Here is a 53,867-nt window from a genome sequence, read left to right on the forward strand (position 1 = left end):
CGTCCGGTGAAAGCACGCGGACGGCCGGCATAATACAGCGCATGAGAGCGCGTGATAGCGATTACGAATGCGCGTAGATGTCGCCGAGGCCGATCACTTCCGAAGTGCTCGCCTTTGCATGGCTCATCGGCGCATGCGAACCCGAGGCCGAACTGTCCTTTGCGACACCGCCATACGCCGCGGCGGCCGAACCGCCCTCGGCATTGATGCGGGCCTGCGCGGCTTCAAGGTTGCTCGGGTAGTGGGCTTCGTCGCCCGCCGCGTTGTAGCCGGCCTTCTGCAACTGGACCAGTTCCGCGCGCACTTCGGCGCGGGTCAGCGGCTGTTGTGCCTGTGCAAACGAAACGACGGGGACGGCAACCAGCGCGGCGACGATAAGCGATTGAACGAGTTTCATGAGTTTTCTCCGGATATCAGGGTATGCAAAGTTCAAGGATTGAGCTGAACGCGACGTGGTTAAAAAAGGTCCGCCGTCATGTCCTGCCTGATGCAAACGCACTGTTGCGAATCAACCTTGCGTGTAGATATTTGAACCCGCCGACGTATCTGGAGTGTTTTCGTGAGTGCCGTTAATGCAAGCTTGTTTGTCTGAGTACCGGCCAGATACACTGGGATACAAAAAAGCCGCTCGGGAATTCCGAACGGCAATTCGGTAGTCAATGGCACGCACACGTCATGTAAAGCGCGCGACATCGATGATCGCGTCGGCAAATGCCTTCGGCGCTTCCTGCGGCAGGTTGTGTCCAATGCCGCCGCTGAGGTTGCGGTGCTGATACCGGCCCGTGAATTTCTTCGCGTACGCAGCCGGATCGGGATGCGCCGCGCCGTTCGCATCGCCTTCCATCGTGATGGTCGGCACCCCGATCGTCGGCGCCATCGCCAGACGCTTTTCCAGTTCGTCGTATTGCAGCTCCCCCTGGACCAGCCCCAGGCGCCACCGGTAGTTGTGAATCACCACCGCCACATGATCCGGATTGTTGAACGACTGCGCCGAGCGCTCGAACGTCGCATCGTCGAAATCCCATTTCGGCGACGCCGTGTGCCAGATCAGCTTGTTGAAGTCGTGCCGGTTCGCTTCATAGCCCGCGTAGCCGCGCTCCGTGGCGAAATAGAACTGGTACCACCACGTCAGTTCCGCCTTCGGCGGCAGTGGCGCGCGGTTCGCCTCCTGACTGCCGATCAGGTAGCCGCTCACCGACACCATCGCCTTGCATCGCTCGGGCCACAGCGCCGCGATGATGTTCACCGTGCGCGCGCCCCAGTCGAACCCGCCCAGCACCGCCTTGTCGATTTTCAGCGCGTCCATCAACGCGATGATGTCCACCGCGACCACCGCCTGCTGGCCGTTGCGCGGCGTATCGGCGGAGAGGAACCGCGTCGACCCATAGCCGCGCAGATACGGCACGATCACCCGGTAGCCCGCAGCCACCAGCAACGGCGTGACTTCCGCGAAGCTGTGGATGTCGTAAGGCCAACCGTGCAGCAGAATGACGACTGGTCCGTTCTGCGGACCCGCTTGCGCATAACCGATGCTCAGCGTGCCGGCGTTGATCTGCCGAATCGGCCCGAACGACGCGACGCCCGCCGTCTTCACACTGCCGGCCGTTGCATTGGACTGCGCGTGAGCGAGTCCGCTCAGACCCAACTCCAGCAGACTGACGCCTGCAATGGTGGTCCCTAGCAGACGGCGACGCCGCACATTGATCTGATCCGACATGGCTATTCTCCTTGCTAAAGTCAGAGGGTGACGGTGTGCAACGACTCGAACGACGGTCCCAGCGGCCGCACGCGAATCTCGGGATGCAAACGCTGCCAGGGCAGGTCGGCCGGGTCGGCGGCCATCGGACCGGGCGCTTTTGCCACGAGAATCGCGTCGGCAATCGCTTCGAAGTCCGCACGAAAATGAACCGAGCTTTTCAGCACGAGGACTTTCATCTGTTCGGGCTCGATCCCCGCGACCCGGAACAGGTTGCGATCGAACACTTGCATCTTGATCGAGCTGACCGCGATCCTGACACCCTCGATCCTCAAGCATGCAACCTGGCCGAGCTCGCCGTGCATGCCGTTGAGCATCGGACCATCGAAACGGAAGCGGCCGTCCGACAGATGCTCGACCTCGAACACCGCTTCGAGCGGCGCGTCACCTGGCACACCGGAACGGCCACCCAAAGGCACCGAAATCCGCGCGCCGACCCCGGCCCGATGTGCGGCCGCGGCGGCGTCCGCATCCCAGATCACGCCCACCGCCGCATTCGCCGCGCCATTGCGCAGCAACGCGCGCACCATGCCCATTGTGTTCGAATCGCCGCCCACGCCGGGGTTGTCCTGCGTATCCGCGACGATGACCGGCTTCGCAGCGGTGCGGCTCACTTCGATCGCCTCGCGCGCCGCCTGATCCGGCGTCAGGAACGGCACGTCCCAGTGCGCTTCGTCGCCGGCGAGTTTTGAAAACAATGCATCGGCCGCGCGATCGGCGGCTGCCTTGCTGAACGAATACGCCCACACCGTCGGCCCGCACTCGGGAAAATCGGCGGCCGGAAAACCGGGCGCGAACGACAGCGACACCACCGGATCTTCTTCGAGCGACGCCAGCAGGCCGTACATGTCGCGCGCCGGCTGCACCAGCGTACACATCCCATTCACGGGAATCAGAAACGGCGCGCGACGCAACGCGCAATGCAACGGCCGGCCTTCGGCCACCAGCCGTTCGAGAATGCGCGCAGCTCGTTCGCCCGTCTCGGCCATATCGACGTGAGGATAGGTGCGATACGCCACCAGCGCGCTCGCGTGTTTGACCATGCGCCCGGTGACGTTCGCATGAAGATCCAGCGACACGACCACCGGCATGTCGTCGCCGACGATCCGGCGCACCCGCTCCAGAATCTCGCCTTCGCCATCATCGAACTGCTCGGTGACCATCGCGCCGTGCAAGTCGAGATAGATGGCATCGAAGCCGCCCTTCACCACCGCTTCGAGAATCTCGCCGCCGATCCGTTCGAACGCATCGGTCGTGACATGTGCGGATGCGCTGGCGCCGGCCCAGATCACCGGAAGCAGATCGTGCCCGCACGCTTGCGCTGCTTTGATGAAGCCGCCGATCGGCACGTTGACGTCGCGCAGCGCCATCACATCGACGCCGCGCGCCAGCGGCGGAAAGCCCTCGCCTTGAATGAAGCTCGCATAAGAGGCTTTGGTCGGCGCGAACGTATTGGTTTCATGCTGGAAACCGGCGATCAGGATTTTCATGTTCTCTACTCTCCGAGAGTTTGTTCAAGACAGCGCGCGGCTCTGGATTCGACGCGCGCCGGCGTTCATCTGACTGCAGGATTCTTCAGACCGGTTTTTTCGCCAGCGTCAGCTTGCCCGTCAAAATCAGAATGGCCGACACCATCGCGGTACACGCCATGACGACGAGACCCATATGCATGTTCCCGGTCCACGTCCTGGTCCAGCCGAACACGGCGGGGCCCCAGAATCCGCCGGACAACCCGACGGTGTTGATCAGCGCGATGCCGCCCGCCGCCGCGGTGCCTTCCACGAGTTGCGACGGAATCGCCCAGAAGACCGTATAGGCCATCCACAGACATGCAGTTGCAGCCGTCATCGAGACGAGCGTCAGCGTCAGGCTTCCATCGGAGAAGATCGCAGCGATCAGACACGCCGCGGCGGCTAGTGCGGGAATCGCACAGTGATAGCGGCGCTCGCCCACCCGGTCCGAGCGGCGCCCCGCGAAGTACATGCCGAAGGCCGCCGCCAGGTAGGGAATCGCGACATACCAGCCAAGACGGATCGTGTCGTCGACGCCTTGGTCTTTCAGCAGGGTCGGCAGCCAGAAGCTGATCGCGTAGATCGGAAAAATCAGGCTGAAGTAAGCGATGGCGAGCACATAGACTCGCGGGCTGCGCAACACGTCCTTGAATGAATCGGCGCGGTGATGAGTCGGCGCGGATTCGCGCTCCAGCAGCAGCTTTTCGTCGTCGCTCAACCAGGCGGCGTCCGCAGGCCGATCCGACAAAACGCGCAGCGTGAGCAGGCCGAGCGCAACGCAGGGGATTCCTTCGACGAGGAACATCCACTGCCAGCCGGCCAATCCCCATACGCCGGAGAGCGCCGTCATCAGCCATGCCGACGTCGGACCGCCGATGATCCCGCCCAATGGGCCGGCCGCGAACACCAGCGCGATTGCCCGCGCCATGCGCGCCGGTCCGTACCAGCACGACAGGTAATAGATCATGCCCGGTGCAAAGCCCGCTTCGAAAACGCCGAGCAGAAAACGCATCGCGTAGAACGCCGACACGTTCTGCACGAACAGCATGCATGCCGACGTGATACCCCACAACACGAGAATCCGGCTGAAGGTCAGACGTGCGCCGATTCGCGGCAGCATGAGATTGCTCGGTATTTCAAAGAGGACGTAGCCGAGAAAGAAGATGCCGGCGCCGACGCCGTAAGCCGCGTCGGAGAAGCCCAGATCGCTTTGCATCTGGATTTTGGCAAAGCCGACATTGACGCGATCCAGATACGCAAACATGTAGCAGGCGACCAGAAACGGCAGCAGCCGCCAGTTGAGCTTGCTATAGAGCGCTGAGGCGGCGTCGCCGGCTGTTGATGGATGGATTGCTGACATTGCTTGTCTCCTGTTCCCTTCACTGGACCTGTTCGTCAGGTTTGAATTGATGGTGGCAGGGCAAAACACTGATAGCAAGAGCAACTAAGTTCACATATCGTTGCTCTGTGAGCAACGCAGCAAGCACGCGGGAGCGATGAAAAATGCGAGAGATCAATCAGCAACGCCTTCGATACTTCAACGAAGTACTGACGCACGGCACCATTCGTGGCGCCGCGGACAACATCAATACGTCGCCGTCCGTGATCACGCGGCAAATCAAGCTGCTCGAAGACGAATTGGGAACGACGCTATTCGAGCGTCAGGCGCGAGGCGTCAAGCCGACGGAAGCGGCAGCGCATTTGCTGGAGTTCTGGCAAGGCTACCGGTCACAGCAGGAAAAGCTCGAAGATCAGTTGCACGCGCTAAAAGGTCTTCAGCAAGGGCATATTCAACTGGCCGTCAGCGAGGGCTATGTCGATACGCTGGTCGACGATGTGCTTGCGCCGTTCTGTGCCCAGTATCCGAAACTGACCATCGGCATGGACATGCTGGCCGTCGACGCGATCCTGGACGAAGTCGCGGAAAGCCGCGCGCATATCGGGCTCGCGTACAACCCGCCGCCGCATGCGCGCATCGAGTATCGCGCGAGTTCGCTTCAACCCGTGGTGCTGCTCGTGAGAAGCGATCACCCTCTCGCCCAAAGAAAAGGACCGGCTGGCATCGGCGATCTGAGCGCGTACCCGCTCGCGCTGATGCCACCGACCTTCGGCATCGGCCATGTCGTGAAGATGGCGGAGCTGGCTGAGAACATCACGATCCGCCCGACGCTGACCACGAACTCACTAGGCGCGTTGAAGCGATTCGTGACTGCGGATAACTTCATGACGCTGATCGGCGAGTTCGCCGCGTACCGTGAACTGGCGAGCGGCGAACTGACCACGGTGCCGATCGCGCATCCGCTGTTCGAAGGCGCGCAAGCACGAGTACTGGTCAAAGCGGACCGGCCGCTCGCGCCCGGTCCGCTGGAACTGCTCAGATGGATTCAGCAGCGCATGCCGATGTTCGCGGCGCCGCAGGCGAATGAACCGCGCAAGCGTAAGGCGCGTCAACGAGGTCGAGGCTGAGTTTGGTGATGCCGGATTAGCCGCCACGCGGTCGCGCCGCACGGCGCCATCGCCAGCAAGCCAACGTGCTCCCTAACTCAGATTCCTTAGCGTCAACCTCGCTTCGAGCCCGCCGCTCACACGGTTATGCAGCGAAAGCGTCGCGTCCATGGCAAGCGCGAGTTGCCGTGCGATAGCGAGACCGAGCCCCGTTCCGCCGGTCTGGCGATTGCGCGACGTTTCCAGCCGCGCGAACGGCTCGAACACCGCTTCCAGCGACTCGTCCGGTATGCCGGGGCCGCGATCGAGCACGCTGACCGTGGTCTGCCCGTCGTGCACGTCAGCGATGTTGATCTCCGCTGAGCCGCCGAACTTCAGCGCGTTGTCGACGAGATTGCCCACGATGCGGCGCAACGCCTGTGGGCGCGTCGTCAGCGACGTGCCGAAGCGGCCTTGCAGAGACACTGGCTGGCCGGCGTCGACGTAGTCGCAAACCAGGCTGTCGAATAGCGCATCAGGGTCGATCCGGCACGGCATCTCGGTGGTGCCGTGCATCGTCCGCGCGTAGGTGACGCCCTCTTTGACCAGCGCCTGCATCTCGTGCAGGTCTTGTCTGAGCTTCGCGGCTTCCGGGTCGTCGTCCATCACGTCGACGCGCAAGCGCATGCGCGTGATCGGCGTTTGCAAGTCGTGCGAGATCGCCGCCAGGATCTGCATGCGTTCGGTCATATAGGTTGAGATGCGGTCCTGCATCGCATTGAAAGCACGTGCCGCCCGCGCGATTTCCGAAGGTCCCTCTTCAGGCAGCCGGCTCGCTTTCAGGTCCGGGCCCAGCGCATCGGCCGCCACTGCGAGCTGATGCAGCGGACGCGTCACGAGCCGCACCGCCAGCCAGCAGCAGCCGGCCAGCACGATCAATTGCACCAGCAGCACGAGCGGCAGCCAGCGCGACAGCGGCGTGCCCGGCATCGGCCGCATATCGATCGTCAGCGGCGTGCCGTCGCTCAGTTTCAGATGAACCTGGAGGCGTTCGCGATCGCCGGGGACCGCGTTCACCGTCAACGGATAATTAGTGCCGATGCCGTTGCCAATGGATTGCGCAACGCGCGCCGACAGACCCGCATCGACCGGCCTACCAGAAACGCCCGGCCCGAGAACGAACTCATAGCTGCGCCGCGCGAGACGCGGCAGCCACTGCGCGCGCTGGTCGGGCGGCAAGTGATCGAGCAGCGCCACCGAACTCGCAACCTCGCGTTCGATGTAGCCCATCATCACGTTGGTCATGGTCTGGTCTCGTTCGGTCATCGTGAGCCAGAACGACAGCGTCTGCGCCAGCGCGAGGCCGACGAACAGAATCATCGCGAGCCGCGCGAACAATGTGCGAGGCCAATGCACCCAGGATCGCGTGTTCATTCCGGGTCCCCGATGGCGATCACGGCGGCCGAAAACACATAGCCCTCGCTGCGCAGCGTCTTGATGTAGCGCGGCTCGCGCGCGACATCGCGCAGGCGTTGGCGCAAGCGGCTCACCATCAGGTCGATCGAGCGGTCGAACTGATCAGCCTGGCGGCCCTGCGTCAGATTGAGCAATTGATCGCGCGTCAGCACCCGCTGCGGGTGATCGAGAAACACGCGCAGCAAACGGTACTCGGCGCCGCTCAACGCAACCATCGTGCCTTCGGCATCGAGCAGGTGGCGCGCCGTGGTGTCGAGCCGCCAATCGCCGAATTCCAGCATTTGCACAGACTCCGTCACCTGCATGCCGGGCGGCAGCATGCGTGCGCGGCGCAGCACCGAGCGAATCCGCGCGAGCAGTTCGCGCGCGGCAAACGGTTTGGTCAGGTAGTCGTCGGCGCCCATTTCCAGACCGAGAATCCGGTCCGCTTCCTCGTCGCGGGCGGTGAGCATCAGGATGGGCACAGTGCGGAATTTGCCGGCGCGCAATTCGCGGCACAGCACCAGTCCGTCTTCGTCCGGCAGCATCAGATCCAGCACGATCAGATCGGGCGCGCCCTGGTCCAACGCGGCGCGCATCTGGCGGCCGTTGGCGGCGAGTGAAACCCGGATGCCGTTCTTCTCGAGGTAGCCGGCGAGCAATTCGCGAATGCCGCGGTCGTCGTCGACGATCAGTACGTGGTCGGTAGTGTCCATCTGTGCGTCATCTCTCGTGGTGTTTCATCGGCACCCGGCTCGTATGAAGCGGCGAATCACGCACCGGATGCACCATAGTTCTGGCATGCCTGCTTTATAGCCTGGCTTGTACGGCGAATTGTGTCGCAGTGTATCTCGACCTCCGGCAGACACAAAACATTGCAAGCGCACGCATTGCCGACATAAGCCAGATACGCGCGGACGTTCCAATACGGCCATACCAGCCAACGGAAAGTCCATCATGCACAGCACCTTTGAAACGCCGCTCGCCCTGCTGGCCGGGCTGCTCACCATTGCCTCTCCGTGCATTCTGCCAGTCATGCCGATCCTGCTCGGCACCTCGGTCGAGCAGCCTGGCCGCGCGCGGCCGCTGTTCATTGTCGCCGGATTCATCATCACGTTCGCATCGTTTGCGATGCTGCTGGGCGCCGTATCCAGCACGGTGCACGTCGCGCAGCAAGTGCTGCGCAATACCGGCATCGCGTTGCTCGCGCTGTCCGGACTGCTGCGCCTGTGGCCGCGTCCCTACGACTGGCTCGTTGCGCAAGTGCAGGGACCGCTGGAGCGCATCGGCGCCGCGATCGCGCCGGGCGTGCAACCCGGCAGCGGCAACGCGGGCGGCTTCGTGCTCGGCATGTCGCTGGGCGCGGTGTGGACACCGTGCGCCGGGCCCGTACTCGCTTCGATCCTGGTGCTGGTGGTCAAAGCGCAGGACCTCGGATGGTCGGCGCTGCTGCTTACGTTGTATGCGATCGGCGCGGCCATTCCAATGCTCGCGATCATCTACGGCGGGCATTACGTGACGCAACGGGTACGAGTGGTGTCGCGCCATGCGCACCGCCTGCAACAGGTGTTCGGCGTGCTCGTGATGCTGACCGCACTCGCGATCTATCTGCAATACGACGTTCTGATTTACGCGCGGATCGCCGCGCTCTTTCCCGCCCTCAAAGGACTCTGACATGCTCTCCCAACTCAAGACACTCGCCATTGCCGCCACCTTTGCCGCCACGGCGGCCACCGGCACCGCCGCTCTCGCCGCGCCGTTGAAGGACGGCCCGCCCGCACCGGAATTCACCGGCATTTCGAAATGGCTGAACAGCGACCCGGTCACGCTTCAGCAATTGCGAGGCAAGGTCGTGCTGGTCGACTTCTGGACGTACACCTGTATTAATTGCATCAATACCCTGCCGCATGTGAAAGCCTGGAACCAGAAATACAAGGATCAAGGCCTGGCGGTGATCGGCGTGCACACGCCCGAATATCCGTTCGAGCGCAATACCGACAACGTCAAGACCGCGATCAAGCGCTTCGGTATCACTTATCCGGTGGCGCAGGACAACCAGTACGCAACGTGGAGCGCTTACAACAACCAGTACTGGCCCGCGTTTTATCTGCTCGACAAGAGAGGCAAGGTTGCCTATACGCATTTCGGTGAAGGCGACTACGCGCAAACGGAAGCCGCGATTCAGGCTCTGCTCGCGCAAAAGGATTGATGCCTCGTTTTTGCTGTGATGTCTGGACGGGCCGAGGCGAGTGTGACATTGCTTCGGCCCGTTTTTATGTACGCCTGCGTTCTGCAAGCACGGTGTCGACGCGCAGCGCCATGAATAGACGTGCGCGGCGGACAGTAGCCGGAACCGCGGATTTGTATCGCAATGTATCTGCCGATCGCACTGATACACAGCATTGCAATAGTCCGCCCTCGCGACACAAGCCGGATACCTCAGCCGGTTCTAATGCATCAACGACGGACGCTGAGAAACACCTTGCCGCGAACCTCAATCGAATGCGGCTCGCCTCTCGGCCAAACCGACGCCTTTTTCCTATTTGCCTCTTACCCAGTTTCTGGAGAACGACATGAAAGTTTCGATGATCGCTTTGGCTCTCGCCGCATTCGCCGCGACAGCATCCGCTTACGCCACCACTTCGGTCGATGCAAACGCAGACAAATTGAACATTCAGCAGACGCAGCAATGGACGCCTGACCACAGCGGCGCAACGGCGAAAACCCGTCAGGAGGTTCGTCAGGAACTGGTGCACGCCCAGAAAGACGGCCAGCTCGCGGCCCTTAAGCAGCTCTACCAGGGAAGCTGAGCACCCCTCATTGCCAATCGCTGCGCTCCGGATGACGCCATCTGATGCGACACATCCGGAGCGGCGTGTAGAACACCATCACTTTTCCACATCCCGTTTCGAGGTCTCATCATGATCAAGCATCTCCTTATCGCGGCGTCGCTCGTTGCCAGTGCCGTTGTCGTGTCTCCCGCTTTCGCCAGCAGCGGCTATGGTCCCGCGCCGCACTACGATCCGCTCGCAGGCGCACCCGCATCGCAACGCGGCCAAAGCGCACAGACGGTTCGCGCCGAACAGCCGCAAGCGATCGCCAGCGTCGATGCCGACGCGGCCGCGCAGTCCTATGGCGGTGTGCGCGATACGGTTTCCCAGTCGGGTGCGCGCGTTGCGTTCAACGCGCCCCACTCCGCTTACTCCCATCACTAAATCAATCGATCAAGGATATTCATCATGACCCAACTCGATAAAGTGTTGTACACCGGCAAGACCCACACCACCGGCGGCCGTGAGGGCGCGTCCCGCAGTTCCGATGGTCGGCTGGACGTGAAGCTCTCGTCGCCCAGCAGTGCCGCGGCCGGCACGAATCCGGAGCAGATGCTCGCCGCGGGCTGGTCGGCTTGCTTCATCGGCGCAATGGGGATCGCTGCGAAGAAGATGAAAGTCGCGCTGCCGCACGACACCGCCGTCGATGCAGAGATCGATCTGGCGATGGCCGGCGACGCTTATTTCTTGCAGGCGCGTCTGAACGTCAATCTGCCGGGTGTCGATCGCGAAGTCGCACGGGCTCTGGCAGATATGGCACACCAGACGTGTCCGTACTCGAAAGCGACGCGCGGGAATATCGACGTTGTCGTTACGATTGTCTAAGGTCTGCTGCGTGCTATTGCCTGACGCCGGATGGCTGGCTGGGAGTTCAGCACAATAGCTTTTCCTCTTCTTCGTGAGACTTGGCGGCGCGCTCCAGTGAGTGCGCCGCTTTATTTTGTCGTCCACGCTTTCAAATCAACGTCCGTCTCTGCATCGGAAGCTGAGCGGCGAAACCCAATTCTTTAGATCACTCCCGCGATACCTGGAGTCCGGCGTGATTCGCCATCGCGGCTCTCACCCGCGGTCGAGCCAAGCCTGCCGTACATATCTCGACAGCGATGTGCGTTGCGAATCGAGCAAGCGTCGCTGATATTGCAGTTACGCATGCACAGCATCTGCAAATCTCGGTCTGGCGGGGGTTCGCTGCCACCGAGATGACTGCCCACATAGCGCGCTTTGCCTGAAAACGTCAGAGGCTTCCGCAGCCGATTTGCCGTATCCCATTTGTCCACCGGACAATTTCTGGAGCGAATCAGGCAACACGCTGAGTTGCCGCCCTCATGCATTGTCTGCGTATCGCGTGCCGCGGATGCGCCTGAAAGTCGATGGATAATTTCCAATTAAGGTCGCCGTGAAACATTGCAGCCGTGTCGCACCGCTTTAGCGCGAGCGCAAAAAAAATCGCGATGAGCGATACCTCCACTCATCGCGACTCTTTTCGCGCTAATTTCACGCCAATGCCGGACACGAATCGCCAACGCCGACCCGTCCCGCAAACAACCAGGCAATCGCAACGTTACGGTGCAAATCGCGTAAAGACCTAGTCACGACTCTTGACACGCGAAACACGTCTGATGCTGCGCCAGATCCACCGGCTGTCCGTTGATGATCCGGTCGAAGCGCCAGCCGCCGGTCGACGCATAGTGACGCGAGTTTTTCACCATCACCTGTACCAGTCGTAGGCTGGCCGGAAATCGTCGCCGTTTCGACTTCGCCGGTTGAACGCCCTGCACCATCATCTCGCCGGATAACGCGCAAAACAGAAGTGTCATTTGAGCGAGTGCGCGTGCAGTCCAAATCGATCGCATCCAGGTTTCCTTCAGGCGATTGAAACACGTCGTGGTTGGCGTCGACGCGACGCACTAAAGCCGCGCGACATCGACGATCGCGTCGGCAAATGCCTTCGGCGCTTCCTGCGGCAGGTTGTGTCCAATGCCGCCGCTGAGGTTGCGGTGCTGATACCGGCCCGTGAATTTCTTCGCGTACGCAGCCGGATCGGGATGCGCCGCGCCGTTCGCATCGCCTTCCATCGTGATGGTCGGCACCCCGATCGTCGGCGCCATCGCCAGACGCTTTTCCAGTTCGTCGTATTGCGGCTCCCCCTGGACCAGCCCCAGGCGCCACCGGTAGTTGTGAATCACCACCGCCACATGATCCGGATTGTTGAACGACTGCGCCGAGCGCTCGAACGTCGCATCGTCGAAATCCCATTTCGGCGACGCCGTGTGCCAGATCAGCTTGTTGAAGTCGTGCCGGTTCGCTTCATAGCCCGCGTAGCCGCGCTCCGTGGCGAAATAGAACTGGTACCACCACGTCAGTTCCGCCTTCGGCGGCAGTGGCGCGCGGTTCGCTTCCTGACTGCCGATCAGGTAGCCGCTCACCGACACCATTGCCTTGCATCGCTCCGGCCACAGCGCCGCGATGATGTTCACCGTGCGCGCGCCCCAGTCGAACCCGCCCAGCACCGCCTTGTCGATTTTCAGCGCGTCCATCAACGCGATGATGTCCACCGCGACCACCGCCTGCTGGCCGTTGCGCGGCGTATCCGCGGAGAGGAACCGCGTCGACCCATAGCCGCGCAGATACGGCACGATCACCCGGTAGCCCGCAGCCACCAGCAACGGCGTGACTTCCGCGAAGCTGTGGATGTCGTAGGGCCAGCCGTGCAGCAGAATGACGACCGGTCCGTTCTGCGGACCCGCTTGCGCATAACCGATGCTCAGCGTGCCGGCGTTGATCTGCCGAATCGGCCCGAACGACGCGACACCCGCCGTCTTCACGCTGCCCGCCGTTGCATTGGACTGCGCGTGAGCGAGTCCGCTCAGACCCAACTCCAGCAGACTGACGCCTGCAATGGTGGTCCCTAGCAGACGGCGACGCCGCACATTGATCTGATCCGACATGGCTATTCTCCTTATGACGTAGTTCTCACTATAGGAAGCGGGCTCTTCATCGTGAAGCCCGGCGTGACGTACCGCGGCGGCTGCCGTGGCACGGATTGAAACGGTCGACTGGCGCGTCGAAAGGCGCGACCGGCCAACCGCATCACTGGTTACGGCTTCGCGTAAACCGGGCCGAGGCCGATAACATCCGGCTGCGCGTCACGCGAACCCGATGCCGAAGTGCCGGCCGTCGAACCACCGTACGACGACGCGGACAGGCTTTGTTGCGCATTCAGGCGTGCCTGCGCCGCTTCGATGTTCTTCGGATATTGAGTCTGATCGCTGGCGGGGTTGTAGCCGGCGCGCTGCAACTCGACCAGTTGCGCGCGGACATCGGCACGAGTAAGCGGCTGGTTCGACTGCGCGAACGACAAAGCGGGAATAGCGACGACGGCGGCGACGATAAGCGATTGAACGAGTTTCATGATTTGCACCTCTAGAGAATTGATTGCCGCAAACACCTGTTTGCGTTCTGTTCTGCAAAGCCAGATTGTCTGGCCTGGAGGTATTAGACCCCGCTGACGTATCGGGCTTGTGTCCGCAAATACGGGCAATGCAACGTTATGTACCGGCTAACCGCGTAGATACATTGCGGTACAAAAAGGCGGTGCGGCTTGTATCGACGCAGGCGGCGACTTCGACATCGCACTCGTGCGACCCATGCTCGGCAAGCAATCATGCGAAGACGGTACAGATGCTACCGAGGGTCGTGAGGACTGCGACGCTGCCTCGAATCGTGGACGGCGCGGCGAGATCATTATAGGCACGTGTGGATGTGTGCTTAATGCGCATCGAGTGACGTTCTCGCACAGAACATTCATTCCGGCCTGCTACCGGCAGCGCGCCATGAAATTCATGCCGTTATATTGCGCAAGCGTGAGAGTATCGTAACGATTGACGTGCTCGTCATCCGCCGCGCCATGTTCGCATTAAGCGACTTCGCTGTGAATTGCCACTTCTCGCGGGGAGAATCTGATGCTCACTCTGTATTCGTATCCGGACCTGTTCGGCGTAGCCGATAACAATCCGTTCGGCCTGAAGGTGTTCGCGTTCATGAAGTTGTGCGCGATGAACTTCGAGCACCGGCATATCCTCGATACAAGCCTCGCTCCGCGCGGCCAACTCCCGTATCTGGTCGATGGCGACGATACGATCGGCGACAGCGACCGCATCATCGCGCATTTGAAAGCCCGCTACGATCTACAGATCGACCGCGCGCTTTCGACCGGACAATTGAATCTCGACTTCCTGGTGCGGCGAACGCTCGACGATCTCTACTGGTCGATGAGCTTTTCACGTTGGCGCGACGACCGCTTCTGGCCGTCGTTCCGCGACGCCATTCTTGCCACGCACGCCGAGGTGCGGGCGAACGATCTCGAAGCGGCGCGTGAATACAACCGCTTGCGTTATCACTATCAAGGCATTGGCCGCTACGAGCCGGAACAGGTGTACGCGCGGGGCATCGACGATCTACGCGTCGTCGCCGATCTGCTCGGCGACAGCGGGTTTGTCTTCGGCCCCGCTGCAACCACTATCGACGCGGCGATCTATGGCTTCATCGCCAACATCTATTTCTACGACATCGACACGCCGTTAAAGCGCTACGTGCTATCGCGTCGCGCGCTCGTCCGTCATTGCGAGGCGATTCATCAGCGGATCGGCAGTTAAAGCAATGCTGTGCGTACATCAACCAGGACCCCGCGTGCTTGCTGAATAGTGACATCGGTGCCGTTGGTGAAGTTGGTGTAGCCGGAAGACCGGCTCACGCTTCACGCAACGGCTTCTGACAAGCGGCCAGCACGGCGCCGGCCACCAGCAGCAACGCCGAATAAACGAGACCTCGCGCAAGACCCGCGCCGTCCGACACCCAGCCGATCACAATCGGCCCGACGATCTGTCCAAACGCGAACACGATCGTGAACGCGCTGATGCCTTTGGCCCAGTGGCTCGCGGGCAGATTGTGGCGCACGAACGCCGTAGTCGACGCGACCGCCGACAGAAACGTCGCGCCGAACAGCAGCCCCGACACGAACGCCACCCACGGCTGCGCGAACAACGCGGGCAGCAGCGTCGCGACGGCGAGCAACGCGTTGAGCACCGCGAGCGCCTGACCGCCGCGCATCCGGTCGAGCAGCCCGGACCACAGGCGCGCCGACACCACCGTCGCCACGCCGAGCAGCAGATAGAAGCCCGTCACGACCGCCGCGCTCATCCCCGCGTTGCGCAGCAGCGCGACGATGAACGTCATGTAGCCGATATAGCCGACGCCGAACAAACCGTAGCCCGCCAGCGCGGCGCTGAAACGCGGCCAATGCAGCCCCGCGGCCGGGCCTGGCCCGCGCGCGGCCGCTGCGGCGCTCACATGCGCGCTTTCGATTTTGCGCGCCGCGCCGATCGCCACCGCCGCGAACACTGCGCAAGCAGCCGCCAGCGCGAACCACGCGAATTGCCAGCCGTGCGCGACGTTGACGATAGTCAGCGGCACCAGCACCGACGACGCCACGATGCCCCATCCCGTGCCGCCGTAGTACAAGCCGAGGACGAGTCCCGCGTCGTGCGGCCGCGCCGACGCGAGCCGCGCGGCCAGCACGCCGCCGCTGATAAAGATCGCCGCGCTGCTCACGCCGGTGATCACCCGCAACCCGAGCAGCGAATTTGTGTCGGCGAGCAGTCCGCTGCCGGCCATCAGCAGCGCGGTGACCGCGCAACCGCCGCCGAACAACGCGCCGGCCGACCAGCGGCGCGCGAGTCGCGGAAACGCCAACGCGCCGAGCAGATAGCCGAGCGCATTGGCCGTGTTCATCGCGCCGGCTTGAGCGAAGCTCCAGCCGAGGTCGAGTTTCATCGACGGCAGCAGCAGCGCGTAGGCAAAGCGCGCGAGTCCCAGCGCGATCGCGCTGCCTAGCGAAAGCGCGGCGGCGAGCGTCAGGGTCGGCAGGCGCTGCGCCGCTTCGGTGGACGTGGAGTTCGGTGCGGTATCGAGTGAGGTGGGCGGCATGGGTTAGAGCGAGTGACCTTGAATTCTGCAAAACGATTGGAACGGGGAGGCTGAATGCGGCACGTCGTCATCATATCTGGGAGCGCTTGGCGAGGCTGACCGTTAGTTGCCTTTATGTCAGTAATCGCTTACTGATGCGCGCAGTCGGAGTTTTGGGTCTTCAGTGGAGCCCGCGCGCCGCCGTATGGCCGCAGCCTGCAACGGCGCCCCGCGCCCCTTGGCCCGACGCGAAGCGCCAGCCCGAATGACACCACTCAAATGCGAATGATTTGCATTTACGTGCGATTTAGCTCATGATTCACTCCCATGCCATCAGCCGACCAGGAATCATGACGACGCTCGACCTCAGCCGCGCCGAAATCGGGAGCCCGCGCTCGACCACCGCCCCACCTGCCGCCGCGGCCCAGGCCAACGCCAATTCCAACGCGACGGCTGCGCTCGACGTGCTGCTGTCGCGCCAATCCCAATGGCCGCTCACTGAACCCGGCCCGGCCGACTCCGAGCTGGACCTGATCATCGACGCAGCCTTGCGCGCGCCCGATCACGGCAACCTGCGACCATGGCGCTTCGTCACGATTCGCGGCGACGCGCGCGGTCCGCTCGGCGACCTGCTGGTCGACCTCGCCTGCGCGCGCTCGCCTGGCGAGCCGCGCTCCGCGCACGCGCATCGTCGGCAGAAGGCGTTCGCGGCGCCGCTGGTGATCGCGCTCGGCGCGGCGCTAAAGGCTCACCCGAAGGTGCCCGAGATCGAGCAGTTGCTTGCCGCGGGCGCGGCGGCGATGAACATGCTGAACGCGATCCATGCGCTCGGTTACGGCGGCTTCTGGGCGACTGGACCCGACTGCTACGAAGCGCGTCTGCACGACACGCTGGGTTTCGCGCCGAACGAGCGTTTGCTCGGCTTCCTGTTCGTCGGCACGCCGAAAGCGCCGGGCCAGCCGCCCACGCGTCCATCACGCGGCGAGCACGTGCGCGAATGGCTGCCGCCTCAGCCCGCTTAACTCAACACGTGCGTTCGCCGGTGGTGAAAATGCACATCCGCTCGTCGTGACGTACGCATCCGCTCGTGGCGAAACGCGCATTCGCCCGCATCGGTTCACGCTGATCCGGGCAACCGCTCAGGCCTCTGACGCACGCGCTGCGTCATCGCCGATCCGTCGCACGCGACCTGCGCTGGCCTGCGACGCGGCATTGTTCAATCCGGCCGGCGCGACTCATGGACCGTGTCCATTCAGGAGCAACCATGCACTTTCGCTCTCATCACAGCAGCCGTCCCGAGCTGATCGACGACCATCAGGCCGATACCAGCGACGCGCCCGAGCGCACGGTTCTCAGCGCCGTTCGCACGTGGCTGCGGCCGGCCTGCGAAACGGCGCGCGGCAGCCTGCAATGGCGCGACATTCTGAGCAACGTGGGCTTGCGGCAGGACTGCATCGAACATTTCGATCTGCTGATGCGCTCGCTGATGCACGTGTCCTATCGTCCGCTGGATATGCGCTGCCGCTGCGCCAGCGATCTTGGCAAAGACGAAGCGGTGATCCTGCAAACCATCGCGTTGCTGCAAAAGACGCATAGCGGGGCCGCGTTGCGCATGTTGAGCGAATGGCTGCCCGCGCCCGCCGTGAGCGGCGTGCTGAAACTGATTCGCTGGTTCGCGATCGATCTGCTCGACGCCGGCGTAGAACTCGACGTGCAGGCACGCCGCGTCACGTATATGCATTGAGGACACAATCCCATGCCATTGGACCTGGTACTGGCTGCCGCGGCGTCTGTGTCCGAGCCGGTGCGAGACAGCGGCGATGCACGCGTGACTGAATGCGTGACTGAATGCGTAACTGACCGCGTGCTCGCGGAACGCGCGAGCCAACCCGTTCGAGCCGCTCACACCAGCGTCGCGGTGGCCGCGCCCGCGTTCCGGTCGCATCCGCTGACGCGCCACTATCCGCGCAACCTTGCCGCACCGCGTGCCGGCGAACTGCATTTGTGGCGCTTCCGGTGCGAATGGCTGCCGGTGCCGGTGCAGGAAGGCGATAGCTGGCTGTCGAAGACCGAGCGTGAGCGCGCGCGTCTGCACCCGAACGCGGCGCTGCGCAAACGCTTTATCAGCGCGCGCGTAGTGGTGCGCTGGATCGTCGGCCATCTGTTCGACTGTGAGCCACGCGCCGTCGATCTGCACGACGACGGCAACGAGAAACTGCGCGCCCGCCATCCTCGCGATGGACGCGGCATCACCGTCGATATCGCGTATGGCGGTATCTGGATCGTGATCGGCATTGCGTCGGCGGCGCTTGGCTTGAGTGTCGTCGTGCCGTCACCCGGCGCGGCGCTCGACGAAATGCCGGATAAAACGCGCCGGCATGCTCGCTACAACAGCCTGTGCAATGCGTTGCGTTATGCGCCCGTGGATATAGACGGCAATCTGCTTTCGCGCGAGACCACAAGCTGCGCACTCGATCTCGCGCAGCGCGGCTCATGGCATCTGCTCGATCTGCCGATGGGCGGCAAGATTCGCGCGGCGGTCGCGCTCGCGCAACCGGTCACCCAGGTGCACACGTTCGGGTGGCCGAAGGGTCTGGCGTTTGATCAGCTTGGCTAGCGGTCCGACTGCATAAGCCGACTCGCTCACAGCCGCGCGCTTACTGCAAGAAAATCGTCGCGGAGCACGCCGGATACCCGGCGCAAATGAGTCATCGCAACGCTACCCAATATCACGTCCGCGGCGCGCCGCGATCCTCAACCGGGTTTCCGCTCTTTCGGCACGCCTACCAGCAAAGCCACGCCGCTCACGAACAGCAACATGGTCAGCAGATACAGCGCATTGTCCATGCTGCCCGTGTGCGTCTTGATCTGGCCGATCACCCACGGACTAACGATCCCGCTCGTAATGCCGATGCTGCTGATCAACGCGATGCCGGCAGCAGCAGCCGTGCCGGACAGATAGCTGGACGGCACCGTCCAGAAGATCGGCAGCGCTGCGAAGATCAGCACCGCGGCGAGCGAGAGAATTGCGAGCATCGCAGGAAAGCTGCTCAGATGCAGCGTCAACAGCGAGAGCGCCACGCCGCCGCCGATCGTGCAAACGGCAAAATGCCGGCGACGCTCGCCGCGACGATCCGAATGACGCGCAATCAGAATCAGCCCCACTGCGCCGACCGCATTCGGGATCACCGTGTACAGGCTGATCGCCAGTACGTCGTGCACGCCGAAGTCGCGAATCATCAACGGCATCCAGAAGCTCAGCGTCAACGACGCGCAGGTCAGCGCAAAGTAGATGAACGCGAACAGATAGACGCGCGGATTGCGCAAGGCCTCCATCAACGAGCGCGACGAATGCGCGTTCGTGTGCGAGCCGTGACGGCGGTCCTCGTCGCGTTGCGCGATTAGCCGCGCCTTCTCCGCCGCGCTGAGCCAGCTGGCGTGTTGCGGGCCGTCCACCAGATAGAACGCGGCGAGCAGACCGAGCACGATCGCGGGCGCGCCTTCGATCACGAACATCCACTGCCAGCCGAACAGACCCAATACGCCGGCCATGTCGCGCATGATCCAGCCGGACACCAGGCCGCCGAGCACGCCCGCCACCGCGACCCCCGCAAAGAAGATCGACAGCACGGCCGCGCGGCGCCGCGCCGGATACCAATAGGTCAGATACAACACGATGCCGGGAAAGAAGCCCGCTTCGAACACGCCGAGCATGAAGCGCATCACGTAGAAGTGCGTCGGCGTGGACACCATCATCATGCCGACCGAGGCGATACCCCACAGCAGCATGATCCGCGTGAAAGTCCGGCGCGCGCCGAAACGCGCGAGCAGAAGGTTGCTCGGCACTTCGCACAGCACGTAGCCGATGTAGAAGACCGCCGCGCCGAGACCATACATCGCGTCGCTGAAACCGAGGTCGTGCTTCATCTGCAATTGCGCGAAGCCGATATTGATGCGATCGAGAAACGACACCACGTAGCACAGAAACAGAAACGGAATGATTCGCAGCGTAACCTTGCGATACAGCAGGTCGTCATAGGCGGTGCCGGACGCATCCGGCTCCAGCGCGGGGGCGAAAGATTGGCTCATCGGTTTTCTCCAAACGTGAGGGTCCAACGGACCCGATAGGTCCGGCGTCTTGATGCGCCGCTTGGATGGGTTCTGCTGAAACGGCACGCGCATGCGCCGATGCGCCGCGTTGCCGGGATGAGTGGCGCGCGGCGCCGTGGCCACGCGTGTTCGGGTTGCTGCTCGCTGCTCGCTGGTTGCTTCTTTGCGCGGCCTCAGGCCGCCAGCGGATGCTCGTCCTTGTGCTGGACCGAAGCATCGGCTACGCCTTCGCGCGCGTGCTGCATGGCTTCGATCAGCGTTGCGTAATCGCCGATATGGTTGGCGAGCAGCAGGATCAATTGCGCATTCGCCGATTGGCTCTGCGCGTCGTCCAGATCGCGGTGCATGTCGATCAGCGCCTCGTAGAAATCGTCGGGACGGTCGAGGTTCGGTTGCGTGTTCAGTGCCATGTCTGTCTCCTGCTATTTTTTACTGGTGCGCTCATGCGCTCATCCGCGCGTGCTCTGCGTGCGCCGCGCGAGCTTGCGTGTTCAGGCCGTGCCTTCGACGCACAGCGCGCGCTTCAACGCATGCTCGACAGCGCTCATGTCGACTTGCCGCCAACGCGCGCACACATGCTGGTCCGGCCGAACCAGGTAGAACGTGCCATGTGTAGCGTCGTAGCGTGCGTTCGCCAAACCCTCGGCGTCGTGCACCACATGCATGCCCGGCAGCGCCGCGGCCTGCGCATCGCCGCGCGTCACCACGACGAGCTTCAACGGAATCGGCCCCGCGCGCAGCGCATCCAACGCGGCCCGCGTCGCCGGATCGATACCTTGCTCGCCGCAGAACAGCACGCCGGTGAATTGCTGGCCGAGCTGCGGCAACAGCCATCCCGCCTGCCCATCCACTTGCACCGGCGCATCGACGCACGACGCCCCCGGCATCATCGCGCCGTCGAAGCGGTCATGGTCCGCTGTATTCAGCGGGGAATCGCGCAGCACCGCCGGTACCGAAAGCCGCCCGCTATTGGTCAACTGACGCGCGAACGGATGATGCCGCGACAGCTTCAGCACGGCATCGCGGAAGACCCGGCTCACGGGACTCTTCGGCGTAATGAAATCGGTGGAGCGGGTGGAGTTGCGGATGTTCTCGTCGGCAGCGAATTCGCGTTCGCTTGCATACGTGTCGAGCAACGCATCTGACGCCTTGCCTTCGAGCACCATCGCCAGCTTCCATGCGAGGTTTTCGGCGTCCTGCACGCCGCTATTCGCGCCGCGCGCGCCGAACGGCGACACGCCATGCGCGGAGTCGCCCGCGAACAGCACATTGCCGTGCCGGAAGCGCTCCATCCGCAAACACGAAAACGTATAGACGCTGACCCATTCCAGTTCGAACTTCGCGTCCGCGCCGAGCAATGCGCGCACACGCGGAATCACACGCTCAGGCGTTTTCTCCAGCACGGGATCGGCGTCCCATCCCAACTGGAAGTCGATCCGCCACACGTTGTCCGGCTGACGATGCAGCAACACCGATTGATTCGGATGAAACGGCGGATCGAACCAGAACCAGCGCTCGGTCGGAAAGTCCGCTTCCATTTTCACGTCGGCAATCAGGAAGCGGTCCTTGAAGGTCACGCCCTTGCTGTCGAGTCCCATCAGCTTGCGCATCGGACTGCGCGAACCGTCGGCGGCGACCACGTAACGGCCGCGCAACGGATACTGCCCATTGGGCGTTTCGACCGTCAGCGTGACGCCAGCCTCGCAAGCGCCCGACGTGCCGTTCTGCTGCACGCCGACCACCTTGCTTTTCCAGCGGATCTCGAGATTCGGCATCGCCTGCGCGCGTTCGAGCAGAAAGCCTTCGACGTAGTACTGCTGCAGATTGATGAACGCGGGCCGGTGATGCCCCGCTTCCGGTTGCAGATTGAACTTGTACACCAACTCGTCTTTCAGGAACACCTTGCCGACATTCCAGCTGATGCCCTTGTCCACCATCTTCTGACCGCAGCCCAGGCGGTCGAAGATATCGAGCGAGCGCTTCGAAAAGCAGATCGCCCGGGATCCGGTGGACAACGAACAGTCATCGTCGACCAGCACGACCGGCACGCCCTGCTGCGCGACATCGATCGCGGTGGCAAGACCCACGGGTCCCGCGCCGACCACGATCACCGGATAGACCGACTGCTCCGCGCCGGGTTGTGCGCTTTGTTCGCGGCACGGCTGGTATTCGAACGACAGCGTCTGGTAGTTGATGCTCATCTCGTGTCTCCGTCCATCTCTCTGCTCTGCGTCGTTGCGTTTCCACTGTGTTTCTATTCTTGTCAGGCTTGCAGCGCGTCCCACATGTCCTTGTCGCGTTGCGCGGTCCAGATGCGCGGATGCGTGATGCCGCTCGCTTCGTCGAACGCGCGTGAGACATCGAACGGCAGGCAATGCTCGTAGATGAACACGTGGCCGAATTTCGGGTCCATCGCCTTGCGCGTGAGCGCCATCGCGGCCTTCAGATCGAGCTTCTGCGCGACGGCTTCACGGCCCTGTTCCAGCAGCGTGGTGACGAAGTCCTTCGTGTAGTCGAGACCCTTGTTGACCTCTTCCGGCGTGGTCAACGCGGGACCGCGGCCCGGCACCAGCTTGTCTGCCTTCAATGCGCGCAATGCTTCGAGCGTAGCCGGCCATTGTTCGAGCTGCGCGTCGCCGCAATAGCAGGCCGCGTCGTATTCGACCAGGTCGCCGGAGAACAGCACCTTCTGCGACGGCAGCCATACCACCGTGTCGCCCTTCGTATGCCCCGCGCCCAGATGCGCGATGCGCACTTCGAGCTTGCCGAGGAACAGCGTGATTTCCTTTTCGAACACGAGCGTCGGCCACGTCAAGCCCGGCACCGTCTCGACGCCTGCAAAAAGACGCGGAAAGCGCTCGATTTCCGATTTCATGTCGGCCTCGCCGCGCTCGACGATCATCTCGTACGTGCCGCGGCTCGCGATCACCTGCTGCGCGCCCTCTTCGAAATACGCCGACGCGCCGAGCACGCGCACCGCGTGATAGTGCGACAGCACGACGTATTTGATCGGCTTGTCGGTGACGCTGCGAATCTTCGCGATGAGGTCTTGCGCCATGGCCGGCGTGGCGGTGGTGTCGACGATCAGCACGCCGTCGTCGCCGATGATCACGCCCGAGTTCGGATCGCCTTCGGCGGTGTACGCGTAGGCGTTGTCGGACAGCTTGGTCCACGTGACTTGCTTGACTTCCAGATCGGCCTGGGATGCGAATGCCTTTGCCATGCTTGTCTCCCTCAAAAGTTGGACGTGAGGCGAGACGGCCGGCTGCGCGAATGCCGCGCGGGCTGACGGTATTGGAGGATTGTCTCGCCCCGTTTTTGACTCTGTGACTGCGCCGGTGTGTCGGGGTGAATGCATCTTATGACCGCGCGCGTTTATTTGTCAATAGCGAAATGTATCGCTATACGCAAATTTCACGACGCCTAAGATGGAAGCAGGATGGAGCGGGGATTCGCGGGCCATTCGGGGGCCGTTCGGCTAACATGGACCCTTTTTACGGACGAGCGCGGGTGTGAGCAAAGCAGCGAAACCGGCCACGGGCAAAGGCGCGCGCGGCGACGAAACGGCGGACGGCGGCAAGCCGCAGCGCGGCATTCAGAGTGTCGAAGTGGGCGGCCGCGTGTTGCTGGCGCTCGCCCAGGCGCGCGCGCCGCTGGCCTTGTCCGATCTCGCCAGTGCCGCTCAGATCGCGCCGGGCCAGGCGCACGCCTATCTGGTGAGCTTAAGCCGCCTGGGTCTCATCAAGCGCGACGAACTCTCCGGCCGTTACGAGCCGGGGCCGCTGTCGTTGCGGCTCGGTTTGCTGCGCCTCGAAAACCAGCCGGCGTTTCGCGCCGCCGTGCCGCGCGTCGCCGCGCTGGCCGAGGCGATCGGCTTCAGCGTCGCGATATGCATTGCCGGGCCGCAGGGGCCGACCATCGTCCGCTATGAGCACGGCGGGTTTCCGCTGCACGTCAACTTGCATGTGGGCACGGTGATGTCGCTACCGGCGACGTCGACGGGGCGCGTGTTTTGCGCGTTTTTGCCGGCCGACGTGCTGGCCGCGATGTGGGCGAATCAATCGGGCACCGCTTCTCGCGCGATGACGCCGCCCGACCAAAGCGCCGCCTTCGAGGCGGCGTTGAACGAAATTCGCGTGCGTGGTCTGGCATCCAGCGTGGATGCGCCGAGCCCAGGCATCAGCAGTTTGAGCGCGCCGGTGCTGGATGGCGACGGCCGCCTGTCGCACGCGTTGACGGTGATCGGTTCGACCGGCGCGATCGATGTCGCCGCAGACGGCCCGGTTGCTCGCGCGCTGCTCGCCGCGGCCCACGACATCGCCGCGCAACTCGCGGCCGCGCCTACCATGACCGCTTCTTCCCCATCGTGACCGACTCTCCCGACCACTCCCATTCCTCAGCCGATGCGAAACCGCAGCGCGGCATCCAGTCGCTCGACAGCACCGGCGACTTGCTGACCGCCCTAGTCGCAGCAGCGCGGCCGTTGAGCTTGCGCGATCTGGCGGCGCTGGCCGGCATGCCGCCGGCCAAGGCGTTTCCGCATCTGGTGAGTCTGCTGAAAATCGGCCTGCTCGATCGCGATGCGTCGGGTTGTTTCGAAGCCGGGCCGCTCGCGCTCGAGCTGGGCTTGATCGGTTTGCAGCGCTTGTCGCCGACGCGTGAGGCGGAGCCCGAAGTGGTCGAGCTGGCAGCGTCGACCGGGATGAGCGTCGCGATGGCGGTGCTCGGGCCGCTCGGGCCGACCGTCGTGCGTCTGGAGGAATCGGCACGACCGCTGCATGTGAGCTTGCGGGTCGGCTCGGTGATGTCGCTGGTCAATACGGCGATTGGTCGCGTGTTCGCGGCGCATGTCGCCGATGATGTACGAGCGGGTCTGCTGGCGCAGGATTATCTGCGGCTGGCGGGGGACGCTTCGACTGGGGAGGCGGCGTTGGTGCGGTCTGCTGCGCAAGACAAACCGGCGGCCCTGGCAAGCGGTACGGACTCAGCGCCCGAGTTCGTGGCCGCCAGCAAGGCTTACGCGCAGCGACTCGCGCAAGTCCGCACCGACGGCATCGATACGGCATTGAGCCGGCCTGTGCCCGGCATCAACACGTTGGCCGCGCCGGTGTTCGACCATACCGGCAGCATCTGCCTCGTGCTTGCGTTGATGGGGCCGAGTGGCAGTTTCGATAGCGAACCCATGGGCAAACCGGCGCAGACTTTGCGCGCGGCGACGCTGAGGTTATCGCGAAGGTTTGGCTGGATCGCGGCGACGGGCGGCAGCATCGCGTAAGCGCACCCGGCAGAACGCGGGCAAATCAATCGCCCTTCCCCTCCGGCTCGTGCGACGCCAGCCTCGCCTTCGCATGCCGCATCTTTTCAAGCGTCTTCGGACCGGCTTTCAGCGCGACGCCGATCGCGAGCGCGTCCATGATGCACAGATGCACGAGCCGCGACACGCCCGGCGTATTCGCATCGATCGGACTCGGCACGCGCAGCAGCAGCGGAATGTCGACGAGCCACGCGAGCCGCGAGCCGACATTGGTCAACGCAATCGTGGTCGCGCCGCGCTCCTTGGCGATCTGGATGCTTTCGTTCACTTCGACGCTGCGTCCCGAATGCGAAATCGCAAAGGCCACGTCGCCCGGCTCCATCAGGCCCGCGTAAAGCCGCTGCAAATGACCATCCGTAAAAGCGCTCGACGCGATGTCGATCCGCAGGAACCGCAACGCCGCATCTTGCGCGACCAGTCCCGAGCCGGAACCCACGCCGAAGAAAAACACCCGCCCCGCGCTCGACAACGCCGCGATCGCACTCTCGACCACCGCCGGGTCCAGCGCGCCGCGCGCATGCGTAATGCCGTCGATCGCCGCCTCGCCGACCTTGTCCATCAGGGTCTGCACATCGTCGTCGCGCGCCACCGCCGTGGACGCATATGGCACGCCGCCCGCCACGCTCTGCGCCAGTTGCATCTTGAAGTCGCGCAGCCCGTGCGCGCCGATCGCGCGGCAGAAGCGCGTGACGGAAGGCTCGGACACGTCCGCGCGCTGCGCGAGTTCGGTGATGCTCGCACGCATCGCGAAGTCGACATCGCTCAGCACCATGTCGGCGACCTTGCGTTCGGCGGGCCGCAAACTGGCAAGCGCGCTGCGGATGAGGGGAATCAAGTTCGGTGCGGACACCCGGTGTTCCTTGAGGGTTAAATGAATCCGCGCCGCTCGCAGCTTCAATCAGCTTGAATCGACTTCAAGCGGCAACACGCGGTTCAGGCCAGCCTGCGTCCACTCTCCGTATCGAACAGATGAATATGTTCGGCCGGCAAACGCAGCGTGACACGCTGACCGGGCTCGACTTTCGAGCGCTGGCGAGTCGTCACGCACCACGTGTTGCCGCCTATCTTCCCGTACAGGTGCGTCTCGGCGCCAGTCGGCTCGACCACTTCGACATCCATTGCGGCGTCCGGCGTTTGCGTGTTGGTCTCGATGTGCTCCGGCCGCACGCCGAGCGTGACCTTCGCGCCGATTTTGGCCGTCGCCGGCACGCTCTCCAGCACGATCTCGGCGCCGTCCTCGAGCTTTAACCCAAGGCCCGGCCCTTGCGCGCGATTCACGATCACCCCTTCGACGAAATTCATCGACGGCGAGCCGAGGAAGCTCGCGACGAACAGATTCGCCGGATGATCGTAAAGCTCCAGCGGCCGGCCAATCTGCTCGATACGCCCCGCGTTCATCACCACGATGCGGTCGGCCATCGTCATCGCTTCGATCTGATCGTGCGTGACGTAGATCACCGTGTTCTTCAGCCGCTGATGCAGCGCCTTGATTTCCGTGCGCATCTGCACGCGCAGCTTGGCGTCGAGATTCGACAGCGGCTCGTCGAACAGGAACAGCGACGGCTCGCGCACCACCGCGCGGCCCATCGCCACGCGTTGCCGCTGACCGCCCGACAGCGCACGCGGCAAACGGTCCAGATAGCCGCCGAGGTTCAGCATCTTCGCCGCGGCTTCGATGCGCGGCTTGAAACTCGTCGAGGATTCCTTACGAATTCGCGGCCCAAATGCGATGTTTTCATAGACCGACAGATGCGGGTAAAGCGCATAGCTCTGGAACACCATCGAAATATTGCGCTGCTGCGGCGTGAGACTGTTTGCCCGCGTGCCGCCGATCATCAGATCGCCGCCGCTGATCTCTTCGAGTCCCGCCACCATCCGCATCAGCGTACTTTTGCCGCAGCCCGACGGCCCGACCAGCACGACGAACTCGCCGTCGTCGATGTCGAGATCGATGCCGTGCACCACCTGGGTGTCGCCATAGCGTTTGAAGATGCCGCTCAGTTGCACTGCTGCCATGCTGTCCTCATTGTCTTGCTGCGTTGACCCGGTCGCCTTCTCGCGGCGCGCCCGAACGTGGCGTGAAGCGGCTCAGAGCGATTCGAGCGTCAGTTCTTCCGCCATCAACCGATTGCCGGCCATCAGACCACCGTCGACCGGCAGCGCGACGCCGGTGATCACGCGCGCCATCGGAGACGCGAGAAACAGCACCGCGTCGGCGATGTCGTCGGGCGTCGCGAAGTCGCGCAACGGATACCACTTCTTCAGGTCCTCGAAGACCTGTGGGTTCTTGTCGACGCGCGCCTGCCACGCCTGCGTCTTCACCGTGCCCGGACAAACGATGTTCGCGCGAATGCCGTACCGCCCCAGTTCGATCGCGAGCGCCTTCGTGTAGCTGATCAGCCCGGCCTTCGCCGCGCTATACGCCGGATGACCGAGCGCGGCCAGACCATTCACCGAGCCGATCAGCACCAGCGAGCCGCGCTGGCGTTCGATCATCGACGCCCGCACCGCTTCCACCGTGTGGTACGTGCCGTTCAGATTCAGATGGACGTCGCGCTGCCAGCTCGCGGCGTCGGTCGTGGCGAGGGTCGTGCCCAACGCCGCGCCGGCGTTCGCGACCATCACGTCCACCGGACCGCGCGTGCTGACCGCCTGGGCCACCGCTTGCTGCACCGCGGCGGCATCGCAGAGATCGACGGCGACCGGCGTGACATGTGCGTCGCCTAGTTGCGCGCTCAGTGCCTGCAGCGCGGCCGCGTCGAGGTCGAGCGCCAGCACCGTGTCGCCCTGCTCCACGAAGCGCCTGCACAACACGCTGCCGATCCCGCCGCACGCGCCCGTCACCAACACCACACGATTCATATCCGCCTCACTCCTGAGCCTCGCCGCCGACGCCAGATCCAGCCTGTGCCGGCCTGTAAATTTCCTACAAATCTGCCAACGCCGCGTTGTTCCGCCATCCCGAAGATTGGGTATCCGTGACATCGCGTTATGCAGAATAACCCTGCTTTACAGCATCTTATGCACAAAACCGGCCGAGAAAAAATATCGCAGACCCTACGTGACAAGCTATTTTGCGTCATGTAGGATTTTTTCAAACAATTTAACCCAAAGCGGCCGGCGACGGCAGCAGACCACCCCACCATCGTTGATGGGACCGGAGTAAGCGCTAAAGCGCTAACTCCGTTCGACACAGGAGAGAGAAATGTCGTTGCATGCCCGTGCTTCCCTCGCGCTCGGCAAAGTTGCCGTGGCGCTCGCGTTTGCAGGTATCGCCGTCGCGGCTCACGCCGACACGGTCCGCGTCACCGTCGCCCACTACAGCGACGCGACCGCGCCGTACTTCGAAAAAATGGCCCGCAACTTCGAGAAGGCCAACCCCGGCACGACCATCAAGATCGAAGACGTGAACTGGGACACGCTGCAACAGAAACTGCAAACGGACATCTCCGGCAACGCCAACGCCGACCTCGCGATCGTCGGCACGCGCTGGCTGCTCGACTTCGTGAAGGACGACGTGGCCGAACCGCTCGACGGCTACATGGACGCGAATTTCAAGGCCCGCTTCATCGGTCCGTTCCTGGCTCCAGGTCAGATCAACGGCAAGACCTACGGCCTGCCGATCGCCGCTTCCGCGCGCGCGCTCTACTACAACAAGGACCTGCTCGCGAAGGTCGGCTATCCCGACGGCCCGAAGACCTGGAACGACGTGATCGACGCGTCGAAGAAACTGAAGGCTCAAGGCATTGCCGGCTTCGGTCTGCAAGGCAAGGAAATCGAAACCGACGTCTACTATTACTACGCGCTGTGGACTAACGGCGGCGACGTGGTCGGCAAGGACGGCAAGGCGGCGTTCAATTCGCCGGCGGGTATCAAGGCGGCCACGCTGTACAAGACGATGATCGACCAGGGTCTGACGCAGCCGGGCGTGACCGGCTACAGCCGTGAAGACGTGCAGAACCTGTTCAAGCAGGGCCGCGTCGCGATGATGATCTCGGCGCCGTTCCTCGCCAAACAGATCAAGAAGGAAGCGCCGAACCTGAAGTACGGCATCGACCCGATTCCGATGGGCACGACGCACGCCACGTATGCGGTCACGGATTCGATCGTGATGTTCAAGAACTCGAAGGTGAAGAAGTCGGCATGGAAGTTCCTCGACTATCTGTTCACGAAGGAACCGCGCGTCGAGTTCACCACGGCCGAAGGCTTCCTGCCGACCACCAAGGCTGAGGCAACCGACCCGGCGTTCAACGATCCGGACACCAAGGCGTTCGTCGCGCTGCTACCGACGGCCCACTTCGCGCCGACCGTGACCGGCTGGGAAGACACCGCGAAGGCCGTGACCGACGGCATGCAATCGGTCTACCTCGGCAAGGCGCAGCCGGCTGACGCGTTGAATGCGGCGGCCACGCAAGCGAACAAGTCGCTCGGTCACTGATCCGCAGCGATCCAGCCGTGACATTGAAGTGATGTGATGTGCTGAACACGGAACGCGCGCCGCCGCCGCCAAGGGCGGCGCGCGTTTCGGCCGTGATGCACCTGCTGCACTATCCGGCCCATCCCGTCGCGTCCGCGCTCTAATGTGGACGCGTCTTACGATCGAGCACGCATGAGCCGTTCCGCTTCTTCGCGCTTGCAAGCGCCCTGGTTGCTGATTGCGCCGAGCCTGGTACTCGCGCTGTTCATCATCAGCTATCCGATTTTCAACATCGTCTGGCAATCGCTGCACGAGGTGTCGCGTTTCGGCGCGATTCGCGACTTCACCGGTCTGCAGAATTTCTACAACGTATTCAACGACCCCGTGTTTCTCGCGTCCACGCGGCGCACGCTCATCTGGACCGTGTGCGTGGTCGGCGGCACGGTGTTGATCTCGGTGCCGGTCGCGCTGGTGCTGAATCAGGATTTCCATGGACGCGGCGTGGCGCGCACGATCGTGATGCTGCCGTGGTCCGTTTCCCTGACGATGACCGCGGTGGTCTGGCGCTGGGCCTTCAACGACGACTACGGGATGGTCAACGTCACGCTGCAAAGGCTCGGCCTGATCGGCGGTCCGATCCATTGGCTCGCCACGCCGGAGCTGGCGTTTCCGGTGGAAATCGCCGTCGGCATTCTGGTGTCGATTCCGTTCACGGTAACAATACTGCTGGGCGGCCTCTCATCGGTGCCGGGCGACATCTACGAGGCGGCGCGTATCGACGGTGCGAGTGCATGGCAACAGTTTCGCAAGCTGACCATGCCGCTACTGCGCCCGTTCATCAACATGACAATTCTGTTGAACGTGATCTACGTGTTCAACTCGTTCCCGATCATCTGGGTGATGACGCAAGGCGGCCCCGACAACAGCACGCACATTCTCGTCACGTATCTCTACGAGCTGGGCTTCCGGCTCGGCCGTCCCGGCGAAGCGGCGGCGGTGTCGCTGATCATGCTCGTCATGCTGTTCGTTTTCTCGATCGCCTATCTGCGTCTGCAGCCCGCGAAAGAAGGAGATCCGTCATGAGGCTCGACGCCAAGATGAAGCGCTCGTTGTGGTGCTGGCTCGCGCTGTCGCCACTGGTGGTGGTCGTGCTGTTTCCGTTCGCGGTCATGCTGTTCACCGCGTTGAAGCCGGCTTCGGAGATTTTTGTCTATCCTGCGCGCTGGCTGCCCGTGCAATGGCAATGGCGCAATTTCGTCGACATGTGGGAAGCAGCCAATTTCGGCGTGGCGTTGCGCAACAGCACGGTAATCAGCCTCCTGTCGACGATGCTCGCGCTCGCGGTGAGCCTGCCGGCCGCGTATGCGCTCGCCCGCTTTCCATTTCGCGGACGCGGGTTGTATCGGCAGTTTCTGCTCGTCACGCAGATGCTGTCGCCTATCCTGCTCGTGGTCGGCCTGTTCCGGCTAGCCGCGATGATCCCGTTCGGCGACGGCAACCTGGTCGACTCGAAGATCGGCGTGATCGTTTCGTATGCGGCGTTCAATATCGCGTTTGCGGTGTGGATGCTGTCGTCATACTTTCAGACGGTGCCGAGGGATCTGGAAGAGTCGGCGTGGCTGGAAGGATGCGGGCGCACCAAGGCGGTGTTCAAGGTGTTCCTGCCGCTCGCCGTGCCGGCGATCGTCGTGACCGCGATCTTCACGTTCATCAACGCGTGGAACGAGTTTGCGGTGGTTTATACGTTGATCCGCTCGCCGGAGAACAAGACGCTCACCGTGCAGGTGACGGACATGGTCGCGGGCAAGTACGTTGTCCAGTGGCATCTGGTGATGGCCGCTACGCTGTGCGCGACGTTGCCGGTTTCGATCGTGTTCGCCTGGTTGCAGCGGTATCTGGTGAAGGGGCTGGCGTTGGGGGCGGTGAAGTAACTCCCGTACCGCTCTGATAACAACTTCAATTCGCCTGTGCGGCGGCCCCGTCAGTTCAACTCGTCATTGACGGCGCCGCACAGTCGTCACATGGAATGCGGCCAGGCACGTTGCCAACCGCATCCGGCGCATTAGTCGGTGCCGCGCACAATGCGTAGATCGCGCTCGACGCCGTCACCCAGTGCTTCGAGCGCTTTCTTGTAGGCATCGCTCGAATATGCGGCAACCGCCGCCTCGTAGGTCGCAAACTCGATGACCACGGTGCGCTCCTTCAAGCCCTGCTCGCGAACCTCGTCCGCCACGCCACGCACGATGAACTTGCCGCCCGCAGTCGCCACGGCGGGCAAGGCGAGCTGCGCATACGCGGCCAGCTTCGCCGCGTCGTTCGTCTTGCGATAGGAAGTCACCCAATATCCCTTGCTCATTCAAATCTCCTTTGTTCAACGGTTCAACAGCAGTCGCGGTCTTACATAGTAGCAAAGAGGCCGCGTTGCTTGCGGCGATTCGTGTTTGCCTGCGCGCGTGCCGCGCTCACTTAGCTATTAAGCGCTTTGTGCACTACGATTGCCTTTGCACGTTTCGAGCTTGACTACGTGACCACCCGACGGACCACAATGCAACTATCTTGAATGGGACCTGAGTAAGTGCCGAAGCACAGGACCGGAGTAGGCGCTAAAGCGCCAACTCCGGATCGACACGCTAAAGCACCAACTCTGGTCGACAAAGGAGACATCGAATGAACGAACAATATGGGTCGTTTTGTCCATGCTGCGGCAGCGCGGAGCATCGGGCAATGAGTCGCCGGACTTTCATGAGCCTGATCGCCGGCACCGCCGCAGGGCTCGCAATGCCGGCCGCGTTCGCGGACACGCAAGCAGCGCCGGCGATTCCTTACGACTCGATTGCCGAACCCGTTCATTTACCTAAAGACACGTACTTCGGCGAATGCTCCGGCGTCGCGCTCAACTCGCACGGGCACATCTTCGTGCTGTCGCGCGGCAACTCCACTGGGCCCGCGTATGGTGCTGCCGCCGCGCAGCTTCTGGAGTTCGCGCCCGACGGACGCTTTGTTCGCGAAATCGGCCACAACCTGTACGCGTGGTCGTTCGCGCACACGGTCAAGGTGGACCGGCAGGACAACATCTGGGTGACGGACAAAGGCTCCGACCTGGTGATCAAGTTCACGCCCGACGGACGCGTCGCGATGGTGTTCGGCCGCAAGCAGGAAGCCTCCGACGAGGAAACCGCTCCGCTCAAGCACCCCAATCCGCCGCTGCCTTCCGAGCCCGGGCGCTTCCGTCAGGTGACGGATGTCGCGTGGGACGCAGCCGGCAACACGTACATCAGCGACGGCTATATCAACTCGCGCGTCGCGAAGGTCGATCGCGACGGTAACTGGGTCAAGTCGTGGGGTGACCGCGGCACGGGTCCGGGCCAATTTCATACGCCGCACAGCATCGCGGTCGACGCGCACGACAACGTCTATGTCGCGGATCGCAGCAACCGGCGCATCCAGGTCTTCGACACCGATGGCACGTTCCTGCGGCAATTCACCATCGACGTGCCGGTTCCGCCGGATGCGCGTCCGGCGATCGGCAATATGCCGGACGAAGCGGCGATCGCGGCCGGCACGTTCGCGCCCGGCTCACCGTGGGCGATCTGCATCTCGCCGGGGCCGAACCAGGTGCTCTATAGCGCCGACGCGTTTCCGGGCCGCATCTACAAGATGACGCTCGACGGCAAGGTGCTCGGTGTGCTCGGCAAAGCGGGCAAGCAGCCGAAGCAGTTCGGCTGGATTCATCAGATGGCGTGCCCTTCGGAGAACACGCTGTTCGTCGCGGAGTTGCTGAACTGGCGTGTGCAGAAGCTGGTTCTGCATGCTTGAGCCGCAATCGCATTGAATTGTTGTTGCACGCCGAGGGACGGTGGCGGCGCGGGTTCGCACCGCCACTACAAAGCGACAGAAATCGCACTCCCTTTGATAAGGCCTTGGAGTTCTCTTTGAAATTCGATACGACAACCGTCCGGCTGATCCTCACGATCGTCGAGGAAGGCAGCATCTCGCGCGCCGCCGACAAGCTCAACCTGGCCGTGGCCGCCGCGTCGCGGCGCGTATCGGACCTCGAGGAGCAACTCGGCGCAAAGCTGTTCAAGCGCGTGCCGCACGGCGTCGAGATCACCGAATCGGGCGGCAAGCTGCTGCAATACGTGCGGCAGATCGACAACCTGATCGACCGGCTCGAAGGCGACGCGCAAGCGCTCAACCATGGCCTCGACGGCCGCATCATCATCGGCGCACCGAAGGCGGTCGTCATCCAGTTCCTCGCGCATGAGATCTCCGACATCCAGCGCAAGTATCCCGGCATCACGCTGAAGATCGTCGAGGAAAACAGCAAAATCGTGCAGCAACTGCTGCGCGACAAAGTGATCGACGTGGGTATCTACGAGAAAAAGAGCGGCTTCCTTGACCTCGCCCAGGTGCCGTACAAGGATGACCGACTCGTGCTGGTCTATAGCCGCCCGCATTTCCAGTTTCACGAAGAACCGATCGGGATCGACGATATTCTCGACGTGCCTATCGTGAGTCTCGGCAAGGGGTCCGCGGTGCTGTCGGCCGTGCAGCGTGCGTATCGCAGCCGTGGACGGCTATTTGCCAACAACTTCACCGTCAGCGGTTTCGACACCATGCTCGCGATGGTGCGCCATGGGCTCGGCGTCGGCCTGATGCCGCCCGACGTGCTGCGCAGTTTTCATCCCGAGCAATCGCTCGCGTCTGCCGAGTTGCAGGGAGACTGGCATCAGCGCAGCTATGTGCTCTCGTGCGTCGAAGGACATGCGCAGGAGCAGACGCTGCGCAACGTGGTGAACGGCTTGCTCGGCAAAGCAGCTTAGTCGCACGTTTAACACCCTCCGGTTTCGCGAGGCGCGAAACCAGACATGACCGGACCATTCTTGCGGCAGCTTTTTCAGTCGGCGAAAGTGGCGCATAACGATCATGCAGGAGACGAGATGATGCCCCCGAGCCTCGGCGCGACGACCGCTGCGCCGTCGTGCAGACGGCGCGTGCCGATTCCCACGCGCTGCGCCGTCAACTATCCAGACTTCCTCATCCGCGATTGCGAGACCTGTGCAGCGCTCGTGTGCTGACCACAAGTCCCGCATCCACGCCCGTCCCGACATCGCCGAACCGTTCGTCACGTGACAACGTGAGCGCGCGGTCAGCCCCACCACTTCAACCAGAGAACCTCGATATGACCGAATCGAAACATCTGCCGCTGCAAGGCATCCGCGTGCTCGACGTGAGCCAGGTGATGGCGGGCCCGTTCGCCTGCATGCTGCTCGCCGACATGGGGGCGGACGTCATCAAGGTCGAGCCGCCGGAAGGCGATCAGACCCGCGGCGCGATGGGCTTCAAGATGAAGGGCCCCGACAGCATGGGCTTTCTGAACATGAACCGCAACAAGCGCTCGCTGACGCTCGACCTGAAGAGCAACGAAGGACGGGAGTTCTTCTACGAGCTCGCGAAAACGGCTGATGTGATCGTCGAAAACTACCGGCCCGGTGTGGTGCAGCGCCTGGGCATCGACTATCAATCGATCAGGGAGATCAATCCGAAGATCGTCTACGTCAGTATTTCCGGCTTCGGACAAAGCGGACCGTGGGCCTCGCGGCCGGGCTTCGATCTGATGGCGCAGGCCATGTCCGGCGTGATGAGCGTGACCGGCTACAAGGGCGGAAAGCCCGTCAAGGCGGGCGTGCCGGTGGCCGACATCGGCTGCGCGCTGTTCGCGGTGTACGGCTTGCTGTCGGCGTACATCGGCGCGCAGAAAACCGGCGAAGGTCAGCACATCGACGCGTCGCTGTTCGACTCGGTGATGGCCTTCTCGATCTGGGACATGTCGGAGTACTGGGGCACGGGCGTGCCGCCGACGCCGCTCGGCACCAGCAACAAGATGAGTGCGCCCTACCAGGCGGTGAAGGCGCGCGACGGCTACTTCGTGATGGGCGCGACCAACCAGAAGCTGTGGACGAAGCTCTGCGAACTGCTACAACGTCCGGACCTGGTACAACACGCCGAGTACGCAACCGTGTCGCTGCGCCTGAAGAACCGCGAGGCGATGATCGAAGTACTGGAGCAGGAATTCGCGAAGCGCGACAGCGCCGACTGGGTCGAAGCGATGCTCGCGACCGGCATTCCCGCGGGCCCCATCCTCTCCTATCCCGAAGCGTTCGAAAGCGAGCATGCCACGCACCGCCGCATGTGCATGGAGATCGACCATCCGAACGAAGGCAAGGTCAAGAACATCGGCTTCCCGGTCAAGATGCTCGGCACGCCACAGACAGTGCGCCGTCATCCGCCGCTGCTCGGCGAGCACAACGACGAGATCTTTGCCGAGATCAACGGGAGCACATCATGAGCGACCCCGTTACGCTGACCATTCATTCCTCGGGCGCGGCGGAGATCGTGATCGACCGACCCGAGCGGCACAACGCCATGACGCTCGACATGTACGAGTCGCTGCTGACGCTGATTGCGCAGTGTGAACAGAACAGCGACGTGCGCTGCATCCTGTTTCGCGGCGCGGGCGGCAAGTCGTTCATTGCCGGTACCGATATCGCGTACTTCAAGGACTTCCGCGACGGCCGCGATGGCATCGTTTACGAGGCCTTCGTCGAGCGCGTGATCGACACGGTGGAGCGCATTGCGAAGCCCACCATCGCCGTGATCGACGGCTGGGCGGTGGGCGGCGGCCTCGCGCTCGCGACGGCCTGCGACTTCAGGCTGTGCAGCGACACGTCGCGCTTCGGCGCGCCGATCGCGAAGACGCTCTCCAACACACTGTCGTCGCGCAACCTCGCGCGGCTTCAGGCGGCGCTCGGCGTGCCGCGCGTCAAGAAGATGCTGCTGCTCGCCGACTACCTCAACGCCGCTGAAGTGCTGGAATGCGGGTACATGTATGGCGTTTTCGCGCAGGATGCGTTGCAGGACGCCGCGCATGCGCTCGCGCAACGGCTCATCGCGCTGTCGCCGGTCACGCAGAAAGCGGTGAAGGAGAGCCTGCGCCGCATCGTCGTCGAACAACGTCTCGACGACGAAGATCTGATCGAAGAGGTGTACGGCAGCGCCCGTTTCCGGGACGCCGTGCTCGCGTTCACCTCGGGTTCGTCGAAATAACAATAAATGAACAACGTGGAGTGAGACATGAAACGATTGCAACCGAAGGCAACGGCCACCGTGCTGCTAATGCTGTGCCTGATGTACTTCATCACCTACGTCGATCGCGTCAACATCAGCACCGCGGCGGGGCAATTCAAGTCCGAGCTTGGACTGAGCAACACGCAGCTCGGCTTCATCTTCTCGGCGTTCGCGTATCCGTATGTGGTGTTCCAGTTCATCGGCGGCTGGGTGAGCGACCGCTTCGGTGCGAAGCGCACGCTGATCGCCTGCGCGTTCATCTGGGCGGTGGCGACCACATTGACCGGTTTCGCGGGCGGCTTCGCGACGCTCGTCGCAGCGCGCCTCTTGCTCGGTCTCGGCGAAGGCGCGACCTTCCCCGCGTCCACCAGCGCAATGGCGTCCTGGGTGAGAAAGGACCGGCGCGGCATGGCGCAAGGCATCACGCACTCGTCGGCGCGGCTTGGCAACGCGGTTGCGCCCATCCTGGTGCTGGCGCTGATGACCGCGTTCGACTGGCGCTTCGCGTTCTACCTGCTCGGCGCGTTGAGTTTCGGCTGGGTGGTGCTGTGGTGCGTGACATACACCGAAAAACCCGCGGATCATCCGCGTATCACCGCCGAAGAAATCGACAGCCTGCCGCCGCCACGGGTTCGTCCGGTGGAAGCGCCGGGCACCTGGGCGCGGCTTTACCGCCGGCTGTTGCCCGTGTCCGCCGTGTACTTCTGCTACAACTGGATTCTCTGGCTGATGCTCGACTGGATGCCGCTCTACTTCATGCACAGCTTCCATCTGAACATCAAGAAAGCGGTCATCTTCACGTCCGGCGTATTCATTGCCGGCGTGTTCGGCGATCTGGTCGGCGGGCTGATCAGCGACCGGCTGCTGCGCCGTACCGGCAATCTCAAACTCGCGCGCAGCTACCTCGTCGCGTTCTGCATGACGATGACCGGCCTCTCGCTAATCCCCGTCGTGCTGATTCACGACCCGATGTACTCGCTGGTCTTTCTCGCCGCCGCGATGTTCTTCAACGAAATGAATATCGGCCCGATGTGGGCCGTGCCAATGGACATCACTTATGACCGCTCAGGTACGGCGAGCGGCATCATGAGCGGGACGGGCTTCACCGCGGCGATCGTCAGTCCGGTGGTGGCGGGTTATCTGATCGACCGCCTCGGCAACTGGAATGTGACCTTCCTGCTGTCCATTGGTGTGATGGCTTGCGGCGTGCTGCTGACCTTCATGATGAAGCCGGATGCGCCGTTCGACGACAAGCTGAAGCCTGCTGCTGCGCCTTCGCTGCGTGCGGGGCGCGACGCTGCTGCGTTTCCGCTGGTGGATAAGCACTGAGAATGCGTCGCAGCGCCATTCGGCATTCACTTCTTCGCGAGCACGGCCGGATCTTCGCCGCACTCGCGAAGCGATGCCACTCGACACGCTGGCTCGCGACTCATTGGCTAGCGGCCGAGCACCTTGTCGAAATCGGCGTCCAGCTTCGCCAGCGAACCGGCGATATGCGCGCGGTTCTCCTTGATCCACTGGTCCTGCTGCGTGACGCGCGTATTCGCCTCTTTCAGCATGCGCGCCATTTCAGCGGGTTGTGGGCCGCCCGTCGTCGCTCGATTATTCACGATGGCGACCGGATTCAGCGTAGAGCGGAACTCAGCTTCGCTCATCGGCAGATCTCCCGCGTATGGCGTGCCGGCCACTGTTTCCCTGTAGATGCGCTGCGCGTCCGCATACGGGAACTCGAGCGGCTTGATGTCCTTCTGCCGCGCATACTCGACGACATTCGACGCGAAATGATGACCGACCCGAAACGGCAGTTTGTATTTGCGCATCAGGACATCGGCAATTTCCTGTGACGCGGTCCAGTCGCTATTCAGTTCTTCGAGCGCACGCTCGGGGTTGATCACGAGTGCGTTCATCACCGTTTGCCAACCCTTGAGCGCGGCGATGCCGCTGCCGATCATTTCGCTGTTCGCCTTCACGTCCTTCGGATCGCTCATGCCAGGCGGCAGGTTGTGCGCCTCCCAAACCACGCCTTCGGCCTGCGATATCGCGGCGGATGCGTCCGTGCGCGTGCGGATCAATAGTCCGGGATTGCGCTTTTGCGGCATCGCGCTCGACACGTAGGTGTTGATGCCGCCCTCCTGCAACAGAATCCAGGGCCGCGTTTCGGCGTATTGCGTCATCACGTCCTGAATGAAGCTTCCCGTGTGCAGCGCCACGCTGGTGACGATTGCGCCTGCTTCCACGGGTTCGTCGACGGATGAGATTTGCGACGCGTCATACGCGTTGTCGACGATCGCGTTGAAGCCGAGATAATGCGCCATGCGTTCGCGATCCAACGGCCAGCTCGTACCGTTGAGCACCGTCGTACCCATCGACGAACGATCGACACGCTTATACACTTCACGAATGCGCTGCGCGTCGCGATCCAGTCCCGCGGCGAATCCGAGCAGATAGTGACCGTAGCTGTTCGGCTGCGCCGCCACGCCGTTCGTGTAGTTCGGCACGACGGTCGCCGAGTATTGGCCGGCGAGACGAACCAGCGTCGCGGTGGTTTTGTTCAGTTGCTCGGCGAGGTTCAGCAGGTCGTCGCGAAGAATCGCCGAACGATACGTGGCGTGCATGTCCTGACTGGAGCGCCCGGCGTGCAGCAGCGTGACGTCCTCGCCCGCCGCCTTGATCAGCAGCGGCTCGAACGTGATTACCGTAGACGGACGTTTCGCGCCAGGTTGATTGCCATCGGCGATGACCTTGGCCACGCCCGCGGCGAGGCGCGGCGCCATCGCCTTGTCGAGCAGTCCTTCGTCGGTGTTGATGACGACCGTGGCCTTGTTGATTTCGCCGAGCCAGAAGAATTCGTCGTGAGGCGGCGATTGCTGGGCGAACGCGGGGAATGCACAGAGAAGGGTGACAGCGGGCAAGGTCCGGACGGATGGTCTCATGTAGGCGCGAGTGGATTGTTGGGGCAATTGAAGTACGCCCGATTATAGAATCTCCGCGGCCCCACTTTCATCGATCAACCTGCTTGCGATGGATGCGCTCAATGCAATGCTCGCGCTTCTTTGTAACTCGAGCGCGAGCATTGCCGAGGTCATGCGCCTCTTGCGCTTTTTTTAGTCGTAGTGGCGATGCTTATGGTGCTTGCTCGAACGGTAGCCGCGCGAGTAGTCGTTCGCATACGAGTTGGACCGCGAGACGTTGCCGCCGAGTGCCGAACCCGCGCCGCCGCCCAACGCCGCGCCGACCAGGCCGCCGCCACGGCCGCCCATTGCATTGCCGGCCGCCGTGCCCGCACCGCCGCCCAGCGCGCCGCCGATGATCGCGCCCGTGCGCTCGCGGCGATTCGACGTCACCGCGCCACCGGCGCCGCCGCCGACCGCGCCGCCGATCACGGCGCCCGTGCTGCCGCCGACCGCGCCGCCAAGCGCCGCGCCGGCCACACCGCCGAGTGCGCCGCCAAGCGCGTTGTTCATATCGCCAGCGACTGCCGACAACGATGCCGCGGCAGTCAATGCAGCAACGGCCACCATCTGGATGATCTTCTTCGACATAAGAGGGCCTTTTGTTTTCTTGAGACGGCGCCGAGTATAACCGGCCATTCGAAAGGCTTTTGTAACTGCCTGAGGTCGACTCAGTAAGACGTGTAACAAAATGATCGCGCGGGTTTTGAGGAATCGCGTCCGATCGGAGCGAGGGCGGGCGGTTGGCCGACAAGGCACACGTTTGTCGCTTTTTACGTTATTTGGATTACTAAATAATCGGCATTTCAGAGCGCACGGCGAATTCGCGAACCACCACATCACGATGGCCCGCGAACCCGCTGCTCATTTCACTCTTATCCGCGCCGCTTCTTCTTCAACTCGATCGTCTCGAACAACTCATAGTTCGGCGTCGGCGTTTGATCCGCGCCCGGCGCGTGATAGTAGTTCATCGTAATGGTCGTCTCGCCGCCCGGATGGCCCGGATCGTGATCGAACACCGCGATGCCGTAGCCCGTGCCGGTGTCGCGCTGCGCCGACCAGATTGCGTCTTCGACAGCATCCGCACTGGCCCTCGTGAAGGTGCCCGCCGCAGCGGCCGGAACCGGACGATTAGGCTGCGTGAAGATGCGCGCCTGCGGCAGCCCCGTGCCGATGTCCACGCCATACACGTCCAGCGGCGCGCTCGTGCCGCCACCGCCGAGAATCAGGTGAATCGTGCCGTGGCTCGTATCGAACGTCGACGCACCCGACGATACCGCCGACATGATCGGCTTCGGCTGCAACGTATCGACTGGTCGCCCCGTCGCGATCTCGGTGCCCTTGTCGTGATTGCAGCCGCGCACGGGATAGCTGCGCTCGTAGTCGTGATCGTGCCCGCAAAGCACCAGGTCGACGCCGTAGCGGTCGAATAGCGGCAGCCACGCTTCGCGGATGCCCTTGTCCGAACCGTTGCCGGTCTGCGACGAACTCAACGCGTCCTGATGCATCTGCACGATGATCCAGTCCACGTCGTCATCCTGCGCCGCGTGATGCAGGACTTTCTCGAGCCAGCGCGTTTGTTCGCCGCCGCTATATCCGCGCACGTACAGCGAGGTACCCGGTTGAATCGGCGGATTGCCGGTGCTGGCGACCGGCACCAGCGAAGCCGGACCGGCAACGAACGCAGCCGCGTCCTGATAGACGACGTCGTCCGCATCGAGCGAGACGAACAGCACGGAACTCACGCGGAAGCTGTACCAACGCCCCTGGAAACGCGAGTGATTGTCGGGCAGCGTATAGCGCGAGAGATACGACGCGAGACCCTGTTCGCCGTTGTGGAATTCGAGTTCGTGGTTGCCGGGACACGGCATCCACGGGCGGTTCGACGCCGACGTCTGCGCGTTGTTCCCGAAGTCGCGCCACACCGCCGGCTGTTTCATCGGGTTCAGATTGGCATAGCAAAGGTCGCCGTTGAGCAGATGGAACAGCGGCTGGAAGCGCTCGACCGCCTGCACCGCGAAGCGGCTTTGCGGCGACGACAGAACCCAGTCGGAATTGGGCGTCGCGAGATCGCCATAGCTCGTCCAGCGGAACGGCGCGCGACCGCGCGGCGCGGTGCGGAAGCTGGCGGTGAACGGCTGCGCCGCGTTGCTGTCATTGTCGACCGTCACCTCGTACTGATAGTTCGTATCGGCCTTCAGATCACGCAGACGCGCGTGATAAGTGAACACGACTTCGCCGTTGATGCCATCCGTATATGTGCTTTGCACCGCGTGCACAGTATGCCTCTTCGAGTCCGCGCCGCTGATGCGCACCTGCGGATTCACCGCCGGCGCGACCGAGGCCCACGACACCGTGACCTCGCTCGTCGGGTCGTTGCCCCAGGTCAGGTGGATCTGCTCGGGCGTGCCATCGGGTGCGCTGCCACTGGCGCCGCGCGCCGCCGATGCCAGCGTGCTGGCCGCCGTTGCGAAGCTGGATGCGCCGGCAAACTTCAGGAACCCACGACGCGAGACGATGGAAGCGCCCTGATCATCGGGCGGCGAAGCCTTGACGATTTTTCTGTTCGACATGTCCGGTGGTGTTGTATGGGGGATTGATGAACGCCAGCGCTTGTGAGGGCGCATCGCGCTGCCCGCACTGAAGCGTGCGCTGCCGGATGTGTGCATGGTGGATGCGACCACTGATCCTAGCCGCGAAGCTGTGACAACCGGATGAAACAGCGTTGCTGAGCGCAGAAGGCGCTGCAATCCATTGATTGCAGCGCCGCGGCAATACACATCTATCCGCTCAACCGCTAATGCGTGGGCGGCTGCGGATTATTCGCCGGATTGGTATCGAATCTGAAGACTCGGTGGATGCCGTTTGCATCGACCAGCTTCAACAGTTCGGTCTCGATGGGATCCGCGATTTCTTTGCCATAGACTTCATCGCCATTCACATAGACCGTAAACGACTGCAAGTACTTCGCTTTCTTCTCCGGATTTTCGATCGTGTCCCGAGTCCACTGATAGAGCGGATAGTTTTCCGTCCCTAGTCGTTCCGCCTCGCTGACGTAATCGGCGAACGCATCGAACTGGCATTTCAACGTTGCGCCGTGTCTGCGCAGAACGTCGCGCAGCGCGGCATGCGCCGCATGTGATGAGTCGGCGCGCAAAGCGTGCGCCAGTTCAGGCGAGACGGTGATCCTCAACTGAAATTGCAATGGGGCGGTCATGTCCACCTCGATGATCCACCTCGGCGCCGGACCTCAATGCCGCGCGCTCGCGGTCTTGTCCACGGAATGCTCGGCCGGGTTCGCAGCGATCTGCTCGATCTCGCTGCCGCGCAGCGGCCTGCCCAACAGAAAGCCTTGCGCGTGCGTGCATCCGCACACGCGCACGAAATCCAGTTGCTCCTGCGTTTCGATCCCTTCCGCCGTCGTCGGCATGCCGATTTCGCGCGCCAGCGCCACGATCCCGCGCACCACCGCCGCGGATTCGCGACCGTGCACGGACTCCTTGACGAAAGAGCTGTCGATCTTCAGCTTGTCGAACGGAAAGCGCACGAGCGTCGACATGGTCGAAAAGCCGGTGCCGAAATCGTCGAGCGCAAGACCGATGCCCAACGCACGCAACCTCGCGACGTTGCGCCGTGTCACGGTGTCGTCGTTCAATAGCACGGTCTCCGTCACCTCGATGTTCAGGCGCTCCGGCGGAAGCCTCGTCCTGCGCAGAATCGCCGCGACCGTCGAAGCAAACGATTCCTCGCGCAACTGCACCGGCGACACATTGACGGCGACCGGGACCTTGTCCCGCCATGTCGCCGCTTGCGAGCACGACTGCATCAACCCCCATTCGCCCAATGCGAGGATGAGGCCGGTGCGTTCGGCAGTCGGAATGAACGCGGCCGGGGAAAGCTCGCCGCGGGTCGGATGGGTCCAGCGCAACAGCGCCTCGCGGCCGGAAACCGTGCCGTCGCTGAGATCGACAATCGGTTGATACTCCATGCGCAAACCATCGAACGACTTCAGCGCGCCTTCGAGGTCGCTGCGCAGCAGGCTCAGGCTTTCATCCGATACGTGCTTGTCGGCATCGAAAACGGCGAACGCGCTTTTACCGCTGCGTTTGACCGCATATAACGCGCGGTCGGCGCAGATCAGCAATTGCGGTCCCGTCTTCGCGTGCTCCGGATAGAGCGAAACACCGACGCTCGCGCCGATATGCACGAGCGCTTCGCTCAACGCGAACGGGCGCGCAAGTGTCTTGACGATGCGGTCGGCCAGCACACGCACCTCGCGCACCTGGCTCATCCCATCGGCAATGGCGACGAACTCGTCGCCGGCAAGGCGTCCGACCAGATCGCCGCTCGGCAGAATTTCACGCAAGCGGCTCGCCGCCTCCTGCAGAATCTGATCGCCCGCTGCATGGCCCAGGCTGTCGTTGATCGCCTTGAAGCCGTCCAGATCGATCAGTAGAACAGCGAACGGCTGATCGTGACGCAACGCGCCCACTTCCGTGCGCTCCAGCAGCAGTTCGCTGATACGCGCGCGATTGGGCAAGCCGGTGAGGCTGTCCTGACGAGCCAGGCGGTGGCTGTTTTCACGCGCCAGCAACAATGCGACGGTATCGCGATTGCTGCGCAGGGCCACGGTGAAAAAGCCGGCGGCGCAGAACGGCGCTTGAAATAGCAGCACGAGCTTGCCATTGCCGGGCGACAGCGCCGCACCGAGACCCAACAGGCTGAGAATGAAGGAAATCTGCAACAGCACGAGCCGGGGCGTGCCCGCATTGCGTCCGGCCAATCCGCCGATCACGCCCACCGCGCAAACGTTGCCGAGCAGAAAGAGCGTGGCGTTTCCGCTGATATTGCACAGCAACGTGCCGAAGCCGAATAGCACGCTCCATAGCAGGCTCGCCAGCAGAAACGCGGAGGTCGGCGTCGGCCGGTCTTGCGCGCTACGCCTGCGGCATAGCCAGATCAGCGTGAGGCGCGCTATCAGCAACGCGACGACGGCGATGCCCCACGCGGCGTAAAGCGGAATGGGATATAGATAGAAAGCGGTTGCGCAGACGCTGATTTCGCAAATCGACGCGAATATGATTGACGCGGTTCGCGTGAATAAATGCGCGAGCAGGATCTGGCGGTTGTCTGGGCTCAGGTTCTGAGCGGAGGACACTACCCATTTGAAAAATGGAGACCTTGGTTCGCTGAAAGCCATGACCTGCGCATTTGACGGTTAGTGGACTCAAACGGGTATGCGCAGCAATTATTGCGTAAACTTAAAGTATCAGGTTAATTCAAGGCGGTAATTGTGTGCGGCATGGAGCGCACGGGGCAAAGAAAAAGGCGGAGATCAATTGGAATACCCGATAACCCCTAGGACAGCGGCGAATCGTGCGAGGATTTTGGGCCGGTGGGAGTTCAACTGTGATGCGACCGCATAAATGAGGTGTTGTATTTTCGATGTAAAAGCGCAAATGCGGCGGCAATTGCTGTGATGCAATGCGGCAATGGCAGGCTTTCGATATCAATTGCCCGATTGCCACATCAGCGGGCCCGGTTATTCCAATCGCGCTGTGGGCGCCGTATTCGGATAACCCACAGCATTTACCCCGAGGTCGATTGGCGACGGCTGCGGTTACGGCTATCGCAAAGCATCCGCGCCTGCCTGCGCAACCTGAGCGTCCTGCTCGGACTGCATTCCCGACACGCCGATCGCACCGATCACCGCGCCATGGAGTACCAGCGGAATGCCACCGTCGAGCGGCATCAGATTGGACATGCCCAACAGCCGCAAATGGATGCCCGCTTGCGACACCGCGTCCTGGAAGAGCTTGCTCGGACGGCGAAAACGCACCGCCGTTTCCGCTTTTTGACGAGCCACTTCAATACTGCCGAGCTGCGCCTGGTCAAGCCGATGCTGTAAAACCAGGTGAGCGCCGCTATCGACCACGGCGATCACCATCGGCCAGCCGTGACGAACGGCTTCTTCTCGCGCGGCGTGCGCCACTTGCATCGCCTGGCTCAACGTTATCGGCGCCCCATAGACGGGACCATTCTGCGCGGGTGTTTCGTAGGTCATGGCGAGTTCTCTGTTGAAAAAGGAAGCGGCTCAGGCCGCGCTTAGAATGTATGACGCCTGTGTTTGCGTTCATAGCCATCCGCGCCGGGAGGCATTATTCCGCTAAGCGAGAGAATCACGATGAGGTCAAACGAGGATTACGCCGTGCTGCTGGCCGTGGTCGACCATGGCAGCCTGACTGCGGCCGCGGCGTCGCTCGGGCGTTCGCTGCAGTCCGTCAGCCGCTCTCTGGCGGCCATCGAAAAGCAGCTCAACGTCGTGCTGTTCAAGCGAACCACGCGCCGAGTGCATCCCACGCCCGCATGTCTCGCGTTCGTCAACCGCATACGGCCTGCGGTGCGCGAAATCGGCGCCGCTCGTGACGAGCTTCTGGACCAGAATGCTCAACTGCGTGGCGCGATCCGCGTTGCCGCGCCCACCTCGTTTGGTGCGCAATATGTCGCCCCGGCGCTCGCGACGTTTCTGCGTCTGCACACGAATGTCAGCAGCGAACTTCTGTTGTCGGAGCGACATGTCGATCTCGCTAGCGACTCGGTCGACGTCGCGCTGCGTCTGGGCAAGCTTCCGGATTCCAGCCTTCGCGCGCGGCAAATCGGTGAGTTGCGGCGCGTCGTGTTCGGCGCGCCGGTCTATTTCGCCGAGCGTGGATATCCCACCCATCCTCGCGACCTGGCGAATCACGACTGCCTGTTGCGCAGGGGCAAACTTCGGGAGACATGGCAGTTCGGTGCGCAGGCCTTCGCAGCCGAAGTGCGGGGCAGGTTTTACTCATCCAGCGCGCACGCCTGCAATATGGCGGCGGCCGCCGGCTACGGGATTGCGCGGGCGCCGCTTTGGCAAGTGCGCGATCTTGTCGATGCGAAGAAGGTGGAAGTGGTGCTTGCCGGGTTCGAGCCGGAGGCGGCGCCCGTCCACCTGGTGTGGGCGGCGGGACGATCTTTGCCGCGAATATCGCGGCGCAGGCGCTATAGGCGCTATAGGCGCTATAGAAACCTGGCCGCTGAACGCGCTACGGATTGCCTTTGAGCGTGAATGGCGCTAACAACGCCTGCACATCGACCTGCTGCCCCTGCAAAAGCAGCAGCCTCGCGTGAAGCACCATGTTCTCGAGAACAAGCTTGGCGGTGCTCAGCAGATACAACGCGTGGATGTCCGACACCGGCATGTTGCACGCCTCGACAGTGTGGTGGCGTTCGACGAGTGAAGTCATCACGAGCCGCCGCAGTTCCTGCTCGCCAAACGGCAGGTCTGCATAGTCGATCGGGTCATCCGCTTCGACTTCCCGCAGCATGTCCACCAGCGTTTCCGTGCTTACTTGCATATGTCCGCTCCATGTCGTCGTCAAGGACCAGCATCGCCAAGCTTCGTCATCCAGCGCTATCAGACTACCGCGTCAATTCATCCGCGTCCACCTTGAATGGTTGGACATGCGACGCAGCAGCATCGCGAGGCGCGGCTCAAATCGACTTGACTTCACCACCGTCCATTCTCAACGTAGAGCCCGTCATCCAGTGCGCGGCGGGCGAAACGATGAACGCCATCAACTCGGCGATTTCGTCGGGCGTGCCATAGCGGGCAATGCCCGCTTCGGCGGGAAACTTTTGCGTCGCCTCTTCGACGCTCATGTCATGCAGCGGCGCCCAATGCTCCAGGTAGGAACGCCGCCGGCCGGTCATCACCGGTCCGGGCAATACGCTGTTGACCTGCACGCCATCGGTGATGCCGCGGTCCGAGAAAGCTTTCGCGAGCGCGACGATCGCCGCGTTGATCGTGCCCACCGCGGCGTACGGCGCCTTCGGGAACAGCGCCGAATTGCCCGACATCAGCACGACCGACCCATGCGTCGCTTTCAGCGACGGCCACGCCGCCATCGTCAGACGCCGTGCGCCGTGCAGCTTCAGCGCGAATCCGTTGTCCCATTGCTCGTCGCTCATGTCGAACACGTCGATCTGCGGCACGGCCCCCGCGATGTTCAGCAATGCATCAATCTGTCCGAACGCGCCGAGCGTCTGATCGACGACCTGCTGTGCGGCGTCAGGCTCAGCGAGGTCGAGCCCCATGACGAGAGGCTCGGCTCCCGCCTTTTCGACCTCGGCGGCAACCTGTTCGAGGTTCTCGCGATTCCGGGCGACGAGCACGATCGACGAGAAATCCCGCGCCAGCCTGATGGCGGTCGAACGGCCGATCCCCTGGCTCGCGCCCGTGACGATTGCGACTCTTCTGGACATTGCTACGCTCCTTGTTTCAAGTACAGGTAAATAGCCGGTTGGAGTACGGCGACCGGTTTTTCAAACCCGGTGCATATCGATACAGCTGAACGCGTCCATGCCGGCCAGTGCACACGCGACTCATCGAATGAGGAAGTCCGAAATAGCAGCGGCAATCTCCACTGCGTGCGTCTCCAACGCGAAATGACCCGTATCGAAGAAGCGCACTTCTGCGCCCGGTATATCGCGCCTGAATGCCTCGGCGCCCGCCGGCAAAAAGAACGGATCGTTCTTTCCCCACACCGCAAGAAGCGGTGGCCGATGCGTGCGGAAATACTGCTGAAACGCGGGATACAGCGCGACGTTGCTGCGGTAGTCGCCGAACAGATCGAGCTGAATTTCGTCTGCGCCCGGCCGGCTCAGATAGAAGTCGTCGAGGGAATAGCCGTCCGGTGATACTAGTGCCGTGTCGCGCACGCCGTGCGTGTACTGCCAGACGGTCGTCTCATGCGTGAGCAGCGCGCGCAGCGCTTCACGGTTGGCGCGAGAGGGCTCCTGCCAATACGCGCGAATCGGATTCCAGCCGTCGCTCAAGCCCTCTTCGTAAGCATTGCCGTTCTGCGAAATCAGCGCCGTAATCCGCTCAGGATGCTTCAATGCGAGCCGGAAGCCTGTGGGCGCACCGTAGTCGAATACATACAGCGCAAAACGATCGAAGCCGATCACTTCCGTAAAGCGATCAATGACGCTCGCCATGTTGTCGAACGTATAGGCGAATTGGTCGCGCGCCGGCATGTCCGACTGTCCGAAGCCGGGCAGATCCGGTGCGACGATATGAAACCGGTCGGCGAGCTTCGGAATCAGATCGCGAAACATGTGGCTCGAACTTGGAAAGCCGTGAAGAAGCAGCAGCTTCGGCGCGCCTTGACGACCCGCTTCGCGATAGAACACCTTGAAGCCGTCGACGTCGGCATGGCGATAGGAGATGGACGACATGATTTCCTCCACAAATGAACAAGGTTGAGTGAGCAATGAAAGGCTCAGCGTGATTGATTGCATCACGGAGATGCCGGCCTCGTTAATGAGCCGACACCGCTTGCGCCGCATTGACGATGAGGTCGGTCACGGTCTGCGCGGCCGTGACGATCGGCGCATGATCCACCTCGCACGAATGCACTTCGGCGCTCATCCGGCGCGCCATGAAATGTTGCGTGGCGGGGCTGATCATTCGGTCCTCTTCAGCAACAAGGAACCAGCTCGGCCGGTCCTTCCATAGCGGCCGCGCGACCTTTCCGCCGATGCACGCCGCCGCAATAGGACGCTGAACCGCCGCAAGCAACTGCACCTCTTGCGGTGTCGCGTGCTGCGCAAACGCGGCGGCGAACGCGTCTTCCGGCAGCCATATCAGGCCGTGCGAATCAGGCGCCAGCTTCGGCGCCAGCGGATGAGTTTCGCCGCGATAGAACACATCGGCGACGGTTTCCCCTTCGTCGGGTGCGAGCGCGGCCACATAGACCAACGCTGCGACGTTTTCCGCGCGGGCCGATCCGATGACCGCTCCCGCATACGCGTGACCAGCCAGCACGACAGGACCTTCGATCCGTTCGAGCGTTCGGTTGAGCGCGGCCACGTCGTCGCCTAACGAAGTCAGCGGCAACGCAGCCGCAATCGCGTTCATGCCATGCGCTTTCAGAGCGTGGATCACCTTGCTCCAGCTCGATCCATCCGCCCATGCGCCGTGCACGAGCACCACATTCACGTCAACAACGGACATGTTCCTCTCCTCTGAAGAAAGCAGACTCCTGCTGCGGTCGACGAGCATCTATCGGCACGCTCAATCAGTAACCTGTTTAATGCTCATATTCAGGTTACTCACTCTATGAGTAACTTGTCAACAGCATTTTTAGCGGTTACACTTTATTCATTCCGTTTTGCTTTCAGGCCAACAGATGGACTACCGTCAACTCCCCCCCATATTCGTGGCCGACGCGCCGGGCCTGGACTTTCTGAACTCGGTGGCAACGCCGGTCGACGAGGAAGTCGACTGGATCAGCGACGGCGCGGGTCTACTGGCCTGGTTGGAACAGGCTGGGTTCGTGTCTCGCAGCGCGATCGCGGCGGTGCGTGCACAGTCCACCCCCGCAGAACTCGACGCGGTCGCAGCGCGGGCGCGCGAGTTGCGCGAGTGGTTCAGGGCCTATGTTCAGAAGCGGAAGGGACGCTCGCTGGTCGCCAAAGACCTGCGTGATCTTGGGCCGCTGAATCAATTGCTCGAACGCGATGAGCAGTACGGGCAAATCGTGGCGGATGTCGCGGACGGTGTCGTAGGCTTTGAATTACGTGCCAACCGGCGCTGGAAATCGGCGGAGTCGTTGTTGATGCCGATCGCCGAGTTGCTGGCAAAGCTGGTGTGCGAGGAAGACTTCGCGCACGTCAAGGCGTGCGAAGGTCCGCGATGCACATTGATGTTCGCCGATCACACGCGCGGCCATGCGCGCCGCTGGTGCAGCATGGCGATCTGCGGTAATCGCGCGAAGGTTGCGGCGCACCGCGCGCGTCTCAAGGAACAGAAGAACGGCTGACACGACGGCGGCGCTGAACAGGCCGCCGCCTGGCCGCGAGTATCAGCCTTGGCCGGTCAAGTTCGATCAACGTCTTACTCAAAGCGGGGGGACGCGATGCGCGAAGTCAAGCTAACCGCAGAACGGCTGACTGCATTTTCCGATGCGGTCTTCGCCGTGATCGTGACCATCATGGTGCTGGAACTCAAGGCGCCGGACCAGCCGTCATTCTCGGACCTGTGGCCGCTATGGCCAATGGCGATCAGTTATGCGGTGAGTTATCTGTTCATCGTCATTATCTGGATCAACCATCATCACCTGATGAGGTACGTGGGTCCGCCGACGCTGGGACTGATATGGATCAACTTCATCCATCTCTTCATGGTCTCGCTGCTGCCCTTCGCGACCGCGTGGGTTGCGCGCACGCAGCTCGCGTCGTCGCCCGTCGTGTTTTATGCAGGATTGTTCGTCTGCATCGACATCGCCTACAACGTGTTCGAAAAGCAGGTGTTGTCCGGCGCGGATGCGAGCCTCGTGCCCATGCACATGCGTCGCGCGGCCAGGTCCAGATCGCTTGTCGTTCTTGCCGGCTTCATCAGCGCCATGCTGGTTGCAATCGTCGCGCCGCGTGTCGGTTTCGGTGTGATATGCGCGGCGCTGATGCTTCATTTGCGCCCGGACGTGTCGGGCAATCGACGGTGAGTGCTCTTCGCGAAGTGCCGCCGTGGAGTTCAGTGAGCCGTCCCTTCGTCCGTCGCCGTGATCGAATCGACCTGGACAGAAGGCAGTCTGGAAGGCCCGGCGGTTTCCGCCACCCGCCCCTTGACGTGCACGACCTGGTTCTGCAACCGGCCCGCCGTCGCATGGTCCACGCCCACGAGTTGCCACAGATTCTTGCCGTCGGAGATGACGGGGTACGTGAAGGGCTCATTGCCACGAAGGGTCAATGTGCCGCGCAAATCGACCCGATCGCCCGTATGCGCTGTTCCCGCACACGCGATGCCGGCAAACAGAACGAAAGCAGCGAGAAGAAAGTTTCGGAGCATGGCAACGACTTGAGCCTGTACAAATGCGTTATCGGAAACCCGTTGATGCGCGCCCAGCATGCATGAAAAAAGCCGTCCCTGGAAGGGGACGGCTTCGTCAGCCGGCCAGACGCGCGGCAGACTCGATGCTGCCGCGCCGCCGCGTTACTGCACGATCACCGACAACGTCACACCAGGCGGCAGCGTCACCGTTTCCTGATAAGTGCTCGCGACATGCGAGCGCACGGCCGGGAAGCTCGCGTAGCCCAGCAGGACGCCCGGTGAAGCCGACGGCAACGCACGGGCCATCTTCGACGGGTCGATGGACGGCAGCGTGAAGCCGCCTTCCGCGCGCGATGCAAAGCTGTACTGCGCCATGTTCGCCGCGAGCGGCACCTGTGCGCTCGCCGCGACGGTGAAGTGGCGCAATTCCTGCGCGACGCTCGAGTCCGCACGAACCTGCTTGATCGCGTCATTCAGAATGTCCATCGACACAGTCGCGTTCTTGTCGTTCAGCAGGTCCTTATAGAACGTGAGCCCGAGCTGCCGGTTCAGGAATCCGCCGAACGAGCCGTTGGTCGTATAGCTGTCGCATGTCACGTCACCCACGTCCCATGTCGTCAGACCGCAGGTATAGCTGCCCCGGTTGTTGTACGTCAGATAGCTGATGAAGCGGTCGTCGCGAACGGAGTTGTACGTCGGGTCGATGTTGAAGCTGACCCAGTCCTCCATCATCATCGCCGACATTTCTTCGAGCCATGTGTCGTACGCGTACTGCATACCCATCAGCATGTCGCGGCGGTAGAAGTTCTGCATGTGCGTGCTTTCATGCGCCATCACGGTCTGCATCGTCTTCATGCCGGCGGTGCCCGCCAGATACAGCGTCTCCGAATCCAGATAGAGCGACAGGTCCGCATTGCTGTGGGCCGTCTCGCCAGTGCCCTGATTCACGAAGTTGTTGAGCGCCCAGAAATAGCCGACTGTGCCGTACGGCTGCGAATCGTGGTTGAAGTTCGCCACGACGAGGTCGATCGGTTGCGGTGCGCCGAGCATGCCGGTCACGTTCACCGCGCCCCAGAACGGACCGCCGATGCCGGTGACCATGTCGTACACGCCGCCCGTGCCCGCGTAATTCTGCAGCAGGCTGTTGACGATGGTCGGCGTGATTTTCCCTGTGCCGTACTCCGCCGTTTCGACCCAGATATTGACCTTCGTAGCATCGGCCGTGGTGCCGACAGCCTGAAGCGCCATATGACGCAACGTGCCATCCGCCAACCAGAAGTCGCGCGTATCGCCGATGTTGTAGGTCACCACCGCGCGCTGCACCTTGCTGACGACATCCGCTGCCGGGCTCGCCGCGGCCGATGCCGCGTTCTGTTGCACGAGTGCCTTCCAGCCGGTCGAGTTGAACTCGTGGATGGCCTTCATGCGCGGGTCCTCGCCGGTCGGCGATGCCATCAGGGCCTTCGCCGTCGCGGTAATGACATCGGCTGACGGAGTGTTCACGCTTGCATTGATGGGCACCGGCAACATCGCCTGATTGCCACCCTCGTTGGTGAAGACGAGCGTGACGTTGCGGCCCGACGTGCCCTTGATCGACACATTGACGGTATCGGCCTGCGCGCTCCCGTTGAGCGCCTGCCACATGCCCACGCCACTGCCCGCGTAGGTCGAATCGTCGGCCGCGCCGCAGCTCGTGCAGGCGGCGTGAAGCTTACCGTCCGCTGCCGGCGTCAAAGTGACCGGCGGCGCGCTGTTGACGATGTTCGTGCCGCCGCTGGTGCCACCGTTGGTGGCGCTGCTGTTGTTGCCTCCACCGCCACTGCCACCGCTTCCGCTATCGCCGCCACCGCCCCCGCCGCATGCCGTAAGGCCTGCCGCCAGAGACAGCGCCACAATGACCTCGAAGACACCTTTTCCTCGTTTGATACGCATATTTATTGTTCTCCACTACCCGGTTATTGCCGTGTAAAAGTCCTTAATCGTGCTGTGCGTCTGCTCGTTCCCGGTTCGTTTGGCAAATGGAATCAGCTAAGCATCAGGCCGCATCCGGACCGGCCAATTCCGTCATGGCATCGGCATCTTCCGGGCGAACGCTGAGTCCGAGCAAAAACACACCATGTTTTATCGGCAAAAACATTTCGTAATT

General features: G+C 62.6%; 53 protein-coding genes and 1 pseudogene. 24 read left to right on the plus strand and 30 right to left on the minus strand.

The features are described 5' to 3' along the window. Nucleotides 1-61: 61 nt before the first annotated feature. From P0D89_RS10710 to P0D89_RS10725, 4 genes are all read right to left on the minus strand, one after another. Nucleotides 62-397, minus strand: coding sequence for a DUF4148 domain-containing protein (locus P0D89_RS10710; protein WP_408356266.1), 336 nt, complete (start codon nucleotides 395-397; stop codon nucleotides 62-64). A gap of 276 nt (nucleotides 398-673) precedes the next feature. Next, a complete protein-coding gene (locus tag P0D89_RS10715) occupies nucleotides 674-1,717 on the minus strand; it encodes an alpha/beta fold hydrolase (RefSeq protein ID WP_408356264.1) in 1,044 nt (347 codons plus the stop codon). 20 nt (nucleotides 1,718-1,737) lie between these two features. Beyond that, the gene (locus tag P0D89_RS10720; RefSeq protein WP_408356262.1) at nucleotides 1,738-3,246 is read right to left on the minus strand and encodes a M81 family metallopeptidase; all 1,509 of its coding nucleotides are present in this window, start codon (nucleotides 3,244-3,246) and stop codon (nucleotides 1,738-1,740) included. 85 nt (nucleotides 3,247-3,331) lie between these two features. Then, entirely contained in the window at nucleotides 3,332-4,627 is a 1,296-nt protein-coding gene (locus tag P0D89_RS10725) for an MFS transporter (RefSeq protein WP_408376515.1), read from the minus strand. A gap of 143 nt (nucleotides 4,628-4,770) precedes the next feature. On the opposite strand from P0D89_RS10725, the gene P0D89_RS10730 reads away from it, so the two are divergent. Next, nucleotides 4,771-5,733, plus strand: a complete 963-nt coding sequence (locus P0D89_RS10730; protein WP_408376516.1) for a LysR family transcriptional regulator — start codon at nucleotides 4,771-4,773, stop codon at nucleotides 5,731-5,733. Nucleotides 5,734-5,805: 72 nt separating this feature from the next. On the opposite strand, the gene P0D89_RS10735 is transcribed toward P0D89_RS10730, so the two are convergent. Then, entirely contained in the window at nucleotides 5,806-7,125 is a 1,320-nt protein-coding gene (locus P0D89_RS10735; RefSeq protein ID WP_408356256.1) for an ATP-binding protein, read from the minus strand. Then, complete coding sequence (locus P0D89_RS10740; protein ID WP_408356254.1) at nucleotides 7,122-7,862, minus strand: response regulator; 741 nt, start codon at nucleotides 7,860-7,862, stop codon at nucleotides 7,122-7,124. The genes P0D89_RS10735 and P0D89_RS10740 overlap by 4 nt, the downstream gene beginning before the upstream one ends. Before the next feature lie 241 nt (nucleotides 7,863-8,103). Between P0D89_RS10740 and P0D89_RS10745 the strand changes: the two genes are divergently transcribed. The 5 genes from P0D89_RS10745 (at nucleotide 8,104) to P0D89_RS10765 (ending at nucleotide 10,802) form a co-directional block, all read left to right on the plus strand. Then, entirely contained in the window at nucleotides 8,104-8,820 is a 717-nt protein-coding gene (locus tag P0D89_RS10745; protein WP_408356251.1) for a cytochrome c biogenesis CcdA family protein, read from the plus strand. A gap of 1 nt (nucleotide 8,821) precedes the next feature. Then, nucleotides 8,822-9,355 (plus strand): thioredoxin family protein, encoded by a 534-nt coding sequence (locus P0D89_RS10750; RefSeq protein WP_408356249.1) that lies wholly within the window; start codon nucleotides 8,822-8,824, stop codon nucleotides 9,353-9,355. A 364-nt stretch (nucleotides 9,356-9,719) separates the two neighbouring features. Continuing rightward, nucleotides 9,720-9,956 (plus strand): DUF4148 domain-containing protein, encoded by a 237-nt coding sequence (locus P0D89_RS10755; protein ID WP_408356247.1) that lies wholly within the window; start codon nucleotides 9,720-9,722, stop codon nucleotides 9,954-9,956. A gap of 111 nt (nucleotides 9,957-10,067) precedes the next feature. Continuing rightward, the gene (locus tag P0D89_RS10760; RefSeq protein ID WP_408356245.1) at nucleotides 10,068-10,361 is read left to right on the plus strand and encodes a hypothetical protein; all 294 of its coding nucleotides are present in this window, start codon (nucleotides 10,068-10,070) and stop codon (nucleotides 10,359-10,361) included. Between the two features lie 24 nt (nucleotides 10,362-10,385). Beyond that, entirely contained in the window at nucleotides 10,386-10,802 is a 417-nt protein-coding gene (locus P0D89_RS10765; RefSeq protein WP_408356243.1) for an organic hydroperoxide resistance protein, read from the plus strand. 764 nt (nucleotides 10,803-11,566) lie between these two features. Here P0D89_RS10765 and P0D89_RS10770 read toward each other — a convergent pair. The 3 genes and pseudogenes from P0D89_RS10770 to P0D89_RS10780 all read right to left on the minus strand — a co-directional run. Then, nucleotides 11,567-11,729 (minus strand): annotated as a pseudogene (locus P0D89_RS10770) (cytochrome P460 family protein); the annotation flags it as partial. Nucleotides 11,730-11,884: 155 nt separating this feature from the next. Continuing rightward, nucleotides 11,885-12,925 (minus strand): alpha/beta fold hydrolase, encoded by a 1,041-nt coding sequence (locus tag P0D89_RS10775; protein WP_408376517.1) that lies wholly within the window; start codon nucleotides 12,923-12,925, stop codon nucleotides 11,885-11,887. A gap of 149 nt (nucleotides 12,926-13,074) precedes the next feature. Continuing rightward, on the minus strand, nucleotides 13,075-13,389 hold the full coding sequence (locus tag P0D89_RS10780) for a DUF4148 domain-containing protein (protein WP_408356239.1): 315 nt from the start codon (nucleotides 13,387-13,389) through the stop codon (nucleotides 13,075-13,077). 550 nt (nucleotides 13,390-13,939) lie between these two features. Between P0D89_RS10780 and P0D89_RS10785 the strand changes: the two genes are divergently transcribed. Further along, nucleotides 13,940-14,632 (plus strand): glutathione S-transferase C-terminal domain-containing protein, encoded by a 693-nt coding sequence (locus tag P0D89_RS10785; protein ID WP_408356237.1) that lies wholly within the window; start codon nucleotides 13,940-13,942, stop codon nucleotides 14,630-14,632. 94 nt (nucleotides 14,633-14,726) lie between these two features. Here the strand turns inward: P0D89_RS10785 and P0D89_RS10790 are convergent, their stop codons facing one another. After that, the gene (locus P0D89_RS10790; protein WP_408356235.1) at nucleotides 14,727-15,962 is read right to left on the minus strand and encodes a YbfB/YjiJ family MFS transporter; all 1,236 of its coding nucleotides are present in this window, start codon (nucleotides 15,960-15,962) and stop codon (nucleotides 14,727-14,729) included. A 329-nt stretch (nucleotides 15,963-16,291) separates the two neighbouring features. Between P0D89_RS10790 and P0D89_RS10795 the strand changes: the two genes are divergently transcribed. From P0D89_RS10795 to P0D89_RS10805, 3 genes are all read left to right on the plus strand, one after another. Further along, entirely contained in the window at nucleotides 16,292-16,963 is a 672-nt protein-coding gene (locus tag P0D89_RS10795; protein WP_408356233.1) for a nitroreductase family protein, read from the plus strand. A gap of 242 nt (nucleotides 16,964-17,205) precedes the next feature. After that, complete coding sequence (locus P0D89_RS10800) at nucleotides 17,206-17,685, plus strand: hypothetical protein (protein ID WP_408376518.1); 480 nt, start codon at nucleotides 17,206-17,208, stop codon at nucleotides 17,683-17,685. Between the two features lie 12 nt (nucleotides 17,686-17,697). Next, a complete protein-coding gene (locus tag P0D89_RS10805) occupies nucleotides 17,698-18,558 on the plus strand; it encodes a 4'-phosphopantetheinyl transferase family protein (protein ID WP_408356229.1) in 861 nt (286 codons plus the stop codon). A gap of 137 nt (nucleotides 18,559-18,695) precedes the next feature. Here the strand turns inward: P0D89_RS10805 and P0D89_RS10810 are convergent, their stop codons facing one another. From P0D89_RS10810 to P0D89_RS10825, 4 genes are all read right to left on the minus strand, one after another. Next, nucleotides 18,696-20,030 (minus strand): MFS transporter, encoded by a 1,335-nt coding sequence (locus tag P0D89_RS10810; protein WP_408356227.1) that lies wholly within the window; start codon nucleotides 20,028-20,030, stop codon nucleotides 18,696-18,698. Nucleotides 20,031-20,224: 194 nt separating this feature from the next. After that, entirely contained in the window at nucleotides 20,225-20,461 is a 237-nt protein-coding gene (locus P0D89_RS10815) for a DUF2783 domain-containing protein (protein ID WP_408356225.1), read from the minus strand. 81 nt (nucleotides 20,462-20,542) lie between these two features. Further along, nucleotides 20,543-22,252, minus strand: coding sequence for an FAD-dependent oxidoreductase (locus P0D89_RS10820; protein WP_408356223.1), 1,710 nt, complete (start codon nucleotides 22,250-22,252; stop codon nucleotides 20,543-20,545). Nucleotides 22,253-22,314: 62 nt separating this feature from the next. Continuing rightward, complete coding sequence (locus P0D89_RS10825; protein WP_408356221.1) at nucleotides 22,315-23,274, minus strand: MBL fold metallo-hydrolase; 960 nt, start codon at nucleotides 23,272-23,274, stop codon at nucleotides 22,315-22,317. Between the two features lie 289 nt (nucleotides 23,275-23,563). Here P0D89_RS10825 and P0D89_RS10830 point away from each other — a divergent pair, with 289 nt between their 5' ends. Together P0D89_RS10830 and P0D89_RS10835 are read left to right on the plus strand one after the other, a co-directional pair. After that, nucleotides 23,564-24,421, plus strand: coding sequence for an IclR family transcriptional regulator (locus P0D89_RS10830; protein WP_408356219.1), 858 nt, complete (start codon nucleotides 23,564-23,566; stop codon nucleotides 24,419-24,421). After that, complete coding sequence (locus P0D89_RS10835) at nucleotides 24,418-25,326, plus strand: IclR family transcriptional regulator (RefSeq protein WP_408356217.1); 909 nt, start codon at nucleotides 24,418-24,420, stop codon at nucleotides 25,324-25,326. Before P0D89_RS10830 ends, P0D89_RS10835 begins: the two co-directional genes overlap by 4 nt. Nucleotides 25,327-25,351: 25 nt before the next feature. Here P0D89_RS10835 and P0D89_RS10840 read toward each other — a convergent pair whose 3' ends face one another. The 3 genes from P0D89_RS10840 to P0D89_RS10850 all read right to left on the minus strand — a co-directional run bounded on the left by P0D89_RS10840 (nucleotide 25,352) and on the right by P0D89_RS10850 (nucleotide 28,227). After that, on the minus strand, nucleotides 25,352-26,215 hold the full coding sequence (locus P0D89_RS10840; RefSeq protein WP_408356214.1) for a MurR/RpiR family transcriptional regulator: 864 nt from the start codon (nucleotides 26,213-26,215) through the stop codon (nucleotides 25,352-25,354). Between the two features lie 83 nt (nucleotides 26,216-26,298). Then, complete coding sequence (locus tag P0D89_RS10845) at nucleotides 26,299-27,381, minus strand: ABC transporter ATP-binding protein (RefSeq protein ID WP_408356212.1); 1,083 nt, start codon at nucleotides 27,379-27,381, stop codon at nucleotides 26,299-26,301. Nucleotides 27,382-27,453: 72 nt separating this feature from the next. Beyond that, on the minus strand, nucleotides 27,454-28,227 hold the full coding sequence (locus P0D89_RS10850) for an SDR family oxidoreductase (RefSeq protein ID WP_408356210.1): 774 nt from the start codon (nucleotides 28,225-28,227) through the stop codon (nucleotides 27,454-27,456). A 343-nt stretch (nucleotides 28,228-28,570) separates the two neighbouring features. On the opposite strand from P0D89_RS10850, the gene P0D89_RS10855 reads away from it, so the two are divergent. The 3 genes from P0D89_RS10855 to P0D89_RS10865 all read left to right on the plus strand — a co-directional run bounded on the left by P0D89_RS10855 (nucleotide 28,571) and on the right by P0D89_RS10865 (nucleotide 31,713). Further along, complete coding sequence (locus P0D89_RS10855; RefSeq protein WP_408356208.1) at nucleotides 28,571-29,803, plus strand: ABC transporter substrate-binding protein; 1,233 nt, start codon at nucleotides 28,571-28,573, stop codon at nucleotides 29,801-29,803. Nucleotides 29,804-29,974: 171 nt separating this feature from the next. Then, complete coding sequence (locus P0D89_RS10860) at nucleotides 29,975-30,865, plus strand: carbohydrate ABC transporter permease (protein WP_408356206.1); 891 nt, start codon at nucleotides 29,975-29,977, stop codon at nucleotides 30,863-30,865. Then, nucleotides 30,862-31,713, plus strand: a complete 852-nt coding sequence (locus P0D89_RS10865) for a carbohydrate ABC transporter permease (RefSeq protein ID WP_408356204.1) — start codon at nucleotides 30,862-30,864, stop codon at nucleotides 31,711-31,713. Before P0D89_RS10860 ends, P0D89_RS10865 begins: the two co-directional genes overlap by 4 nt. Nucleotides 31,714-31,844: 131 nt before the next feature. Here P0D89_RS10865 and P0D89_RS10870 read toward each other — a convergent pair whose 3' ends face one another. Then, the gene (locus tag P0D89_RS10870) at nucleotides 31,845-32,138 is read right to left on the minus strand and encodes a DUF1330 domain-containing protein (RefSeq protein WP_408356202.1); all 294 of its coding nucleotides are present in this window, start codon (nucleotides 32,136-32,138) and stop codon (nucleotides 31,845-31,847) included. Between the two features lie 311 nt (nucleotides 32,139-32,449). Between P0D89_RS10870 and P0D89_RS10875 the strand changes: the two genes are divergently transcribed. From P0D89_RS10875 to P0D89_RS10900, 6 genes are all read left to right on the plus strand, one after another. Then, nucleotides 32,450-33,598, plus strand: a complete 1,149-nt coding sequence (locus P0D89_RS10875) for a peptidyl-alpha-hydroxyglycine alpha-amidating lyase family protein (protein ID WP_408356200.1) — start codon at nucleotides 32,450-32,452, stop codon at nucleotides 33,596-33,598. Between the two features lie 116 nt (nucleotides 33,599-33,714). After that, on the plus strand, nucleotides 33,715-34,605 hold the full coding sequence (locus tag P0D89_RS10880) for a LysR family transcriptional regulator (protein ID WP_408356198.1): 891 nt from the start codon (nucleotides 33,715-33,717) through the stop codon (nucleotides 34,603-34,605). Nucleotides 34,606-34,722: 117 nt separating this feature from the next. Then, nucleotides 34,723-34,860: a hypothetical protein gene (locus tag P0D89_RS10885; protein ID WP_408356196.1), complete on the plus strand. Its 138-nt coding sequence runs from the start codon at nucleotides 34,723-34,725 to the stop codon at nucleotides 34,858-34,860. Nucleotides 34,861-34,964: 104 nt separating this feature from the next. Then, nucleotides 34,965-36,131 carry a CaiB/BaiF CoA transferase family protein gene (locus tag P0D89_RS10890; protein ID WP_408356194.1) on the plus strand — a complete coding sequence of 389 codons (1,167 nt, stop codon included), beginning with the start codon at nucleotides 34,965-34,967 and terminating at the stop codon, nucleotides 36,129-36,131. Then, the gene (locus P0D89_RS10895) at nucleotides 36,128-36,889 is read left to right on the plus strand and encodes an enoyl-CoA hydratase (RefSeq protein ID WP_408356192.1); all 762 of its coding nucleotides are present in this window, start codon (nucleotides 36,128-36,130) and stop codon (nucleotides 36,887-36,889) included. Before P0D89_RS10890 ends, P0D89_RS10895 begins: the two co-directional genes overlap by 4 nt. 27 nt (nucleotides 36,890-36,916) lie before the next feature. Beyond that, nucleotides 36,917-38,239 carry an MFS transporter gene (locus P0D89_RS10900; protein ID WP_408356190.1) on the plus strand — a complete coding sequence of 441 codons (1,323 nt, stop codon included), beginning with the start codon at nucleotides 36,917-36,919 and terminating at the stop codon, nucleotides 38,237-38,239. 107 nt (nucleotides 38,240-38,346) lie between these two features. Here P0D89_RS10900 and P0D89_RS10905 read toward each other — a convergent pair whose 3' ends face one another. From P0D89_RS10905 to P0D89_RS10930, 6 genes are all read right to left on the minus strand, one after another. Beyond that, nucleotides 38,347-39,843 carry an argininosuccinate lyase gene (locus P0D89_RS10905; RefSeq protein WP_408356188.1) on the minus strand — a complete coding sequence of 499 codons (1,497 nt, stop codon included), beginning with the start codon at nucleotides 39,841-39,843 and terminating at the stop codon, nucleotides 38,347-38,349. A 171-nt stretch (nucleotides 39,844-40,014) separates the two neighbouring features. Next, a complete protein-coding gene (locus P0D89_RS10910; RefSeq protein ID WP_408376519.1) occupies nucleotides 40,015-40,452 on the minus strand; it encodes a hypothetical protein in 438 nt (145 codons plus the stop codon). Nucleotides 40,453-40,736: 284 nt separating this feature from the next. Next, nucleotides 40,737-42,434, minus strand: a complete 1,698-nt coding sequence (locus P0D89_RS10915; protein WP_408369039.1) for a purple acid phosphatase family protein — start codon at nucleotides 42,432-42,434, stop codon at nucleotides 40,737-40,739. A 224-nt stretch (nucleotides 42,435-42,658) separates the two neighbouring features. Next, complete coding sequence (locus P0D89_RS10920) at nucleotides 42,659-43,078, minus strand: hypothetical protein (RefSeq protein ID WP_408369037.1); 420 nt, start codon at nucleotides 43,076-43,078, stop codon at nucleotides 42,659-42,661. Nucleotides 43,079-43,111: 33 nt separating this feature from the next. After that, on the minus strand, nucleotides 43,112-45,061 hold the full coding sequence (locus P0D89_RS10925) for a putative bifunctional diguanylate cyclase/phosphodiesterase (RefSeq protein ID WP_408369035.1): 1,950 nt from the start codon (nucleotides 45,059-45,061) through the stop codon (nucleotides 43,112-43,114). Between the two features lie 426 nt (nucleotides 45,062-45,487). Then, entirely contained in the window at nucleotides 45,488-45,925 is a 438-nt protein-coding gene (locus P0D89_RS10930; protein ID WP_408369033.1) for a GlcG/HbpS family heme-binding protein, read from the minus strand. A gap of 120 nt (nucleotides 45,926-46,045) precedes the next feature. Between P0D89_RS10930 and P0D89_RS10935 the strand changes: the two genes are divergently transcribed. Continuing rightward, nucleotides 46,046-46,951: a LysR family transcriptional regulator gene (locus P0D89_RS10935; protein ID WP_408369031.1), complete on the plus strand. Its 906-nt coding sequence runs from the start codon at nucleotides 46,046-46,048 to the stop codon at nucleotides 46,949-46,951. Here the strand turns inward: P0D89_RS10935 and P0D89_RS10940 are convergent. The 4 genes from P0D89_RS10940 to P0D89_RS10955 all read right to left on the minus strand — a co-directional run bounded on the left by P0D89_RS10940 (nucleotide 46,935) and on the right by P0D89_RS10955 (nucleotide 49,906). After that, nucleotides 46,935-47,246: a hypothetical protein gene (locus tag P0D89_RS10940; protein WP_149671271.1), complete on the minus strand. Its 312-nt coding sequence runs from the start codon at nucleotides 47,244-47,246 to the stop codon at nucleotides 46,935-46,937. The two genes, P0D89_RS10935 and P0D89_RS10940, sit on opposite strands and share 17 nt — an antisense overlap. A gap of 136 nt (nucleotides 47,247-47,382) precedes the next feature. Further along, on the minus strand, nucleotides 47,383-48,153 hold the full coding sequence (locus tag P0D89_RS10945; protein ID WP_408369029.1) for an SDR family oxidoreductase: 771 nt from the start codon (nucleotides 48,151-48,153) through the stop codon (nucleotides 47,383-47,385). A gap of 120 nt (nucleotides 48,154-48,273) precedes the next feature. Beyond that, complete coding sequence (locus P0D89_RS10950; RefSeq protein ID WP_408369027.1) at nucleotides 48,274-49,128, minus strand: alpha/beta fold hydrolase; 855 nt, start codon at nucleotides 49,126-49,128, stop codon at nucleotides 48,274-48,276. Between the two features lie 82 nt (nucleotides 49,129-49,210). Continuing rightward, nucleotides 49,211-49,906, minus strand: coding sequence for an alpha/beta hydrolase (locus P0D89_RS10955; RefSeq protein ID WP_408369025.1), 696 nt, complete (start codon nucleotides 49,904-49,906; stop codon nucleotides 49,211-49,213). Nucleotides 49,907-50,081: 175 nt separating this feature from the next. Here P0D89_RS10955 and P0D89_RS10960 point away from each other — a divergent pair, with 175 nt between their 5' ends. Both P0D89_RS10960 and P0D89_RS10965 read left to right on the plus strand, forming a co-directional pair. After that, a complete protein-coding gene (locus tag P0D89_RS10960) occupies nucleotides 50,082-50,714 on the plus strand; it encodes a CGNR zinc finger domain-containing protein (protein WP_408369023.1) in 633 nt (210 codons plus the stop codon). A gap of 96 nt (nucleotides 50,715-50,810) precedes the next feature. Beyond that, a complete protein-coding gene (locus P0D89_RS10965) occupies nucleotides 50,811-51,395 on the plus strand; it encodes a TMEM175 family protein (protein WP_408369021.1) in 585 nt (194 codons plus the stop codon). A 29-nt stretch (nucleotides 51,396-51,424) separates the two neighbouring features. Here the strand turns inward: P0D89_RS10965 and P0D89_RS10970 are convergent, their stop codons facing one another. Further along, nucleotides 51,425-51,799 carry a hypothetical protein gene (locus P0D89_RS10970; RefSeq protein ID WP_408369019.1) on the minus strand — a complete coding sequence of 125 codons (375 nt, stop codon included), beginning with the start codon at nucleotides 51,797-51,799 and terminating at the stop codon, nucleotides 51,425-51,427. An 84-nt stretch (nucleotides 51,800-51,883) separates the two neighbouring features. Next, nucleotides 51,884-53,653: a M30 family zinc metallopeptidase gene (locus P0D89_RS10975; protein ID WP_408369017.1), complete on the minus strand. Its 1,770-nt coding sequence runs from the start codon at nucleotides 53,651-53,653 to the stop codon at nucleotides 51,884-51,886. Nucleotides 53,654-53,867 lie beyond the last annotated feature (214 nt).

It is taken from the genome of Paraburkholderia sp. RL18-085-BIA-A, assembly GCF_046027075.1.
Taxonomy (GTDB): domain Bacteria; phylum Pseudomonadota; class Gammaproteobacteria; order Burkholderiales; family Burkholderiaceae; genus Paraburkholderia.

Excerpts from the sequence above, each read along its gene's own strand:
- P0D89_RS10795 (WP_408356233.1), top strand. The coding sequence starts at position 16,292 with ATGACGACGCTCGACCTCAGCCGCGCCGAAATCGGGAGCCCGCGCTCG.
- P0D89_RS10875 (WP_408356200.1), top strand. The coding sequence starts at position 32,450 with ATGAACGAACAATATGGGTCGTTTTGTCCATGCTGCGGCAGCGCGGAG.
- P0D89_RS10910 (WP_408376519.1), bottom strand. The coding sequence starts at position 40,452 with ATGTCGAAGAAGATCATCCAGATGGTGGCCGTTGCTGCATTGACTGCC.
- P0D89_RS10885 (WP_408356196.1), top strand. The coding sequence starts at position 34,723 with ATGATGCCCCCGAGCCTCGGCGCGACGACCGCTGCGCCGTCGTGCAGA.
- P0D89_RS10720 (WP_408356262.1), bottom strand. The coding sequence starts at position 3,246 with ATGAAAATCCTGATCGCCGGTTTCCAGCATGAAACCAATACGTTCGCG.
- P0D89_RS10915 (WP_408369039.1), bottom strand. The coding sequence starts at position 42,434 with ATGTCGAACAGAAAAATCGTCAAGGCTTCGCCGCCCGATGATCAGGGC.
- P0D89_RS10760 (WP_408356245.1), top strand. The coding sequence starts at position 10,068 with ATGATCAAGCATCTCCTTATCGCGGCGTCGCTCGTTGCCAGTGCCGTT.
- P0D89_RS10925 (WP_408369035.1), bottom strand. The coding sequence starts at position 45,061 with ATGGCTTTCAGCGAACCAAGGTCTCCATTTTTCAAATGGGTAGTGTCC.
- P0D89_RS10710 (WP_408356266.1), bottom strand. The coding sequence starts at position 397 with ATGAAACTCGTTCAATCGCTTATCGTCGCCGCGCTGGTTGCCGTCCCC.
- P0D89_RS10790 (WP_408356235.1), bottom strand. The coding sequence starts at position 15,962 with ATGCCGCCCACCTCACTCGATACCGCACCGAACTCCACGTCCACCGAA.
- P0D89_RS10755 (WP_408356247.1), top strand. The coding sequence starts at position 9,720 with ATGAAAGTTTCGATGATCGCTTTGGCTCTCGCCGCATTCGCCGCGACA.
- P0D89_RS10895 (WP_408356192.1), top strand. The coding sequence starts at position 36,128 with ATGAGCGACCCCGTTACGCTGACCATTCATTCCTCGGGCGCGGCGGAG.
- P0D89_RS10775 (WP_408376517.1), bottom strand. The coding sequence starts at position 12,925 with ATGTCGGATCAGATCAATGTGCGGCGTCGCCGTCTGCTAGGGACCACC.
- P0D89_RS10945 (WP_408369029.1), bottom strand. The coding sequence starts at position 48,153 with ATGTCCAGAAGAGTCGCAATCGTCACGGGCGCGAGCCAGGGGATCGGC.
- P0D89_RS10865 (WP_408356204.1), top strand. The coding sequence starts at position 30,862 with ATGAGGCTCGACGCCAAGATGAAGCGCTCGTTGTGGTGCTGGCTCGCG.
- P0D89_RS10955 (WP_408369025.1), bottom strand. The coding sequence starts at position 49,906 with ATGTCCGTTGTTGACGTGAATGTGGTGCTCGTGCACGGCGCATGGGCG.
- P0D89_RS10930 (WP_408369033.1), bottom strand. The coding sequence starts at position 45,925 with ATGACCTACGAAACACCCGCGCAGAATGGTCCCGTCTATGGGGCGCCG.
- P0D89_RS10960 (WP_408369023.1), top strand. The coding sequence starts at position 50,082 with ATGGACTACCGTCAACTCCCCCCCATATTCGTGGCCGACGCGCCGGGC.
- P0D89_RS10850 (WP_408356210.1), bottom strand. The coding sequence starts at position 28,227 with ATGAATCGTGTGGTGTTGGTGACGGGCGCGTGCGGCGGGATCGGCAGC.
- P0D89_RS10845 (WP_408356212.1), bottom strand. The coding sequence starts at position 27,381 with ATGGCAGCAGTGCAACTGAGCGGCATCTTCAAACGCTATGGCGACACC.
- P0D89_RS10730 (WP_408376516.1), top strand. The coding sequence starts at position 4,771 with ATGCGAGAGATCAATCAGCAACGCCTTCGATACTTCAACGAAGTACTG.
- P0D89_RS10890 (WP_408356194.1), top strand. The coding sequence starts at position 34,965 with ATGACCGAATCGAAACATCTGCCGCTGCAAGGCATCCGCGTGCTCGAC.
- P0D89_RS10745 (WP_408356251.1), top strand. The coding sequence starts at position 8,104 with ATGCACAGCACCTTTGAAACGCCGCTCGCCCTGCTGGCCGGGCTGCTC.
- P0D89_RS10970 (WP_408369019.1), bottom strand. The coding sequence starts at position 51,799 with ATGCTGGGCGCGCATCAACGGGTTTCCGATAACGCATTTGTACAGGCT.
- P0D89_RS10855 (WP_408356208.1), top strand. The coding sequence starts at position 28,571 with ATGTCGTTGCATGCCCGTGCTTCCCTCGCGCTCGGCAAAGTTGCCGTG.
- P0D89_RS10750 (WP_408356249.1), top strand. The coding sequence starts at position 8,822 with ATGCTCTCCCAACTCAAGACACTCGCCATTGCCGCCACCTTTGCCGCC.
- P0D89_RS10800 (WP_408376518.1), top strand. The coding sequence starts at position 17,206 with ATGCACTTTCGCTCTCATCACAGCAGCCGTCCCGAGCTGATCGACGAC.
- P0D89_RS10935 (WP_408369031.1), top strand. The coding sequence starts at position 46,046 with ATGAGGTCAAACGAGGATTACGCCGTGCTGCTGGCCGTGGTCGACCAT.
- P0D89_RS10860 (WP_408356206.1), top strand. The coding sequence starts at position 29,975 with ATGAGCCGTTCCGCTTCTTCGCGCTTGCAAGCGCCCTGGTTGCTGATT.
- P0D89_RS10815 (WP_408356225.1), bottom strand. The coding sequence starts at position 20,461 with ATGGCACTGAACACGCAACCGAACCTCGACCGTCCCGACGATTTCTAC.
- P0D89_RS10810 (WP_408356227.1), bottom strand. The coding sequence starts at position 20,030 with ATGAGCCAATCTTTCGCCCCCGCGCTGGAGCCGGATGCGTCCGGCACC.
- P0D89_RS10785 (WP_408356237.1), top strand. The coding sequence starts at position 13,940 with ATGCTCACTCTGTATTCGTATCCGGACCTGTTCGGCGTAGCCGATAAC.
- P0D89_RS10820 (WP_408356223.1), bottom strand. The coding sequence starts at position 22,252 with ATGAGCATCAACTACCAGACGCTGTCGTTCGAATACCAGCCGTGCCGC.
- P0D89_RS10965 (WP_408369021.1), top strand. The coding sequence starts at position 50,811 with ATGCGCGAAGTCAAGCTAACCGCAGAACGGCTGACTGCATTTTCCGAT.
- P0D89_RS10735 (WP_408356256.1), bottom strand. The coding sequence starts at position 7,125 with ATGAACACGCGATCCTGGGTGCATTGGCCTCGCACATTGTTCGCGCGG.
- P0D89_RS10940 (WP_149671271.1), bottom strand. The coding sequence starts at position 47,246 with ATGCAAGTAAGCACGGAAACGCTGGTGGACATGCTGCGGGAAGTCGAA.
- P0D89_RS10805 (WP_408356229.1), top strand. The coding sequence starts at position 17,698 with ATGCCATTGGACCTGGTACTGGCTGCCGCGGCGTCTGTGTCCGAGCCG.
- P0D89_RS10740 (WP_408356254.1), bottom strand. The coding sequence starts at position 7,862 with ATGGACACTACCGACCACGTACTGATCGTCGACGACGACCGCGGCATT.
- P0D89_RS10765 (WP_408356243.1), top strand. The coding sequence starts at position 10,386 with ATGACCCAACTCGATAAAGTGTTGTACACCGGCAAGACCCACACCACC.
- P0D89_RS10715 (WP_408356264.1), bottom strand. The coding sequence starts at position 1,717 with ATGTCGGATCAGATCAATGTGCGGCGTCGCCGTCTGCTAGGGACCACC.
- P0D89_RS10975 (WP_408369017.1), bottom strand. The coding sequence starts at position 53,653 with ATGCGTATCAAACGAGGAAAAGGTGTCTTCGAGGTCATTGTGGCGCTG.
- P0D89_RS10725 (WP_408376515.1), bottom strand. The coding sequence starts at position 4,627 with ATGTCAGCAATCCATCCATCAACAGCCGGCGACGCCGCCTCAGCGCTC.
- P0D89_RS10950 (WP_408369027.1), bottom strand. The coding sequence starts at position 49,128 with ATGTCGTCCATCTCCTATCGCCATGCCGACGTCGACGGCTTCAAGGTG.
- P0D89_RS10825 (WP_408356221.1), bottom strand. The coding sequence starts at position 23,274 with ATGGCAAAGGCATTCGCATCCCAGGCCGATCTGGAAGTCAAGCAAGTC.
- P0D89_RS10870 (WP_408356202.1), bottom strand. The coding sequence starts at position 32,138 with ATGAGCAAGGGATATTGGGTGACTTCCTATCGCAAGACGAACGACGCG.
- P0D89_RS10780 (WP_408356239.1), bottom strand. The coding sequence starts at position 13,389 with ATGAAACTCGTTCAATCGCTTATCGTCGCCGCCGTCGTCGCTATTCCC.
- P0D89_RS10900 (WP_408356190.1), top strand. The coding sequence starts at position 36,917 with ATGAAACGATTGCAACCGAAGGCAACGGCCACCGTGCTGCTAATGCTG.
- P0D89_RS10920 (WP_408369037.1), bottom strand. The coding sequence starts at position 43,078 with ATGACCGCCCCATTGCAATTTCAGTTGAGGATCACCGTCTCGCCTGAA.
- P0D89_RS10905 (WP_408356188.1), bottom strand. The coding sequence starts at position 39,843 with ATGAGACCATCCGTCCGGACCTTGCCCGCTGTCACCCTTCTCTGTGCA.